At 47.8% G+C, this 57,671-nt stretch carries 53 protein-coding genes (1 of these 53 only partly in view); 37 read left to right on the top strand and 16 right to left on the bottom strand.

Features of this window, described 5'->3' with window-relative positions; translation table 11 throughout:
• Positions 1-880, top strand: partial view of a DNA translocase FtsK gene (locus tag NG792_RS17470; protein WP_261197185.1) — the 3' portion only. It extends 1,709 nt beyond the left edge of the window; 880 of the gene's 2,589 nt are visible here — the last part of the coding sequence; its start codon lies off the left edge, out of view; it ends in the stop codon at positions 878-880.
• A 62-nt stretch (positions 881-942) separates the two neighbouring features.
• On the opposite strand, the gene NG792_RS17465 is transcribed toward NG792_RS17470, so the two are convergent.
• Both NG792_RS17465 and NG792_RS17460 read right to left on the bottom strand, forming a co-directional pair.
• Positions 943-1,383, bottom strand: coding sequence for an HHL1-like protein (locus NG792_RS17465; protein ID WP_261197184.1), 441 nt, complete (start codon positions 1,381-1,383; stop codon positions 943-945).
• A 222-nt stretch (positions 1,384-1,605) separates the two neighbouring features.
• On the bottom strand, positions 1,606-2,535 hold the full coding sequence (locus NG792_RS17460; protein WP_261236219.1) for a ribonuclease D: 930 nt from the start codon (positions 2,533-2,535) through the stop codon (positions 1,606-1,608).
• Between the two features lie 171 nt (positions 2,536-2,706).
• On the opposite strand from NG792_RS17460, the gene NG792_RS17455 reads away from it, so the two are divergent.
• The 7 genes from NG792_RS17455 to NG792_RS17425 all read left to right on the top strand — a co-directional run bounded on the left by NG792_RS17455 (position 2,707) and on the right by NG792_RS17425 (position 11,219).
• Positions 2,707-3,666: a GDP-mannose 4,6-dehydratase gene (locus NG792_RS17455; RefSeq protein WP_261236218.1), complete on the top strand. Its 960-nt coding sequence runs from the start codon at positions 2,707-2,709 to the stop codon at positions 3,664-3,666.
• Positions 3,667-3,923: 257 nt separating this feature from the next.
• Positions 3,924-5,291, top strand: coding sequence for an NAD-dependent succinate-semialdehyde dehydrogenase (locus NG792_RS17450; protein WP_261197181.1), 1,368 nt, complete (start codon positions 3,924-3,926; stop codon positions 5,289-5,291).
• A gap of 124 nt (positions 5,292-5,415) precedes the next feature.
• Entirely contained in the window at positions 5,416-7,062 is a 1,647-nt protein-coding gene (locus NG792_RS17445) for an acetolactate synthase large subunit (RefSeq protein WP_261236217.1), read from the top strand.
• A 74-nt stretch (positions 7,063-7,136) separates the two neighbouring features.
• Entirely contained in the window at positions 7,137-7,919 is a 783-nt protein-coding gene (xth, locus tag NG792_RS17440) for an exodeoxyribonuclease III (RefSeq protein ID WP_261236216.1), read from the top strand.
• Between the two features lie 79 nt (positions 7,920-7,998).
• The gene (locus tag NG792_RS17435; protein ID WP_261236215.1) at positions 7,999-8,379 is read left to right on the top strand and encodes a hypothetical protein; all 381 of its coding nucleotides are present in this window, start codon (positions 7,999-8,001) and stop codon (positions 8,377-8,379) included.
• A gap of 817 nt (positions 8,380-9,196) precedes the next feature.
• Complete coding sequence (locus NG792_RS17430) at positions 9,197-9,922, top strand: hypothetical protein (RefSeq protein WP_261236214.1); 726 nt, start codon at positions 9,197-9,199, stop codon at positions 9,920-9,922.
• 415 nt (positions 9,923-10,337) lie between these two features.
• On the top strand, positions 10,338-11,219 hold the full coding sequence (locus NG792_RS17425; RefSeq protein WP_261236213.1) for an SDR family oxidoreductase: 882 nt from the start codon (positions 10,338-10,340) through the stop codon (positions 11,217-11,219).
• Positions 11,220-11,427: 208 nt separating this feature from the next.
• Here NG792_RS17425 and NG792_RS17420 read toward each other — a convergent pair whose 3' ends face one another.
• Complete coding sequence (locus NG792_RS17420) at positions 11,428-11,559, bottom strand: hypothetical protein (RefSeq protein ID WP_261197174.1); 132 nt, start codon at positions 11,557-11,559, stop codon at positions 11,428-11,430.
• A 218-nt stretch (positions 11,560-11,777) separates the two neighbouring features.
• Positions 11,778-15,350: a response regulator gene (locus tag NG792_RS17415; protein ID WP_261236212.1), complete on the bottom strand. Its 3,573-nt coding sequence runs from the start codon at positions 15,348-15,350 to the stop codon at positions 11,778-11,780.
• A gap of 130 nt (positions 15,351-15,480) precedes the next feature.
• On the opposite strand from NG792_RS17415, the gene NG792_RS17410 reads away from it, so the two are divergent.
• Positions 15,481-15,651 carry a hypothetical protein gene (locus tag NG792_RS17410; RefSeq protein WP_261197172.1) on the top strand — a complete coding sequence of 57 codons (171 nt, stop codon included), beginning with the start codon at positions 15,481-15,483 and terminating at the stop codon, positions 15,649-15,651.
• A gap of 296 nt (positions 15,652-15,947) precedes the next feature.
• On the opposite strand, the gene NG792_RS17405 is transcribed toward NG792_RS17410, so the two are convergent.
• Positions 15,948-18,443 carry a GAF domain-containing sensor histidine kinase gene (locus NG792_RS17405; protein WP_261236211.1) on the bottom strand — a complete coding sequence of 832 codons (2,496 nt, stop codon included), beginning with the start codon at positions 18,441-18,443 and terminating at the stop codon, positions 15,948-15,950.
• A 172-nt stretch (positions 18,444-18,615) separates the two neighbouring features.
• On the opposite strand from NG792_RS17405, the gene NG792_RS17400 reads away from it, so the two are divergent.
• Entirely contained in the window at positions 18,616-19,266 is a 651-nt protein-coding gene (locus tag NG792_RS17400) for a GNAT family N-acetyltransferase (RefSeq protein ID WP_261197170.1), read from the top strand.
• A gap of 484 nt (positions 19,267-19,750) precedes the next feature.
• Positions 19,751-20,347 (top strand): hypothetical protein, encoded by a 597-nt coding sequence (locus tag NG792_RS17395; protein ID WP_261236210.1) that lies wholly within the window; start codon positions 19,751-19,753, stop codon positions 20,345-20,347.
• A 116-nt stretch (positions 20,348-20,463) separates the two neighbouring features.
• Here the strand turns inward: NG792_RS17395 and NG792_RS17390 are convergent, their stop codons facing one another.
• Positions 20,464-21,612 (bottom strand): histidinol-phosphate transaminase, encoded by a 1,149-nt coding sequence (locus NG792_RS17390; protein ID WP_261236209.1) that lies wholly within the window; start codon positions 21,610-21,612, stop codon positions 20,464-20,466.
• Positions 21,613-22,086: 474 nt separating this feature from the next.
• On the opposite strand from NG792_RS17390, the gene NG792_RS17385 reads away from it, so the two are divergent.
• Both NG792_RS17385 and NG792_RS17380 read left to right on the top strand, forming a co-directional pair.
• Complete coding sequence (locus NG792_RS17385) at positions 22,087-23,190, top strand: inositol-3-phosphate synthase (protein WP_261236208.1); 1,104 nt, start codon at positions 22,087-22,089, stop codon at positions 23,188-23,190.
• A gap of 118 nt (positions 23,191-23,308) precedes the next feature.
• The gene (locus NG792_RS17380) at positions 23,309-24,181 is read left to right on the top strand and encodes a PfkB family carbohydrate kinase (RefSeq protein WP_261236207.1); all 873 of its coding nucleotides are present in this window, start codon (positions 23,309-23,311) and stop codon (positions 24,179-24,181) included.
• 63 nt (positions 24,182-24,244) lie between these two features.
• Here the strand turns inward: NG792_RS17380 and NG792_RS17375 are convergent, their stop codons facing one another.
• Positions 24,245-24,853 carry a CDP-alcohol phosphatidyltransferase family protein gene (locus NG792_RS17375; protein WP_261197165.1) on the bottom strand — a complete coding sequence of 203 codons (609 nt, stop codon included), beginning with the start codon at positions 24,851-24,853 and terminating at the stop codon, positions 24,245-24,247.
• A 260-nt stretch (positions 24,854-25,113) separates the two neighbouring features.
• Here NG792_RS17375 and NG792_RS17370 point away from each other — a divergent pair, with 260 nt between their 5' ends.
• The 5 genes from NG792_RS17370 (at position 25,114) to NG792_RS17350 (ending at position 30,862) form a co-directional block, all read left to right on the top strand.
• Positions 25,114-25,944: a sulfurtransferase gene (locus NG792_RS17370; RefSeq protein WP_261236206.1), complete on the top strand. Its 831-nt coding sequence runs from the start codon at positions 25,114-25,116 to the stop codon at positions 25,942-25,944.
• A 408-nt stretch (positions 25,945-26,352) separates the two neighbouring features.
• Positions 26,353-27,102 carry a DUF561 domain-containing protein gene (locus tag NG792_RS17365; protein ID WP_261197163.1) on the top strand — a complete coding sequence of 250 codons (750 nt, stop codon included), beginning with the start codon at positions 26,353-26,355 and terminating at the stop codon, positions 27,100-27,102.
• A gap of 238 nt (positions 27,103-27,340) precedes the next feature.
• The gene (locus NG792_RS17360; RefSeq protein WP_261236205.1) at positions 27,341-29,824 is read left to right on the top strand and encodes a SpoIIE family protein phosphatase; all 2,484 of its coding nucleotides are present in this window, start codon (positions 27,341-27,343) and stop codon (positions 29,822-29,824) included.
• 24 nt (positions 29,825-29,848) lie between these two features.
• Positions 29,849-30,427 (top strand): slr1658 family protein, encoded by a 579-nt coding sequence (locus NG792_RS17355; protein WP_261197161.1) that lies wholly within the window; start codon positions 29,849-29,851, stop codon positions 30,425-30,427.
• Between the two features lie 81 nt (positions 30,428-30,508).
• Complete coding sequence (locus NG792_RS17350; RefSeq protein ID WP_261197160.1) at positions 30,509-30,862, top strand: slr1659 superfamily regulator; 354 nt, start codon at positions 30,509-30,511, stop codon at positions 30,860-30,862.
• Between the two features lie 121 nt (positions 30,863-30,983).
• Here the strand turns inward: NG792_RS17350 and NG792_RS17345 are convergent, their stop codons facing one another.
• A complete protein-coding gene (locus NG792_RS17345) occupies positions 30,984-33,578 on the bottom strand; it encodes a M1 family metallopeptidase (RefSeq protein WP_261236204.1) in 2,595 nt (864 codons plus the stop codon).
• A 207-nt stretch (positions 33,579-33,785) separates the two neighbouring features.
• Between NG792_RS17345 and NG792_RS17340 the strand changes: the two genes are divergently transcribed.
• The 6 genes from NG792_RS17340 (at position 33,786) to glmU (ending at position 40,829) form a co-directional block, all read left to right on the top strand.
• Complete coding sequence (locus NG792_RS17340; RefSeq protein ID WP_261236203.1) at positions 33,786-34,790, top strand: N-acetylglucosamine kinase; 1,005 nt, start codon at positions 33,786-33,788, stop codon at positions 34,788-34,790.
• A 184-nt stretch (positions 34,791-34,974) separates the two neighbouring features.
• On the top strand, positions 34,975-36,996 hold the full coding sequence (locus NG792_RS17335; protein ID WP_261236202.1) for an N-6 DNA methylase: 2,022 nt from the start codon (positions 34,975-34,977) through the stop codon (positions 36,994-36,996).
• Positions 36,984-37,937, top strand: coding sequence for a tRNA (5-methylaminomethyl-2-thiouridine)(34)-methyltransferase MnmD (locus NG792_RS17330; protein WP_261236201.1), 954 nt, complete (start codon positions 36,984-36,986; stop codon positions 37,935-37,937). Before NG792_RS17335 ends, NG792_RS17330 begins: the two co-directional genes overlap by 13 nt.
• Before the next feature lie 347 nt (positions 37,938-38,284).
• Positions 38,285-39,346, top strand: coding sequence for a response regulator (locus NG792_RS17325; RefSeq protein WP_261197155.1), 1,062 nt, complete (start codon positions 38,285-38,287; stop codon positions 39,344-39,346).
• On the top strand, positions 39,339-39,464 hold the full coding sequence (locus NG792_RS17320) for a hypothetical protein (protein WP_261197154.1): 126 nt from the start codon (positions 39,339-39,341) through the stop codon (positions 39,462-39,464). The genes NG792_RS17325 and NG792_RS17320 overlap by 8 nt, the downstream gene beginning before the upstream one ends.
• A 6-nt stretch (positions 39,465-39,470) precedes the next feature.
• Entirely contained in the window at positions 39,471-40,829 is a 1,359-nt protein-coding gene (gene glmU / locus NG792_RS17315) for a bifunctional UDP-N-acetylglucosamine diphosphorylase/glucosamine-1-phosphate N-acetyltransferase GlmU (RefSeq protein ID WP_261236200.1), read from the top strand.
• 87 nt (positions 40,830-40,916) lie between these two features.
• On the opposite strand, the gene NG792_RS17310 is transcribed toward glmU, so the two are convergent.
• Entirely contained in the window at positions 40,917-41,804 is an 888-nt protein-coding gene (locus tag NG792_RS17310) for a right-handed parallel beta-helix repeat-containing protein (RefSeq protein WP_261236199.1), read from the bottom strand.
• Positions 41,805-42,039: 235 nt separating this feature from the next.
• Here NG792_RS17310 and NG792_RS17305 point away from each other — a divergent pair, with 235 nt between their 5' ends.
• Positions 42,040-42,207, top strand: coding sequence for a hypothetical protein (locus NG792_RS17305; RefSeq protein ID WP_261197151.1), 168 nt, complete (start codon positions 42,040-42,042; stop codon positions 42,205-42,207).
• A gap of 456 nt (positions 42,208-42,663) precedes the next feature.
• On the opposite strand, the gene NG792_RS17300 is transcribed toward NG792_RS17305, so the two are convergent.
• Positions 42,664-43,599, bottom strand: a complete 936-nt coding sequence (locus NG792_RS17300) for an isoaspartyl peptidase/L-asparaginase (RefSeq protein WP_261236198.1) — start codon at positions 43,597-43,599, stop codon at positions 42,664-42,666.
• Positions 43,600-43,701: 102 nt separating this feature from the next.
• A complete protein-coding gene (locus tag NG792_RS17295) occupies positions 43,702-43,863 on the bottom strand; it encodes a DUF2256 domain-containing protein (protein WP_261197149.1) in 162 nt (53 codons plus the stop codon).
• A gap of 294 nt (positions 43,864-44,157) precedes the next feature.
• Between NG792_RS17295 and NG792_RS17290 the strand changes: the two genes are divergently transcribed.
• The gene (locus tag NG792_RS17290) at positions 44,158-44,403 is read left to right on the top strand and encodes a ChaB family protein (protein WP_261197148.1); all 246 of its coding nucleotides are present in this window, start codon (positions 44,158-44,160) and stop codon (positions 44,401-44,403) included.
• Positions 44,404-44,523: 120 nt separating this feature from the next.
• Here NG792_RS17290 and NG792_RS17285 read toward each other — a convergent pair whose 3' ends face one another.
• Positions 44,524-46,002, bottom strand: coding sequence for a protein adenylyltransferase SelO (locus NG792_RS17285; protein WP_261236197.1), 1,479 nt, complete (start codon positions 46,000-46,002; stop codon positions 44,524-44,526).
• A 263-nt stretch (positions 46,003-46,265) separates the two neighbouring features.
• Here NG792_RS17285 and NG792_RS17280 point away from each other — a divergent pair, with 263 nt between their 5' ends.
• Positions 46,266-46,568, top strand: a complete 303-nt coding sequence (locus tag NG792_RS17280; RefSeq protein ID WP_261197146.1) for a Calvin cycle protein CP12 — start codon at positions 46,266-46,268, stop codon at positions 46,566-46,568.
• A 214-nt stretch (positions 46,569-46,782) separates the two neighbouring features.
• A complete protein-coding gene (locus tag NG792_RS17275) occupies positions 46,783-47,055 on the top strand; it encodes a hypothetical protein (protein ID WP_261236196.1) in 273 nt (90 codons plus the stop codon).
• Positions 47,056-47,286: 231 nt separating this feature from the next.
• Here the strand turns inward: NG792_RS17275 and yidD are convergent, their stop codons facing one another.
• Positions 47,287-47,520 carry a membrane protein insertion efficiency factor YidD gene (gene yidD, locus NG792_RS17270; protein ID WP_261197144.1) on the bottom strand — a complete coding sequence of 78 codons (234 nt, stop codon included), beginning with the start codon at positions 47,518-47,520 and terminating at the stop codon, positions 47,287-47,289.
• A 261-nt stretch (positions 47,521-47,781) separates the two neighbouring features.
• Here yidD and NG792_RS17265 point away from each other — a divergent pair, with 261 nt between their 5' ends.
• Positions 47,782-48,480, top strand: coding sequence for a diacylglycerol/polyprenol kinase family protein (locus NG792_RS17265; RefSeq protein WP_261197143.1), 699 nt, complete (start codon positions 47,782-47,784; stop codon positions 48,478-48,480).
• A gap of 156 nt (positions 48,481-48,636) precedes the next feature.
• Here NG792_RS17265 and NG792_RS17260 read toward each other — a convergent pair whose 3' ends face one another.
• Positions 48,637-48,783 carry an isochorismate synthase gene (locus tag NG792_RS17260; RefSeq protein ID WP_261197142.1) on the bottom strand — a complete coding sequence of 49 codons (147 nt, stop codon included), beginning with the start codon at positions 48,781-48,783 and terminating at the stop codon, positions 48,637-48,639.
• Positions 48,784-49,264: 481 nt separating this feature from the next.
• Between NG792_RS17260 and NG792_RS17255 the strand changes: the two genes are divergently transcribed.
• The 5 genes from NG792_RS17255 (at position 49,265) to NG792_RS17235 (ending at position 54,216) form a co-directional block, all read left to right on the top strand.
• Positions 49,265-50,677 (top strand): nicotinate phosphoribosyltransferase, encoded by a 1,413-nt coding sequence (locus tag NG792_RS17255; protein WP_261236195.1) that lies wholly within the window; start codon positions 49,265-49,267, stop codon positions 50,675-50,677.
• Positions 50,678-50,860: 183 nt separating this feature from the next.
• On the top strand, positions 50,861-51,439 hold the full coding sequence (locus NG792_RS17250) for a nicotinate-nucleotide adenylyltransferase (RefSeq protein WP_261197140.1): 579 nt from the start codon (positions 50,861-50,863) through the stop codon (positions 51,437-51,439).
• Between the two features lie 4 nt (positions 51,440-51,443).
• Entirely contained in the window at positions 51,444-52,160 is a 717-nt protein-coding gene (locus NG792_RS17245; RefSeq protein WP_261236194.1) for an NUDIX hydrolase, read from the top strand.
• A 56-nt stretch (positions 52,161-52,216) separates the two neighbouring features.
• Complete coding sequence (locus NG792_RS17240; protein WP_261197138.1) at positions 52,217-53,983, top strand: NAD+ synthase; 1,767 nt, start codon at positions 52,217-52,219, stop codon at positions 53,981-53,983.
• A gap of 56 nt (positions 53,984-54,039) precedes the next feature.
• On the top strand, positions 54,040-54,216 hold the full coding sequence (locus NG792_RS17235) for a hypothetical protein (protein WP_261197137.1): 177 nt from the start codon (positions 54,040-54,042) through the stop codon (positions 54,214-54,216).
• A gap of 338 nt (positions 54,217-54,554) precedes the next feature.
• Here the strand turns inward: NG792_RS17235 and NG792_RS17230 are convergent, their stop codons facing one another.
• Positions 54,555-54,701, bottom strand: a complete 147-nt coding sequence (locus tag NG792_RS17230; protein WP_261197136.1) for a hypothetical protein — start codon at positions 54,699-54,701, stop codon at positions 54,555-54,557.
• A gap of 5 nt (positions 54,702-54,706) precedes the next feature.
• Positions 54,707-55,477 carry a pentapeptide repeat-containing protein gene (locus tag NG792_RS17225; RefSeq protein WP_261197135.1) on the bottom strand — a complete coding sequence of 257 codons (771 nt, stop codon included), beginning with the start codon at positions 55,475-55,477 and terminating at the stop codon, positions 54,707-54,709.
• Positions 55,478-55,489: 12 nt separating this feature from the next.
• Here NG792_RS17225 and NG792_RS17220 point away from each other — a divergent pair, with 12 nt between their 5' ends.
• The 3 genes from NG792_RS17220 to NG792_RS17210 all read left to right on the top strand — a co-directional run bounded on the left by NG792_RS17220 (position 55,490) and on the right by NG792_RS17210 (position 57,669).
• Positions 55,490-55,834 (top strand): hypothetical protein, encoded by a 345-nt coding sequence (locus tag NG792_RS17220; RefSeq protein WP_261197134.1) that lies wholly within the window; start codon positions 55,490-55,492, stop codon positions 55,832-55,834.
• Positions 55,831-56,037, top strand: a complete 207-nt coding sequence (locus NG792_RS17215) for a hypothetical protein (RefSeq protein WP_261197133.1) — start codon at positions 55,831-55,833, stop codon at positions 56,035-56,037. Before NG792_RS17220 ends, NG792_RS17215 begins: the two co-directional genes overlap by 4 nt.
• 879 nt (positions 56,038-56,916) lie before the next feature.
• Positions 56,917-57,669, top strand: a complete 753-nt coding sequence (locus NG792_RS17210) for a hypothetical protein (RefSeq protein WP_261236193.1) — start codon at positions 56,917-56,919, stop codon at positions 57,667-57,669.
• Positions 57,670-57,671 lie beyond the last annotated feature (2 nt).

Genomic DNA, 57,671 nt, shown 5'->3' with positions numbered 1-57,671 from the left:
AGCGGATTTGCAGGTGCAATTAGGGATTCCCGTTCCCCCGTTAATTGCCCCCCAAGCGGGATATGTGAGCGTGGATTTACCCCGGGGCGATCGCGAAACTGCGGAATTTTCCCATTACATTCATCGGCAACAAAATCCAGCGGATGCTCCTGTCAAAATTGCCATTGGCATTGATTTAGATGGCAATTTAATTGAGGCGGATTTATCTGACCCCAATACCTGCCACTTTTTGGTAGGCGGTACAACCGGAAGCGGAAAAAGTGAGTTTTTGCGATCGCTGCTGTTGAGTCTTCTCCACCGCAATCAACCTAGTCACCTCAAAATTGCCTTAGTAGACCCCAAGCGTGTTACCTTTCCTGAATTTGAAGGGATGCGCTGGTTGCTCTCCCCGATTGTTAAAGAAAGCGAGCAGGCGATCGCACTGATGGCAGAACTCGTCTCAGACATGGAAACTCGCTATCGCCAATTTGAATCCGCAGGCTGTAATGATATTACCTCCTATAACCGGAAAGCACAAAATCCCTTACCCCGGATTGTCTGCATTTTTGATGAATATGCCGATTTCATGGCAGAAAAACAAATTCGCGCCGACCTCGAACTCAGTATTAAACGACTGGGTGCAATGGCAAGAGCGGCGGGAATTCATCTGATTATTGCCACCCAACGCCCAGAAGCAAAAGTAGTTACACCGATTATTCGCTCAAATTTGCCCGGAAGAGTTGCCCTCCGAACTGCCAGCGAAGCCGACTCTAGCATTATTTTAGGCGGGCAAGAAACATCCGCTGCTTACCTCCTGGGCAAAGGAGATTTACTCTACCAAATCGGCTCTCAATTACACCGATTGCAAAGCTTATTTGCTTCAAAAATTGACTTATCTTAATTGGTATTGATGGGGATATTCCCCGGGAAGACCCCATCTGACCTCAATTCCCTGAACGCCTTTCAACTAACCTCTGAGTTGCGGTTCCCGGCAAAACTCTCTTTAAACTTGGCGATCGCATTTTGGATGAAATTCGGCTGCTTGGATGGAGGACGGACTGCCAACTCGATAGGGTCTTCTGCGTATTCCTTCCCTTTTAAGCGATACCCATACTCCAAATTCTGTTGATTTTTTCGCAGAATGGGAAACAAGCGAAATCCGCCTTCTCGCAACTCTTCCTCCGTGTCAAAAATCGCTTGATTAATCTTACTGGTCCGATTCACCATCAACGACCCCACGGGAAACCAGTTATTTTTGCCTTCTATCCGCATAAAAATATGAAATTCGGGCATATCCCCTTCTTTCATTTTCTCATACTTCTGTGCTGCCGCCTCCCGTTTTGCGGTGGCTTTGCCGGTTTTCTTGGGCGGTTCGACTTTCCCAAATCCCTTTTGTGTCGTCACTTTGGCTTCCTCCTGGGTGGTATTACAAAAGGTTACAGTATTTCTCAGAATTCTGCAATACTTTTTGTCATTGGTCCTTGGTCATTGGTCCTTGGTCATTGGTCCCTCGGGGTGGATCACAGGGGCGTAGGGTGGGAAAAGGCCCACCCTATTATAATTGCTAAATGTTAGGGTTGATTCGAGAATCAAGCTAACAGTTTGGAGGAGCCAAGTAAGCTACAATTACTCATCCTCCGAGGAAATGACCCTTAACTGCAAGGTTTCTGAGGTTTCCACGGACATGGGAAGGCGATCGCGGACGGCATCTAGCTGAGCCCGCATTTCCTTGGTCAGGGTCAGGACACAATCAAAATCTAGCTGTTCCTCCTGTACCAGTTTTGCTAATTCCGAAAACGGTGTTTTATACGTCGATCGCTCATAACTGGAGAATTTAACCCGCTCTATTTGGGGAATCCGTTGAGCTTGCATCGCCGATTTGAGGCGCTTTTCCACATAACTCAATTCCGACTCCAGTAATGCCGCTTCCTGCTTTAATCGCGTATATTCTGCCGCCAAAACCTGCACGTTATCCGTTGCCGGATCGCGCTGAGTCATACGTTCCATCTCCACCAGACGCCGATGCACATAAGCTAAATAAATCGGGTCGAGGGTTGCGTATCTCACCTGCGCCTCACTTAGCGCTCGTTTCCCCCAGTCACTTTGTTGCTCGGAACTATCCGGATGGGGTAAACCGCACAATTCACAAGCTAAAGTTTTGAGTTGAAAATTGGAGGTTTCTAACATAAATAACGGCAAGCTTTTCGCCAAAAGTAACGTACAAGTTACATTTTCAGCTTGGCTTTTTCCTAAAAACCTCAAATCATAACTAGCATTGTGAAATACTTTTTCAATGGTCGAGTCAGCCATGATGGTGTTGATAAACTCGGCTGTTAATGCGGGGCGATCGAGAACATCTAAAAGATAAACCCGGTTCATTAACAATTCTAGGGAGTTGGGGAAATCCCCGGGGAAGTCTGGCAAAATCTGTATCAAAGAAAGTCGGGGTTTTTTGGTTCGATAATCTGCCACTTCTGTATCCACCCAAAGGCGTTCAACTTGGGTACAGGTGGCGATCGCATCTTTAATATCTGCTGGATCCTTTAAATAAGGCATCGTCCTTACTCTCCCTGATTATTCTTTATCGCGGTTAAATCTCCAGAGTACCGGCAATTTAACCCCAAGTGAAGGGTAACCCTTCCCAGAAAGAGTGCTACAACGGATCTAAGCTATCTTGGAAAGAGTCAAATATCTTAAAATGCTAAACAATAGAAGGCGAACTCCTTTATGAAAAAAGCGCTCATTTGTGGAATTTCCGGTCAAGATGGAGCCTATCTAGCTCAATTACTCCTCTCCAAGGGCTATACAGTTTGTGGCACCTCCCGAGACGCGCAAATGTCATCTTTTCGCAATCTGACCCGCTTAGGCATTCGCGAACAAGTCAAGTTAGAATCCATGTCTTTAAATGACTTTCGCAGTGTGTTACAAATTTTGACAAAAATTGAACCCGATGAGGTGTACAATCTAGCGGGACAAAGTTCCGTGGGGTTATCCTTCGATCAACCTGTGGAAACCTTAGAAAGTATTGCCACCGGGACGCTGAATTTGTTGGAAGCGATTCGGTTTACGGGAAAAGCGATTAAATTTTATAATGCGGGGTCCAGCGAATGTTTTGGAGATACGGGCGATCGCGCGGCGGATGAAACCACCCCCTTTCGGCCCCGGAGTCCCTACGCCGTCGCCAAAGCTACCGCCTTTTGGGAAGTCGCCAACTACCGGGAAGCTTACGGATTATTTGCCTGTTCGGGAATTTTGTATAACCATGAGTCTCCCCTGAGACCCGAACGGTTTGTCACCCAAAAAATTATTGCTGCTGCCTGCCGCATTGCCGGAGGGAGTCGCGAAAAAGTGAATCTAGGGAATATTTCCGTACAGCGGGACTGGGGTTACGCGCAGGAATATGTAGAGGCGATGTATTTGATGTTACAGCACCCGGACCCAGATGATTATGTGATTGCCACCGGGGAAACCCATCGTTTAGAGGATTTTGTGGCGATCGCCTTTAATAGTGTGGGACTGGATTGGCAGGAGTGGGTGAATATTGACGCCAGTTTATATCGACCTACAGATATTGCCATCGGTCGAGGCAATCCAGGCAAGGCAAAAGCCAAGCTGGGATGGGAGGCAAGGTCGAAAATGCCCGAGGTGGTTAGACAGATGGTAGAGGCCAAAAGGCAAGGGATTTAAGCAACACCGGGCGGGCAACAACCGCTGGGGGATTTATCCCCCGCCGGTTGCGCCGGTTGTTGCGTTCAAATGTCAGGGTTTTGTAACAGATAGATCCTAAATTTGCGACTTTTGCTCCCTCTGAGATGGAAGACAAAAATCGACGTGAAATTTAACATTTGAACCCCACAAAGTTTGACAAAATAACAATGCCACCAATCGAGCCTCAACACCTTGTTGTCTAGGCAAGAATCATTATGTAAATGGGAGATGAGATCGTGGCTATTGCCAGTATCAACCCGGTCACGGGAGAAACGATACAAACCTTTAGCGCTTTAACCGATGCCGAAGTCCAGGCTAAACTGGAAAAAGCGCAACAGGCTTTTGAAAAATATCGGCGGATTCCCCTGAAGCAACGGGCGGTATGGATGAATGCCGCAGCGGATATTTTGGAAAAAAATAAAGCCCACTACGGGAAAATCATGACCCTGGAAATGGGCAAAACCCTCGCTTCGGCGATCGCAGAAGCGGAAAAAAGTGCGGTGGGTTGTCGGTATTATGCAGAGAATGCCGCCCAATTCCTTGCAGATGTTCCCGGAAAAACCGACGCCAGTACCAGCTTTGTGCGCTACCAACCCCTCGGCCCCATTTTGGCCGTGATGCCCTGGAATTTTCCATTTTGGCAAGTATTTCGCTTTGCGGCCCCGGCACTCATGGCGGGGAATGTGGGTCTACTCAAACACGCCTCCAACGTGCCGCAATGCGCCCTTGCCATTGAAGAGATTTTTAGCGAAGCTGGATTTCCCGAGGGTGTATTCCAAACTTTGTTAATAGGTGCTGACAAAGTAGGGGACGTGATCGCCGATGATCGGGTTCAAGCTGCGGCCTTGACCGGATCCGAGTTCGCCGGTTCCAGTTTAGCGGAAAAAGCGGGGAAATATATCAAGAAAACAGTCCTAGAGTTAGGAGGGAGTGATCCTTTTATTGTCATGAAAAGCGCGGATCTGGAAGTTGCCGCAGCAACGGCAACCACAGCGCGGATGATTAATAATGGACAGTCTTGTATTGCTGCAAAACGCTTCATTGTCGAAGAAGCGATCGCCGAGGAGTTTGAGCAACGCTTGATTGAGCATTTCAAAGCATTACGGGTGGGAGATCCAATGGATCCGGCAACGGATATCGGACCGCTGGCAACTCGATCAATCCTAGAGGAATTACACCAACAAGTTTTAGCTTGCGTTGAAAATGGAGCAAAAGCGGCGACTGGGGGCATTCCTTTAATTGATCGTCCGGGAAACTTCTATCCTCCAACGCTAATCACCGATATTCCCCTCGGAATACCGGCAGAACGGGAAGAATTTTTTGGACCCGTGGCCCTGTTATTTCGGGTAGCTAATATCGACGAAGCGATCGCCCGGGCGAACGATATTCCCTTTGGTTTGGGTGCTTCTGCTTGGACGAACGAACCCCAAGAGCGCGATCGCTTTATCGAAGAACTCGAAGCCGGTGCCGTCTTTATTAATGGCTTAGTCAAATCCGACCCGCGCCTGCCCTTTGGTGGCATCAAACGGTCCGGATATGGACGCGAATTAAGCATTCAAGGCATTCACGAATTCGTCAACATCAAAACCGTTTGGGTCAAATAAACCCAAACCGTACCCTAACGGATTGTCACAGGTTCCTAACTCACCGAACCCATCAGCAATCCCCAAAGGTTCTCACATTTGCCACCGTCATCAACCACGCATTTCTCTGAGGTAACACAAGATTATGGGCGAACTTAACACCGCCGAACTATTAGTTCAGTGTCTGGAAAATGAAGGCGTACAATACGTTTTCGGACTCCCTGGAGAAGAAAATCTCGCCGTTTTAAAAGCGATGAGTAACTCTTCTATTCAATTTATTACCACCCGTCACGAACAAGGTGCGGCATTCATGGCAGATGTCTACGGACGTCTCACCGGAAAAGCCGGAGTCTGCCTCTCCACCTTGGGTCCCGGTGCCACCAACCTAATTACAGGGGTCGCCGATGCTAACTTAGATGGTGCTCCCCTCGTCGCCATTACCGGACAAGTGGGGACCGATCGGATGCATATAGAATCCCATCAATATTTAGACCTAGTGGCGATGTTTGAACCCGTCACCAAATGGAACGCGCAAATTGTCCGTCCCAGCATCACCCCGGAAATTGTTCGCAAAGCTTTTAAACGCGCACAAACCGAAAAACCCGGGGCGGTTCATATCGATTTACCGGAAAATATTGCCGCCATGCCGGTTGTCGGTGAACCCTTGAGAAAAGATAAGCAAGAAAAAAGCTATGCCTCTTATCAAGGGTTAAATGAAGCAGCAGCGGCCATTTCTCGGGCAAATAATCCTCTCATTTTAGTCGGAAATGGCGCAATTCGCGCTCATGCCGGGTCAGTCTTAACAGAATTTGCCACTCGCCTGCATATTCCTGTTACGAATACCTTTATGGGGAAAGGCGTCATTCCCTATACTCATCCCCTTGCCTTGTGGACAACAGGATTGCAACAGCGTGATTATATTACCTGTGCGTTTGAGCAAACCGATCTGGTCATTGCCGTGGGCTATGATTTGATTGAATATTCCCCGAAAAAATGGAATCCCGAGGGGAAAATTCCCATCATTCATATTAATGCAACTCCGGCGGAAATTGATAGTAGTTATATCCCGATTGTGGAAGTAGTGGGGGATATTTCTGACTCCTTGATGGAAATTTTACATCGCGCCGATCGCCAGAGTAAACCCGCCCCTCACGCTTGCGAACTTCGCGCCGATATTCGGGCCGATTATGAACAGTATGCCCATGATGATGGATTTCCCATCAAACCCCAAAAACTGATTTATGATTTGCGGCAGGTGATGGGACCGGATGATATTGTCATCTCCGATGTGGGCGCGCATAAGATGTGGATTGCTCGTCATTACCATTGCGATCGGCCCAATACTTGTTTAATTTCTAATGGATTTGCCGCAATGGGAATTGCCATTCCCGGCGCATTAGCCGCTAAATTAGTCTATCCCGATCGCAAAATTGTGGCAGTAACTGGCGATGGCGGATTCATGATGAACTGCCAAGAATTAGAAACCGCCCTGCGCGTCGGAACCGCCTTCGTAACTATCATCTTTAACGATGGCGGATATGGACTCATCGAGTGGAAACAACAGAACCACTATGGTGAATCCGCCTTCATCAAATTCACCAATCCTGACTTTGTGAAATTTGCCGAAAGTATGGGATTAAAAGGCTATCGGATCGAATCCGCAGCGGATTTAATTCCCACCCTGAAAGAAGCCCTAGCCCAGGATGTTCCAGCAGTGATTGACTGTCCCATTGACTACAGCGAAAATATCCGCTTTAGTCAAAAATCAGGCGGATTGAACTGCACCATCTAAATCACCATGAGTTAGGGGTTAAAGAATGAGACAAAACGCGGTATAATCAACCCCTCATCCTTAAGTCCTAACCCATGAAGATTGCCACTTGGAACGTTAACTCAATTAGAACTCGATTAGAACAAGTAACTGACTGGTTACAAACCAACCCCGTTGAGGTATTGTGCTTGCAGGAAACAAAGGTAGTGGATGCGGATTTTCCGCGATCGGCTTTAGAAGCATTAGGCTATCACCTTTATATCTCCGGCCAAAAATCCTACAACGGGGTTGCTTTATTAAGTAAAATTCCCCTCACCGACGTCAGCATCGGCTTCACCCCCATCCTAGGTCCCGAAGTCGCCGAATTAGACGAACAAAAGCGCGTCATTACTGGAACCTTTGAAGATATTCGCATCCTCAATCTCTATGTGCCTAACGGTTCAGCCGTCGGCAGTGATAAATATAGCTATAAACTAACCTGGCTAAAAACTCTGCAAGACTATCTAAAAATCATCCTTGACAAAACCGATAAATTATGTATTTGTGGTGATTTTAATATTGCCTTAGAAGCCATAGATATTCATCGAAAAACCACCCCCAATGATATCATGGCCTCCCCCGCAGAACGGGCTGCTTTAACCAACATTTTAGAAGTCGGATTAACCGATGCTTTCCGCCTATTTAATCAAGAACCGGGACAGTTTAGCTGGTGGGATTATCGCGCCGGTGCATTCGCCCGAAATCGCGGCTGGCGCATCGACCATCATTATGTCACACCGAAGCTCACAGAACGGGCGATCGCCTGTACCATTGACGCCGAACCGAGGAAGTTACCCAAACCCAGTGACCACACCCCAGTTATTTTAGAATTAGAGTGATTTCAGGCGAGTAGGGTTGACAATGACAACCTTACTCGGCTACATTACAAGAGTAGTTCTACTGAGGCTGATCTATAAAATGGAATTATCTCAACTAGCGACCCTAACGGTTAGTGCTGTAATTTCAGTGCTAAATCAAACTACTGGCGGAGCTTTACAAGAGGTGGGTTCCCAGATTGTTCAGTTTTTACAGTCCCGATTTAAGGATCGCATGAACATTCAGGAAGTCCAAGAGCAACCAAAAATTATACAACAAGCTATTATAAGTGAATCTCTTGCAGACGCGCAATTCAGAACAGCTCTCGAAGACCTGATTACTAAATTTAATTCAATAAAAAATCAACAACCTGGATATACTCAAAACAATTTCGGTAACTTGAATATTAATGCAGCCGGTAATCAAGGTCAGGTGACAGGGATAGATCAAAGCCAAAACTTTCACTTTCGTTCAAAATTCTAACAATTATACCAACAACTTTTATACTTCTCTTTTAGACGAAGATTTAGAGCCAATCAACTCTTTTAGTAAAATTCTAAGTTACTTAAAGGTCTTAGTATTTCTAATTGCAGTATTTATTTTTTGGCTACTTTTTGGCTGTTTCGCTAGTTACTCTTTTCCTTTTAAATCCGCTAAAACCCTTCTATCATCTTGTTTTATCGGAAATTTAGGAGCAAAAGTTAATAGTCTACAAAAAGAACTCCAGCATCAGGAAGCTCCGGTTGAATCTGTTGATAAAGAATCTCTTCACTATTTAACTCAGCAAGAATCAGAATATTGGCTTTATATCCAAATTATAGAATTATTAGGTCAAGGTAGCTCTGAGAGTCACCAAAGACTTGCTCAGACCCTAGAAGCCTTAAATTCTCAAAGAGAGCAAGTTGTAGAACAATTAGAACCTCGAATACAAAAGAAATATAAAATACTGTCCCGAATTCAAAGTGCTTACCGCTCTTTAGTTCCTAGTCAGCTACAAAAAGATGAGAGAGAAATCGAAATTATTATCAATCATCTAGTAAAATTTGTTAACAATCAGAGTCCTTCTGAAAGAGCTTTTGCCGAATTATTCAGCCGAATAGATACGGAAATCGCAGAAAGAGCAAGTAGCATAAGTCCTTCAAGACTCACGATTATTTACAAAATAAAAAAATTATTAAAAACTGTATCCTCAAAATATACTGATGCTCTTGAAGAATTAGAGGCTAATCCTGAACGTACAATCTCTCTTGTTAATGAATTACGTTCTCAGCTCGATAGTGTATTCCAGAAATACAATATATTGCTTGAAGAAAATAATCGACAAAAACAAGAGTTAAAAGTTAGATCTCAGGAAATATCTCACTCTTACAATAAGGCTTCTAACTTACAGTCTAAGAATGAGGATCTAAAGAACAAAATAAGGAAATTAACCCAAGATAATTCTACTAAACAAAATATTTTAAATCAAATTAATCAAAATTTGGCAATAGCGAATAGGGAGCGGTACGACCAAGATGGACAAATCTCTACTCTAAGAAAACAAGTAGAGATATTACTTGCTCAATCTCAGTATAAAGGACAGGAAATAGATAAAATAAGCGGAGACGTTGAAACTTTGAGGAAGGAACGCTCTCAGCTATTGCAAGAACTAAACCGATTTGAAAAGGAAAACAAAATATTACAAAATGAAGTTGAACTCTTTCAAAAAGAATTAAACAATCTTTTGGAACCACAAGGAGAAGAAAATGAGCAGTTATACGAATTTGATCCTCTAAATGATGACGATTCAATTCTTCCTACTGTGCAACGAGAATTAACAGGACGTTACTTAGGTAATATAAGTAAAACTACAAATAGATACCATTGGAGTCCCACTTGTGGATATTATAAAAGTTTGGCTTTTGAATATTTAGTAATGAGAGAGGACAAAAAACGAACTATACTTAATACTGATGATAAAACTGAATTTAATAAATACAACCTCGGTCCTTGCAATTTTTGCTTAAAACCGAAGAAATATAAATAATCAAAAGTGGACTCATTTACTCTATCACATTTTTTAACATGGAACTTTATTGTCAACCTCTGTATAGGAAACCTAAATCATTCTGACAAGGGATCCCGTGAGAGTCTTTTAGTGCGTTCGCGTAGGGTGCTGGATCCATCACATCTTGCTCGTTTTTTTTATCCCAAACTGATTTAGGCGCGCTGATGCCGTTGCATTCCTTTAACTTCGAGATAAACCTGTAAAAACCCAGTTTGATTGCAGTAGCGGATTGTGTCAAGAATAGCTATCTTTACCTCTTCTCTGGCAGAGGAAAGGACAGCCGCAAAAAATTTTCCATCCACCAATGTGGGGACTACCGGGATCCACTTCCCCTCCCTTTTCTGGAGAACGAGCTAAAATTGCAGGGAGACTGATTCATTTACCCATAAAACAAATGTTCTTAGTAACTGGAGCAACGGGAAGTTTAGGACGGCGCGTGGTGCGGGTTTTGACTGCTAGGCAAGCCCCTGTACGGGCTTTTGTGCGATTGAGTTCGGACTACAGCGAGTTAGAAAATCGAGGCGCTGATATATTTATTGGCGATTTGAAACGGGAGCGAGATATACAAAAAGCCTGTGATGGGGTGAAGTATATCATTAGCACTCATGGAGGGAAGGAAAGCGGAGGTGCACAGGCGATCGACTATCGGGCGAATATTGACCTGATTGATTATGGCAAAGCAGCGGGAGTCGAGCATTTTGTCTTGATTTCTGTCCTGGGTTGCGATCGCGGTTATATGGATTCCCCGGTTTTTAAAGCCAAGCGCGAAGTCGAAAAATATTTAGAAAAAAGTGGCTTGACTTACACGATTTTACGTCCTTCTGCCTTTGACTCGGCTTTAATTCCCTTTGCACAACGATTCAAAGAAACGGGGGTTTATTTAAGTCTGGGAGACTTGAGAAATCGCACCTCCCCGGTGAGTACCGATGACTTAGCACAAATAGCAGCAGATTCCGTATTAGTCCCTGAAGCAGCAAATAAAATTTTCCCGGTTGGAGGTCCCGAAATTCTATCCCGCGAAGAAATTCCCCAGATTTTTGGCCGCATTTTTAACCGGGACCCGATGATTATCAATCCACCGATAATGGTTTTGGATGGGGTCCGCAATGCTTTGGGATTGGTGAATCCCTGTTTACAGAAATCTCTGGGAACTTTGCGAGTGTTGGTTTCTAATGAGTTTTTCTGCACGGCGGAAGAAATCGCAACTTTAGAGTCAGTTTTTGGGATAAAAATGGAGTCTTTAGACAGTTTTATTCGCCGGTATGTCAGTGGGTGATTGAGGGGTTTTTCCAAATTATAGCGGTTACCCCTGTTACGAGGTACTGATAAGTGCAGGAAGCGCTATAAATCAAAAGGGGGTGTCTGGATAGACACCCCCTTTTTTACTCGGTAATATTCGGTTGTCAGATGGATTAATTTTTGCTGCATTTAAGCCTTTCCCTAATTGGCTGGCTTTAACTTTTTGATGAGGCGAAATGAAACCCTTAAGCGCTACGTTTGACGGAACCATCGGAATATAATTCCATTGGTACTAACTCTAATTTTCCGTTGACTTGGACTTTCGAGTAAACCATTTTGACGAATTGGGCGGTGTGGGTGCGATAGCGAGGTAACATGATTTTGTCCTCCGATTTGCTTCTTCTTCTCTTATACTCTCACTATCCCTCGGTTCCGGATAAATTGGGGTGATTTTAAGCTAAAAAAATGGTGATAGTGCGCTGACCGGGAGGCGATCGCCCTCATCGGTTTCCGTGATTTCAAACACAGTCCAAGATGAGAACGAAAGATTCCCAATGACTAATAATTAAATCACCTCTTGTTAATCAGTAATTCGTCATAAATTTGACCCTTCTGCCTGAGAGACTTCCCCATTGGTCCCCCGAGAATGGCGATGAACCATAAAGGTGAGAACTGTTTCATCAATGCCCTTTAATTGCAGGGAACCGAACTTGACAATTTCATCATCATGGAGATAATCCGCCACCGCTGCCGACACTAGGATTGTACCCGGGTCAGCCGCTTCCTGTAAGCGGGAGGCAATATTCACACTAGGACCGATCGCTGTATAATCCGATCGCAAATTACCGCCAAACATCCCCACCACAGCAGTCCCTTGATGAATCCCACAGCGGAACTGAACCCGAGGTAAACCTTGCTGTTCCCAGTTCTCATTTAAGCGATCAAGCGCTTGTAACATTTGTCTAGCCGTGGCGATCGCCCGTCTCACTTGCTCATTCGGTGTCAAATCCTCCGGTGCACCAAACATCGCCACGATCGCATCCCCCACAAACTTATCCACCGTCCCGCCATTATCAAACACCGCCTGAGTCATTTCCGTTAAATATTGATTCAGCACCTCCGCCACCCGGCGCGATCGCAACGTATTCGCCAACTGAGTAAACCCGACGATATCGCTAAACAAAATCGTAATCAACCGGGGTTCCGGACGTAAATCCAAAGACAACTCCCCAGAGGCCGCTTTTTGGACCATAGAAGGGGGTAAAAACCGCCGCAGGACTGACTCAGTTAAATAAGTATTCAACTGGGCCACCCGGCGCTCATTTTCCTTGAGGGCGAGTAAATTTCTCACTTCTGCTAACAACTCGCGATCGTTAAACGGTTTCGCCAGATAAGCATCAGCCCCCTTTTCCGCCCCTTCAATGCGCGTATCCTCATTCACCTTCGCCGTGAGCAAAATAATCGGCGTTCCCCGTAACGACTCATGCTCTCGAATCATCTGGATCATATCCAAACCCGAGACTAACGGCATCATCAAATCCGTAACAATTAACTGGGGACGATGGTTGAGCACCACATCAAATCCTTCCGCCCCATTGCGGGCCAAAATGACGCGATATCCTTCCTTTGTGAGAATCCCCGAGACATAATTTCGCAAGTCCGGATTGTCATCCACCACAACAATCGTCGGGTGGAGGGTGTGAATCGTTGAGGGTTGTGCCGGTTGCACCAAACCTCCGGGACCGATAAACCCGACCCCATCATCTTCCATCTGCACATCGGCCAACTCTACGGAGGCCCGCGCCGGTTCTACCCCGGTGGGCACTTCAATAATTTGCTCTGGGGGTAAGTGAGAATTGCCCAGGGGTAACCACACCATAAAGGCGGAACCTTCCCCATAGTTTGATTCAACGGCAATGGTTCCCCCATGAAGTTCGACCAATTCTTTCGCTAAGGCTAACCCTAATCCACTACCTTCATAAGAGCGATTCGCCGACCCTTCGGCTTGACGAAAGCGCTCGAATAAGTGAGGAATTTGATCCGTGCGAATGCCAATTCCTGTATCCTTAACTTGGAGTAAAGAATAATCGCCTGCCTGTTCCAAGGAGACCATAATTTTACCTCCAGAGGCGGTAAATTTCATGGCATTGGAAAGGAGATTGTAGAGGACTTTATCAAACTTTTCCAAATCCAAATAGAGGGAAGGACAAGCCTGTAAATCGGTAGCAATTTCTATGCCTTTTTTCTCGCAATAGGGACGAAAAATTTCCACGGTTTGGGAGACAAAGGCGAGTAAATCGCAGGGACGAAACGTAGGCTGCATCCGACCGGCATCGAGGCGTTGCAAGTCCAGGAGTTGATTGACCAATCGCAGGAGGCGGCGGGTATTTCGCAGGGCGATCGCCGCTTGTTCCAAGGGTAAATCGTGGTGATGCTCCACGGCAGATTCTAGCGGACCCATCATTAAGGTTAAGGGGGTACGGAACTCGTGGGAAATATTTTGGAAAAATTCCGTTTTCAGGCGGTTGAGTTCTAGGAGGCGTTCCGCTTGCTGACGAGTTTTTTGGTAAAGCCGAGACTGATGGACAGCGATCGCCCCTTGTGCGGCCACCGCTTGAGCGAGATCGATTTCCGAGGGGTGCCAGCGGCGGGGTGAGCGGATTTGGCGCAGGGTAATGCTGCCGATAATTTCGCCATCAGAGATTAAAGGAACGAGTAATAAAGCCCTGGCAGGCGATCGCAGGGGTAAATCCATGACATTCCATTCTGGCTGCTTTTCCAAGTCATCCACCACCACCGGAGCACGAGTGGTCAGCAGTTCTTGTAACACCGGATTCCCGGCGATCGGAACCACCGATCGCGGCAATTCCCCAGAATTTTGGGGAGGTTCTCCTTTAACTTCCAAGGCAGGATCGGCACAAACAGAGGATGTCCCCACCCGTTCCCTCCCTTCATCCTCCAGTTGTTCTCCTTCGGAAGCCTCCACCGCCTGGAGGGCCGCATCGTATAATCCCACGCACTGCACATACTCATCTTCGACCGTCCATAACGACAGCGCACAACCATCAGCCTGTAAAGCTTGGCCTAATTGTTGGGCGATCGCCGCAAAAATATCTTTCGGATTCAGACTCGACCGAATCGCCGTAGTAATCGTATTCACCAGGGCCTCGCGCTTGGCTAGGGCCTGGACCTGTTCATAAGCGCGGGCTTGGGATAGCGACAACACCGCCTGATCCGCCACCATAAACACCAGTTGCACCTCATCATCCTGCCACTCCCGCCCGGATCCAGCTTGGTGCAATGCCAAGACAGCCATCAGTTCCATCCGAAACATCAGGGGGACCACCAAGCAGGAGCGAATATCTGCCGCTTTTAACATCTGTCGCCGTTGCTGGAGTTGAGGCGTCTTTCCCTGTAACCGTTCATCGGTTTCCACATCATTGATCACCTCAATATCTGATGTTTCCCAAACCGTCTGTGCTAACCCCTGGGGTTCTGAAATGGGTCCCGAGGGGGCAAGTGGCAGTTTTGGCCCTTGACCATTGGACTTCATCGTGCCCAGTTCCCGCTTTTGATACATAAACCATTCATCAATAAAGCGGCCATCCTGATAGGGACGTAGAATGCAGTAGCTGACCTCAAACATTTGGCCGAGGGTATCGACAATCGTCTGCAAAATCTGCGCCTCAGTGGTCCGAGAGCGAATGGTGTTGGTAATGGCATTGAGCAACGATTCCTGGCGCAGAGTGCGGCAGAGTTCCCTTGTCCGGGCTTTCAGGACATTGTGGGTATCTAAGGCTTGTGCAACTAATGCCTTGAGTTCATCAGCATCCCAGGGTTTGGTGACGTATTTAAAAACCTTTCCTTCATTGATCGCATCCACCAGGTCCTCTACATCGGTGTAAGCGGTCAAGATAATCCGGATCGCATCGGGATACTGAGTTGCCGTCAGACTGAGTAACTCAGTCCCACTCATTTGCGGCATCCGCTGATCCGAGATAATCACCGCTACATCCCCCTCCTTTGCCAGAAGCTCTAACGCTTGTGGGGCATTTTCTGCCGTCAGCACTTCATAGTCCCGATAAAAGGTGCGATAAAGCAAGTCGAGGTTATCTGGTTCGTCATCAACTACCAGAAGTTTCGGCTTACTATATGTTTCGATACTCATGCACCGCTCTCCTACAATCAGGGGGAGTTATATCCAATTTCTTATTTTTCTCTTGACTGGTTTTTAGGGTCACTGAACCGGAGAGGCTGACGCAACCCGTCTGGAGGTTCGTGAGTAGGGGTCATTCTGAATGTACACTACTCCACATGATCCCGATGGGTTAGGGGTTAGGGGGAATACATCACTCGCCTCATGCACCCTGGTAGATTTGCCCCTTGAGTTGCATCCTGATGGAAAAATTGATGAGGGCGATCGCCCCACGCAGGGGTCGAAATTATTGGGAATAATGACGATATTCTAATGGCAACCGTCGGATCCTGCATGAGAAATTTCACCGATTCTGAATCGCGGTCCTTCGTTCCGGTTTCACTGAGCGTTTCCTGGGACGGAAATTTCCCGTCTTAAGCGGTCCCCCTTGGACGGATATTGGTGGGCCGAAAAGACCCCAGTTCAGGTTCTCCCCTCCACAATTGGCTGAGGCATCCTGTTCAACGGTAAGGGAAGATTGAGCGGATCTAGGCTAGATTGGGTCTTTAGAAATAACAGGTAATTCGAGGAATGCTGTTAAAGGGTAACGGAAGGTTGAGCGGATCTAGGCTAGATTGGGTCTTTAGAAATAACAGGTAATTCAATGATGAATTCACATCCCCCCCCGGGTAGATTTTGAAAAGTCAAGCGGCCATGATGTCGGTCTACGATAATTTTATAGGCGATCGATAAGCCTAATCCTTTGCCACTCCCCACAGGTTTTGTGGTAAAAAACGGGTCGAAAATTTTGGTTTGATATTGGGGGAGAATGCCGCAACCTGTATCCCCAATCCGAATTTGCACCCACTCTCCCGGAGGGAGATTAGGGGTTTGAGAGGGAAGGAGGGTATCCGAGGAGAGATGAGCTTGAGTAATCACTGCCGTGGTGATAGTAATTTGGCGATCGCCTAAAGGATTCCCCGGGAAACTAACTGCATTGCCACCCCCATCAAACCCGTCAATGGCATCGATCGCATTTGAAAACAAATTCATAAACACCTGATTGAGTTGTCCCGGATAGCAACATAATCGGGGAATAGAACCATAGCATTTAATCACCTCAATATCATGGAGACGATGGGCTAATAAAATCAGGCTACTATCAATCCCTTCATGAAGATTAACCCATTTTAATTCGGCTTCATCTAAGCGAGAAAAATTGCGTAAAGTCAGAACAATTTGACGCACCCGTTCAGAGCCTTCCCTCATGGAGTGGAGGATTTTTGGTAAATCCGTCTGAATAAAATCTATATCAATTTGGGCTTCAAATTCAGCAATAGATTGGGGAACGGGGTGAAAGTGTTCACGATACCGGCCTAGGAGTTGTACAATTTCGTCTGTGTAATTGGCAATGTGAGGAAGATTGCCATAAATGAAATTAATCGGATTATTAATTTCATGGGCAACCCCGGCCACCAATTGACCTAAGCTTGACATTTTTTCGCTTTGAACCAGTTGGAACTGAGTGTCATGAAGGGAAGCAATTAACTCAGTTTTTTCATCCAGTGCTTTCTCCAGTTGTTTAGCTTGCGATCGCGCTTGGCGAGCTTGCTCCTGGGTGCGTTGATATAACTGCGCCTGAGTAATCGCGATTCCCAGGTGCAAGGAAACCGATTCCATCACGGAAATTTCATCTTCATGCCAATCGTAAGACTGGGGTTTGATAGCCGAAATATGACCTAACAAACTTTCTCGATGCCAAATTGGAACGCTTAATAAACTGCCGATTTGGAGTTGTTGAAACAAGGCGCGATCGCGTTCCCCAAACTCCGAATCTTGCGTATTGGCGATGGCAGTAACCTCTTGTCCCAGCAAACTCTGAGTCAACCCTGACTCAAACTGAAATAGCTTGATTTCCATCCCTACACGCAGGGGATGTTCACTGAGAAAGAGAGCTTGACTGGGGCGACAGACTCGATGAGTAACTCGCAGCGATCGGCACAGGTGATGGATGCTTTCTATTAAAGAAGTCGGTATCGAAAATAATATCAAATCGGCTTGGGTGAGGGTTAATAACTCAGATAAGGCCGTCTCAATCGTGCGATCGAGATTTAAAGAGGTACGAATTCGTCCGGCAATTCGGTTAAGAACTTGTTCCCGTTGGGCGTGTTTTTTGGCTTGGATATAATGCCTTGTATTCCCTAGGGCGACTGCTCCCTGTTGTGCCACCATTTCAGCAAATTTTATTTCTGATGGTTGCCACACATGAGAAACCCCGGCATAACTCAAATAAACCGTGGCGATCGCTTCATTTTGGTAGAGGATGGGCACCATCAATGTAGACTGTAACCCGGCACAAAGCAGTAGCAAGCGCTCTACCTCGGGCCTCACCGCCGTTTCTATATCCCTAACCAACCACGGACTTTGCTGCGATCGGAAGGTATTCCAAGCTTTTAATGCTTCTACGGACAAGGGGAGTGCGATCTCTTGAGGGCGAAAGGATAACTCTAGGGGTTCCCCCTGGCGATGATAAACTGCAATCTCCATCAAGGTTTGTCCCTGGAAATCATGCAAGATTAACCCCGCCGAGTCTGCCTCAAAGACATCACACATTTGCTGGACGATCGCCCGATAAACCTCAGTTTCATTCAGGGACCCGTGAATTGCCTTAGCGATCGCATTTAAACGCTGTGTGGATAGAACTTGTTCTCCCTCCCCGGGCAGTTGTTCAGCGCGATCGGGATTTTTTTCCGAGAGATTCCGGGGTGCTTGTCGGGATTTCAGTGTTCCAGGAGTTGCCTTAAAAAATGGAAAATTTTCGGCTTCATGGTTCCCCTCATCCGCTGTATTTTTATTCCCACAGAGCAAAGTAGAAAGCTCCTCTGGGGAGGATGGTCTTTGTTCAAAACAAAGTTGCTTAACTTTAGCAACTGTCCCTCGGTCTATTTGGCCCAAAAACTCTAAACAATCCAGCCAACCGGCAGTCCAGGCGGCATTTTCAGCCTCGTTACTCCCTAAATGTAAGTGGGTTTGTCGCCCCAGGAGTTCGGCGATCGCCACTTGTGGCGATGTTCGGTTCGTAGAAGCGACTTCATGGGGGTCAACCGGAAAAATATCTGCATTCATCAGAATTTTACCTCATGTTATCATTCATAATGATTATTTATGTTCTTATGCTTTTTGTCCACTTCATACTAATGTTAGCTGGGAACCCCCTCATCACGTTATGTTATAAGAGGAGAGGGTTCCCTTCCGGTCAAAACCAATCCGTTTCAAACCCCTTTAATGTGAACTCCTCGTGAACTCCTCTTTCACGTCCCCAACCCACCCCCATCCCCCTGCCTCTGAGCCATCCTCGGGAGGTGCATCTCGCTTTTTCATCCGGGCCGCCCAAGCCAAAGATCTCAGCAGCCTCGCGGAAATTTTGGTCGATAGCTTTCATTCTCGCGAAGGACTAGGCGGTTGGCTGTACCCGATCTTGCGCCTTGGCATTCATGAAGATTTGCGAGCGCGACTGCGCTCAAACTCGTGCCATTGTATCTGCTTAGTAGCTGTCGCTCCCCAAGGGGAACCGCCCTGTGGTTATGAATCCGCCCTCGACTCCCCATCCGGCAATTGCGAGATTGTTGGGACCGTCGAAATGGCCTTGCGCTGTATCAACCCTTGGACCTTGGGAATGACCCAGTTTCCTTACTTGTCCAATTTAGCCATTGGTGCCCCTTATCGCCGCCAGGGGGGAGCTAGTCAATTGCTGCAAGCTTGCGAAGGGATCGCCCTGGATTGGGGATTCCAGGACCTTTACCTGCACGTTCTCGAAAATAACCGACCGGCAAGACGACTTTATTACAAAGAAGGCTATCGAATTCACTCCATTGAGTCGGGGTGGAGTCCGTGGTGTTTCGGGCAACCCAAACGCATCCTCTTACACAAGGCACTGACTCGCCGGTAAGTCCGGGCGATCGCCTCCTCTAATATGCCCGTTCAGGGGAGGGAAGACACAGCGGGTTTTTCCCCAAATCTATCCCGATTACCAACAAATCGGGGCAGAAAACCGGGTTTAATCTCCTACAGATTGAATCCTGTACCAAAGTCCTAGCAACTGAACTCCTTCTTTTTGCCAAGGAGCGATCGGTCTTTAATTTCCTAATTTTCAATTGACCTGGCCATCCAAACTGACCGGGTTTATCTCCCTTAAACGGCGCTCCCCGGCCTGTTTGGAAGAAGGAAACCGCTGCTTTTAAACCCCTGGAGATTTTTGAAAGACTTGAGGCCGGTTTTTTTATTAAAAAGCGCGTTTACCTGTCTAATCAGGGAATGATAAACAAGAGCAAAAATTTATTCCTTAAATTTGGGGACTTTTCTAACCCCATCTTGTAGTCATGAGTTGCCCGGTTTAGATGTAGTGATTTTCGGCATGAGAAGGGAACCCTCAAATGACTCAACACCAACATGAGGACCGGAACCAAAATACAGAGGCCCCAGGAACTCACTCCTCGGGTCCCATTCCCTCGGACTGTCCCGATCGCCCTCCATTCAAAGGCGAGACGGGCAATCCTTCTCGTGCCTTGATTAAATACGCTCATAGTGCTCAAATCTTGACTCAACTCAATAGCGGCCAACTGTTTGTCGTAGACAGTCGTCGGCGCTGTGGATTGATTGTTTACAAGCGCTTTCATGCGGAGTTCGTGGGTCCGGGGGCCGCAGTCGGGGGCATTTTTGATATTGAGTGTCAGCAGACTATTCCCGTGGGGGATCTGGTGTTGCTCTATCCGGAAAGCTACGAAGAACGGCAAAAGGCATTTGCCATTCGCCGCCATTGGATTAGAGTAATGGAACAGCTTACGATCCAGCCGATGCCATTGCACCGGACCCAAATGCTGCTGACTCAGTTTCAGCATTATTTTGATCGCGAAACCGTGATCCGACTCCCGGATGAGGCGATCGCCCGATTAGTTGGGGTCCTCCCTCAAACCGTGGGGACCATCCGCCGCTTAGAACAAAAGTCCCCGGTTAAGGTCGCTGCACTCTAAGGCATCGTTACAGTAGGGGTGAGCAACCGGGTTTTTTGACCAATTTTCTGCCAATCCACAGCAAATTTAGGCTAAAAACCCGGTTTCTTGTCCCTAGGCTCTGCATTTTGGGCAGTCTAATCCCCGAAGTTGAATTCCTGCAAGCGGGACAAAGTGCGTTGATTTTCCTCCGGTGTGCCCAGGGTAATTCTTAAACCGCCCCCAGTGTGACGAATCAGGGTCCCTTGAGCCTTGAGTTCCTCGGTGATGCGAGTCAGGGTTGGACCGATCGCCTCTAAGTCCTGGAGATTCGGGCGCAGGTAAATAAAGTTAGCTGCACTCGGCCACAGCAGAAATTTTTGCAAGGGTTGCAATTGTTCCCAGAAGCGATCGCGCTCAGTTAAAATTTCAGGAATGGTACTCAGGAGTTCCTGACGATGGGCGATCGCCATTGATGCGGCAATCTGGGAGAATGCCGGAAGATTGTACGGCAGACGGACTTTTTCCAGGGTCGCCGTGAGTTCCGGATGGGCGATCGCATATCCCACCCGCAGGGCCGCCAAGCGAAAGGCTTTGGAAAAGGTCCGCATCACCACCCAATTTGGATGCTGGAGTAACTCACTCACCACACTGGTCTGACTAAATTCAAAATACGCCTCATCGATCGCCACCAAAATATTCGGCGGCAAACTGCGGATCCAATCCAGTTCAGCAGGGGTTAAAGCATTGGCCGTGGGGGAGTTAGGATGGACCACAAAGACCACCCGAATCGGGGGATTTTGGGTATTAGCGACTGCCGCCTGTGCCGCTGGGATGTCGATTTCAAAGTTCGTTTCGTTGCGCCCGACTTCCACCACCGGAATGCCCAGGGTTTGGGCTAAAATCCCATACATGGAGAAGGTGGGATGGGCGACCAAAACAGACCCTTCACCCCCCAGACAGGTGGCAATGAGTAAAGAGCGAATCAGTTCGTCAGAACCATTGCCGAGGGAAATATGGGTGGCGGCGATGGGGGAATCAGGGAGTTCGGCTGATTCGTTGACATATTCGGCGATCGCTTGCTTTAAGGGGGCATGACTCCCGTCAGGATAGCGATTCGTTTCAATCTCCTGTTGATAGGTCCAGGCCAACTTTTCTTTGAGGGCCGCAGGCAAGTCGTATGGACTTTCATTGGTATCTACCCGATCAATTTGGGCAGGTTTCCCCCCAGGGGAATCGATAGCGCCCCCCGGGTGGGGAGTATAAGCAATCAGTTGAGCCAGATCTGAGCGAATAAAACTCAGCATAGAATTGTAGAACCATTACAAAGCCGCAATTGGGTGACAAGCACCGCTGTCTTTAGTATGGGTGTTTGGGTAAACTTCGGGCAATAGGCTTTTTTGCAGCCCGGGTGTTTTGGGGGTGAGAAGGGGGCAGTTGAGGCGATCGCCCGCCCTGGGGGGCTCCCATCGGGGTTGTTGTAAAATTTCAGGGCATCAATCGGTTAGGGCAAAGGGTATGGAATCATTTTGTCGGTCACAATCCTTGCATAAATACTCTAAAATATTCAGGAAATAGCAAAAGGCTATTCTGTGAGTATCTAGGGTTGTGGATCCGGTCTACTCAACCGGGACTTGGCTGACCCTGATCAAGACAAAACAGGTTGGAGTGGACTACTTCGGAGGCAGCCCGGTTAACCCCCTGATTTTCCCTCCGTTAGTTATGTTATTGTGAACGTTGACAATTTCGACAAATGCAAGTACGCGAGACGGGGACTGATTGTGGAAAAAATTAAACTAGCGATCGTAGGCGTTGGTAACTGTGCTAGCTCCTTGGTACAGGGAATTTACTTTTATAAAGATAAGACTTCTGAAGAAGCGATCGGGTTAATGCATTGGGATATTGGCGGTTATAAACCGAACGATATCGATGTAGTCGCGGCTTTCGATATCGACCGTCGAAAAGTCGGGCAAGATGTCTCTCAAGCTATCTTTGCTGAACCCAATTGTACAACGGTTTTTTGCGAAGATATTCCCGAAATTGGCACAAAAGTCAGCATGGGAAGAATCTTAGATGGGGTCTCTGAACATTTAGTCAATTATGAAGACAAATATACCTTCATCCCCAGCGATGCCCCCGAACCAACCCGAGATGATGTCATTGCTATTTTAAAAGAATCCGGTGCTCAGGTCCTCGTAAATTATCTCCCGGTGGGGTCGGAAGAAGCGACCAGTTTTTATGCAGAATGCTGCCTAGAAGCGGGAGTAGCTTTTGTCAATTGTATTCCGGTCTTTATTGCCAGCAATCAGTTGTGGGCGGATAAATTTGAATCTCGCAATATTCCCATCGTCGGCGATGATATTAAATCCCAGCTTGGGGCGACGATTGTTCACCGGATGATTACTGACCTGGCCAAAAAAAGAGGGGTCAAAATCGAACGGACTTATCAGCTCAATACCGCAGGAAATACGGATTTCTTGAATATGTTAAATCGCACCCGCTTAAAGTCTAAAAAAGAATCGAAGACAGAAGCGGTTCAGTCAGTTTGTGAAACTAGACTGGAGGATGAGGATATTCATGTGGGACCGAGTGATTACGTCCCCTGGCAGAAAGATAATAAAGTCTGTTTTATTCGCGTCGAGGGTAAACTCTTCGGAGATGTGCCCATGAACATTGAAATGCGCCTGTCTGTGGAGGATTCGCCGAACTCCGCTGGGGTGGCGATCGACGCGATTCGTTGCTGCAAATTGGCTCTCGATCGCGGTAAAGGGGGCGTACTGTTTTCCCCCTCTTCCTATTTCATGAAGCATCCTCCCAAGCAATATCCCGATGGTGATGCCTACCGGATGACGGAAGAGTTTATTAACGGATTTAGAGAGTATTAATCAACTTTTTATCGCCTCATTCTTGACGAGTGAGGCGATAATTTTTGAAAAAAATCAGCTAGATTAATCCTCAATCTTTCCCTTTCCGGTCTTCCCCCAAGCTTGTCTAAATTGTCGAATGTTTGATGTTTGTGTAATCGGTCATGTGACCCAGGACCGGATTAAAATTGATGGAAAAATTGTCCAAAAAATGGCCGGAGGAACGGCAATTTATACCGCCATTGCCTTAAAAACCTTGGGGTTAAAGGTGGCGGTATTAACTAAAACTTCTCGCCCAGACCGGATTCATCTGTTAGAAGAATTAAAAAATCGGGGCATTACGGTCTTTTGGATTGAAAGCCCCGAAACCACCCAGTTTGAGAATAGTTATCAACGCGATCGCCTGGATAGTCGCCTACAAAAAGTCCAGGCTGTTGCTTCCCCTTTCACTCCCTCAGACTTAGACCAAATTCAATCCCGCATCTTTCATCTAGGTGCACTCACTAATCAGGAGATGCCGCTAGAATTTCTACAAGCAGTCTTCGCCACCAAAGCTTTAATTTCTTTAGATGGACAAGGATTTTTACGGCAAGTCATTCATCAAACGGTCCAGGCAACCGACTGGACCGAAAAACGACCCGGACTGGCTGGAGTAGATATTTTGAAAGTGGATATCCAAGAGGCACAACTGCTATCGGGAAAAACAGCCATAGAACCAGCAGCGATCGCCCTGAATCAAGGGGGAGTTCGAGAAGTCTTAATCACCGCAGGTTCTCAAGGATCTTGGGTTTATCAATCCGGTAATCTGGAGCAAATTCCGGCCTTTGCACCCACTACCTCCGTCGATCCAACCGGCTGCGGAGATACCTACATCGCTGGTTATTTATATTCTCGATTAACCGGAGAACCCAGTCCTCTTGCTGCCCGTTTTGCTGCCCAAGTTGCCACTCGCAAACTCGAAAATTTCGGTCCCCTGCGGGAGTGGCAAACTCCCAAATTAATCCCCGGTTAAAAATATTGGGGAGACTAACAAAGCGACAGATTAGCTGATCTGTCGCTTTGGTTTCCTGAAATCTTATGAAACCCCCATTCCTGATGAATCCTCCACCGGATGGGTGACCCGATAAACATGGATAATCCGTTGTAAACTGGTCAATAAACTGGCGATCGCCAGGACCGACAACGCCACAGGCAACTGATCCACAATTAACCCCGCCGCCATCACAATCACCCGAGGGAGTCGCGGAAACCACCCCACCTTGCACTCAATTTTCAATCCTTCCGCCCGAGCACGAGTATAACTGACCATCTGGGAACCCAGCAGGGCCAACAAACAAATTGGAATCGAGGGATATTCTTGACGGTGGATCAATAAAATTGTGATGCCAATTAAGATCGCCCCTTCGGAAAATCGGTCTAAGACAGAATCAAAAAATGCCCCAAATGCATTCTGTTGATTGAGTAATCGGGCGACAGTCCCATCGATCGCATCTAGAGGCATGGCGATCAATCCCATTAACAATCCCCCCCACAACGGTTGATTATTGGCGATTACCCCTGCCGCCAGAATATTTAACAACAAACTCAATAGTGTAATCGTATTGGCAGAAATGCCCAGTTTTGCAATCCCCTTGGCAATGGGTTCAACGATAAATTGCGTGCGATCGCGCGCCCAAGTCTCCACAACTACTTACCCTTTAGACTGAATTTTGATTTAGCTATAGTAACCTTCCCAACCAAATTCCCGCCAAAACGGGGACGGATAAACCAACACCCCTTGCCAGGGTAAGTTTTTTACCCTTAAGAGCACCTCTTGTCCCCTCCCCAAGAATCAGGGGAGGGGACCGGAAGTAAAAAACCTCCTCTTGTAAGTAACCCCCACCCCCTCCAATCAAAACCGATCGGGTTTACCCTAGATACTTGACTCAACCCTCAAACCGGATCATGACTCAGACGAATCCGATTGTTTCTGCCGAATGGCTATTCCAACACCTAGACGATCCGCAAATTGCGATCGCCGATTGTCGCTTTTCCCTCGCCGATCCTGAACTGGGACAACAACAGTACCTCCATAACCATATTCCCGGTGCTCACTATCTGCACCTGAATCGCGATTTATCTTCCCCAGTCCAACGACATGGGGGACGACATCCCCTCCCCGATCCTGAAGTATTCGCCCAAAAATTAGGGGCAATCGGGGTCACCTCTCCAGATGTCTTACTCGTGGTTTATGACGATTCCCGATTTGCCTTTGCTGCGAGACTCTGGTGGTTACTGCGCTATCTGGGACACGATCGCGTTGCCATATTAGAAGGCGGATTTAAAGGGTGGCAAGCTGGAGGATATCCCCTCACCGATGCCATTCCCAGACCCAGCGAAGGTATCTTTATCCCCCAAATCCGCCGCGATCGCGTGGTAGATATCGAAACGGTGAAAACCCGGTCCCCCTTGCCCGAAGTCGCCCTCATCGACTCCCGAGAGCGCGATCGCTACCTCGGCAACCATGAACCCATCGACCCGATCGCCGGACACATTCCCGGTGCACTTAACTATCCCTGGCAAGAAGTCACCGACGAGAATGCCCGAGTCAGACCCCTTCAGGACCAAGTGCAACGCTGGGCTGATATTGCCGGTTCTGATGAAATTATCGTCTATTGCGGGTCCGGGGTCACCGCCTGCGTGAATCTCCTCTCCCTGGAAATGGCAGGCATCCCCAACGCCAAACTCTACGCCGGAAGTTGGAGTGATTGGTGTTCCTATCAGGTTGAAGACTAAGGGAACTCCATAAAATAAAATATCCAAAAAACCCGCAGCGTCCAGCCTGGGGCTATACGGACGAAGCCCGCCTGCGCGGGCTAGTAGAGTCTTGTTAGCTGCTTAACCATTGCATTTGGATGATTTATTTTTTGGAAAACCTTAATACCAAATCTCGTTCTAAAAGACCTACTTTCCTCTTGAGCCCGCGCAGGCGGGCTTCGTCCGTATAGCCTCCGGGCTTCAGCCTGCCGGTTTTTATTGTCTTCAGCCCGCGCAGGCGGGCTTTGGTAGTATAGCCCCACCCTTTCCTTACGGAACGCTACGCGAACAGGGTGCGGGCTTTGGCGTGAACTCACCCGCCCTCTGGTTTCTTGCACCAGTCCATGTCAAAATCAAGCTAAATTAGCCTCAAAACTGAACTGAATTATGACCATGATTCCTGCTTTAGACCGTGCTTTTCAACAAGGACGCGCCTTAAAAATTATCACTGGATTGACCAACTTTGACGCCTATAAGGTTGCTACCGTGGTTCGGGCCGCCGATCGCGGGGGTGCGACTTTCCTCGATATTGCTGCGGATCCGGCTTTAGTCAAATTAGCCAAACAGTTGACCACTTTACCCATTTGTGTGTCTGCGGTTGAACCCGAAAAATTTCTGCCTTGTGTAGAAGCTGGTGCAGATTTAATCGAAATTGGTAACTTTGATGCCTTCTATGCAATGGGTCGGCGCTTTGAAGCTGCTGAAGTGCTGCAACTGACTCGGGAAACCCGCGCCTTACTGCCGAATATCGTGCTGTCTGTCACCGTTCCCCATATTTTGGAGTTAGATCAGCAAGTGGATCTGGCTGAGGAATTGGTGAAAGCCGGTGCAGATATTATCCAAACCGAAGGCGGCACCAGCAGCAATCCTGTGCACCCTGGCATCTTAGGGGCGATCGAAAAAGCAGCACCCACCTTGGCTGCTGCCTCCGCCATTTCCCGGGCAGTTGCTGTGCCGGTTCTGTGCGCCTCGGGGATTTCCACCATCACGGCACCGATGGCGATCGCCGCTGGGGCCGCTGGGGTGGGCGTTGGTTCAGCGATTAACCGTCTGGATAATGAACTCGCGGCGATCGCTGCAGTGAAGAGTCTAGTTGAAGCCTTATCCACCGTTAGCCGTTCCACCATCCACGCCTAATCCTCGATTAAGTCGGGTTAGTTGCTCTAACTTTAACTCTTGAAGAAACGACTGAAGTCGTTACTACAAACCTCGGATAACGACTAAAGTCGTTTCTTTCGTTCGTAGTAACGACTTTAGTCTTTATCCCCGTCTGCCCTAAAAAATAGCGACTACAGTTCTTTTGCGTTACAACTGAGTTAAAACAACAGCTTGATCGGTTTGAAATGTCAAACCCTTTACATTTAAAATCCGGCCCATGCTTACCGAGTCGTCTTTCGCCCCCATCCCGCCACCCATGAACCCCATTCCCTTGACTCGCCCTCGGTTCGGATCCCTGGGAAAATTTCGCCTTCGCACGGTTCTGGTGGTTCCGTTTATTATTCCCGTCTTGATCTCAACCGGACTGGTGGGGTGGCTGTCATTTCGCAGTGGACAGCGAACGGTGAATGAACTTGCTAGTCAACTGCGGGGGGAAATTGCTCAGCGTGTGCAAGAAGAGGTGCAGCGTTATTTAGACCGACCCTTTATGGTGCATCACCTAAACGCCCAAGTGTTTCGCCAAAATGGAATTGACCGAGAGGACCCCGACGTGCTGCTGGAGTATTTTTGGGAACAAACTCGGGAGTTTTTGGACCTGGGGACGATCGCCTATGCTAATGAACGGGGGGAGTTTGTCGGAGTCAACCCTTTAGAACATTATCTAGTGTTATCCAATGAACAAACCGGGAGGAGTTTGCAGCGTTATGCTCCCGGGGATGACGGGAAACCGAGGGAATTGCTCCGGGAACGTCCTAACTATGATTCCCGAACTCGCCCTTGGTATCAACAGGCGGTGAGGGCGGGCGGGCCGATTTGGACCGGGATTGAGCCTAGTGCGATCGGGCAACGGCTGGATATTTCTGCGGTGTATCCGGTTTATGACCGCGATCGCCGTTTCCTGGGAGTGCTGTTATGGGATATCCCCGTCTCAGGAATTAACCAGTTTTTAGAAAGCCTCAAGATCGGCAAAACTGGAGAGGCATTTATTCTGGAACGCAATGGTTTACTGGTTGCCACCTCGACGCGAACCGCCACTTTGATTCCGGGACGCAATGGAGAGGAACCTCAACGTCTGCCTGCCACCGAAAGTCAAAATCCGCGCTTAAATGCAGCCCTCAATGCCTTAATAGCTGAGTTTGGGTCTTTGGAGAATATTAAGCAATCCCAGGGGGTGGAATTTTTCGTCGAAGGCGCAAGGCACTTTCTGCAAGTGATGCCGTTTCAGGACGATCGCGGGATTGATTGGCTGATTTTAGTGGGGATACCGGAAGCGGATTTCATGGAGGAAATTCATGAAAATATTCAGCAGACGGTGGTGCTCTGTTTGCTGGCTCTGACGGTCTCGATTTCCTGTGGGGTGGCGATCGCTCAATGGATTTTACAGCCCATTCTGCGGGTGACGCGCTCATCGGAACAAATTGCCAACGGCCAACTCGATCGCCCTGTTTATGCCCGAGGTATTATTGAACTCGAAAAACTGGCGGATTCTTTTAACCAGATGCTCGCTCAGCTTAAAGCCTCCTTTAGTGCTTTAGAACAGGCGAACCAGGACCTGACCCATCATGAACAAGAATTAGCCGCCTCTAAAGAACAGCTTGAGGCGGTTTTAAATGCAGTTCCCGGTTCTATTTCTTGGGTTAATTCCACTGGAACTTATCTTGGGGTGAACCGTTATTTGGCCGATAGCTTAAATTTAGAGCCGGAAGACATGGTAGGGCGAAAAATTGGGTTTGCCCAAAATAGTCATGAGTATGCTGACTTTATGCAGCAGTTTCTCAACAGTTCAGCCCTCTGTGCATCCCAGGAAATTCGCCTGGTAGTTCAGGGTAAGCCCCGGTATTACTTAATGGTGGTGCAGAAATATCAGCAAGGGACGGCAACAGTATCTGTGGGAATTGATATTAGCGAATGGCGCTATGCTCAACAAGAGAGTGAGAAGCTCAAAGGGGAAAATATCCGGATGAGTGCTGAACTGGAAGTGACGCAACAACTTCAAAAAATGCTGTTACCCCAACCCGAGGAATTAACCGCCCTTGAGGGGTTAGAAATTGCGGCTTTTATGGAAAGCGCGGAGGAAGTGGGGGGAGACTATTATGATGTGCTGAATTATGATGGGGTGGGGACGATCGCGATCGGTGATGTCACGGGACATGGACTTGAAAGCGGGATCCTCATGGTCATGACTCAAACCGCAGTTCGCACCCTCAAAGAGAGTCGCGAAACAGACCCCATGATGTTTTTAGACACCCTCAACCGCACGATTTATCACAACGTCCAGCGCATGAAGACCGATAAAAATCTCACTTTAGCTGTGTTAAACTATAATCAGGGCCAAGTGAGTATTAGCGGACAACATGAGGATATTCTGGTGATCCGTGCCGATGGTCGCATTGAGCGGGTGGATACAATGGATTTAGGGCTACCCATCGGGTTAGATGAAGACATTACGGAGTTTATTGGTCAGGTTTGTGTGGAACTCAAGGCAGGAGATGGCATTGTTCTTTATACCGATGGAATTACGGAAGCCCAGAATAGGGAAAAGCAACGATATGGAGTGAATCAATTGTGTGACATCATCACTCAGCATTGGCACCAATCCGTCGAGGAGATTCAACAAGCGGCGATCGCGGATGTCCGAGAGTACATGGATGGTCAAAAAATGCTGGATGATATGACTTTGGTCGTCATCAAACAAAAATAGGTTAGACAAGGAGTTCAGACGGTCATGAAGGAAATAATATTTGGAGACTATCTTCACGATTTACCTCCCGGGCATGATTATTTAGATCTTGGCTTTTCCGCTAACTCTCGCCCCATTAAAAACCGCTGGCGAAATAATTTACTTTCGGCTTATTTTGTAGCGGATTATCTGGCTACCTTTTTACCCATTGACGATGATGACCCACAGGCTAAGCGTCGCCAACAAGACTACAAGGGTTCGGTTAGCTATGTGGCCAATGAACTATTAGAAAATACCATGAAATTTCATAGTCCCTCGGATGAATATCCGGTGAGATTTGGAATCCATTTTATTGAAGAGCCAGAAAAGACAATTGTGTTAATGTCCAGGAATACGGTTACCCTCGAAGCAGGCGATCGCTTTCAAGCCTTTATTCAGGAACTGCTCTCCTCGGACCCCCAAGAGTTATATATAAAACGCATGGAAGAAAACAATGAGGATTCAGGACTGGGATTTCTGACCATGATTATTGACTACTCGGCAAAATTAGGTTGGAAATTTGAACCGATACCCGAGCATCCCCAACTCTTTTTGGCTACCACCCTTGTTCAATTGGTGTTATAACTTTATGATTTGGATTTTAACTGTAATTATTCCAGTTGAGGTAAACTTTAACCAGAGCACCTGCTCCGGAGGCAATAGAATATGAATTCTCAAGAAATCAAAGGTGAAGACTACAGCGTACAGTACATTCCAGAATCCGTTACGGTTAAAATTCAAGGGGAACTCAGTCTCACCGGCTCAGCGGATTATGCTCCGATCGCCCAGTTATTGAATGAGATTGCTGAACTTAATCCCCCCACTATTACCTTAGACGTTACAAAGCTGGAGTTTCTGAATAGTTCGGGAATTAGTATGCTCTCTAAGTTTGCTATTTCTATGCGAAAAAAGACTCAGGTTCAACTGGCTGTAGTCGGTTCCGATGAAATTGCTTGGCAACGAAAGTCCCTGCAAAATTTATTGAAGCTGTGTCCTAACTTACAGTTAACCCTAGAATAACCTCTATAATACCCTCAGCCTTGATGTCCAAAAGTTCAAAGAACAAAGCCCGCTAAAGCGGGCTTTGTTTTTTAGAATGGGTCAAATTCGGATGCACCCGACTGGATGGAAACTCGCCGCCTTATTTGGTTTTCGCTTCCAAATGTTCCAACCGACTGCGAAGTTCCTGGTTTTCTTTCTTAATCTGGTCGAGTTCTTGGCGTAATTGCTTCACCGCTTTATCGGACCCGATATTTTTCTCAACCTTGGAAATCGCTTCTTCGGCAACGCGACGAACGCGGCCATCGGGAGTGGAATCGGCTAAACTTTGTAGAATCCCGATCGCTTTGGGTGTCTCCATTTGTCCCAAGGCGGAGGCAACTGCAACTTGCGTCAGGAAAAAGGTTTCTGCCGATAAGTCCGAAAGACGGTCCAAAATTCGCTCTAAGCTGCCTGGGGTTTGACCTGTCGAAATGCCACCGAGGGCGCGAATTGCTGCTAATCGCAGGGGTTGGGGGACACCATTGGCGGTATAATCCAGAATGATATTCAGGGCATCTTCTGAGGTTTTCAGCTTGCTTAAGCCGGAAATTGCTCCACTGCGCACCACTTCATTCCATCCGGCGCGTTCATTCAAAACCTGTTGCAACCGGGCGATCGCATCCCCTTCGTCCAGCGGTTCGTTCCGTTTCCCGGCACAGATTGAGGCGATCGCTCTTGCTGCTGCTGCTTCCACATTATAACTAGCATCTCCCTCTTCCAATACTTGGGCGATCGCCTGATAGCTTTCTGGGGTTTTATGCTGTGCTAATGTCTCAACCACCGCATATCGCACCCGCGCATCTTGATCATGCAACCCAACGGTTAACTGTTCAAATGCTTGGTCCAGTTTAATCTTTCCAAGTTGTTTCGCCACCTCTAAGCGCACTCCCCAAAACTGTTCGAGTTTCAAGGCTAAACTCAGGGCTTTAACGGCTTCTAATCCGCCTTTTTTCGCCAAGGCAACAGCGGCATAAATCCGCGACACCGGGTCCGGGTCACACTGTAACTGCGCTTTCAATTCAGCGACAGGATATTCTAAATGAACCGTTTTGAGGGTGGCATTTCCCACATCAAAGCTAATATAACTCGGCTTTTCCCCAACGGCAAAGTAAAAACTCTGTTCCCGCTGATTCACTCTTACTGTAAAGGTTTTCAGGGGTTCGCCATTCTGATACCCAAATCCAATGGGAATTTTTAGGTCAAATAACTCTTTCTCATTCCCTTTTTCTCCGGTGGTTTTGACATGACTTTGGATAACGGTTACTTTGGCGAGTTGGCTATCTCCATCCCAGTTGTAGGAGACTTTGTAATCGGGATGACCCCCGCGATACACATATTGGTCAAACAAGAACATCAAATTGCGACCTGTGGCCTTTTCAATGGCCCGCAGCAAGTCCACAGTTTCTACGGTTTGATGGGCGTTATCGTTGACAAAGGTATGAATTGCTTTAAAGAACAGTTCATCCCCTAACTCGGCGCGAATCATGTGATAAACGCAAGCGCCTTTTTCATACAAGTGGCGATCATAAAGCTCGATCGCCTCCCGATAAACATGAGTGACAATCGGTCGCCGATAGCGGGTTTTATCTTCATTCAAATAACTCCGCGCTTCATTCAGCAAATAATAAGCTGCATCTTCTGCACCATATTCTGCATCCGTCCATAAAACCTCGGAATAAGAAGCCATCCCTTCTTTAATCCAAGCATGAGACCAATGTTTAATCACCACCAAATCCCCAAACCACTGATGGGCGAGTTCATGGGCGACTAAACTTTCTGTGCGTTGGTTATCCAGTTGGGCGCGTTCATCCAACAAGCAGCGATCGGTCAGCAAGGTGGTTGAGGTATTTTCCATTCCCCCGAAGATAAAATCTTCGACGCAAACTTGGGCGTATTTGGGATAAGGATAAGGATAGCCAAAAGCCTGACTAAAATATTCCATCATGCGCGGGGTTTTACCCATGCTGCGACGGGCATCTTCTTCACGACCTTTTTCTACATAGTAAACCACAGGTTTGCCGTTCCATTCATCGCAAATTTCGGCAAAATCCCCCACAGCTAAAGTCATTAAATAGGTGGGATGAACTTGTTTTTGGAACCAATGATAAATTTTATCGTTGCCTTCTTCTTCCGTGGAAATCAGTTCCCCATTAGAAATGGCGAGGTAGGGTTTGGGAACCCGAACGCGAATTTCTGAGGTGGCGAGTTGTCCGGGGTAGTCAAAGCAGGGAAACCAGAAGCGGGAATCTTCATCTTCCCCTTGGGTCCAAACTTGGACGGATTTCTGGGGATAGTGGGCATCTGGGGCGATAAAATAGATGCCACGTTGGGGATGTTCAACCCCGTAGGTAACCACGAGGGTGAGGGGATGTTCTGCTTGAGTGGGTTGGGTGAGGTGAATTTCTAACCGTTCCCCATCATAATCGAAGGGTTGGGGAGTATCGCTGACGGTGACTTGCTGAATATTCAGGTTGACGGCATCTAAGGTTAGGCGATCGATGCCGGTTCTCACGGGCATGAGTCGAATGCTGCAAGTCCCTTGATAGCTTTGATTCGCCAAGTCAAGGGCCAAATCTAAGCAGATATGTTCGACTTGTCCGGGGCGATCGGGGTTGTAATGAGGTTTGGCCCCCGGTAGTTCAAAGGTTTTAGGAGCGTTGTTTTCTGTATCAAAATAAGAGTATTGGTTTGACATGGTGATGAATCTATCTTTAAGACTGAATTTGCTGCAATTGAGCTAATGAACGCTATCTTATACAGGGTAACGTTTTGCGGTGATAATCACCACCCTGGATAGATGGCAGTAGGGGTAAGCTGGGTATTGTCGCCACTAGGGGGAGGACGGTTGTTTGGGCGGGTGGCGGTCGGTTGTAGATTCAGGTCAGGGGGTTAAGGCGTGGGAATGAGCGATTGGGTAAGGGATTCAGAGTTTAACGATAGCACAGACTGGGTGTTGGGCATTGATGGGGGAGGGACTAAGACGGTTTGCTTGGTGATGGATGAAACCGGGACGATCGCCGGACGGGGTGAGGCAGGGCCGTCGAATTATCAAACCATTGGGTTACCGGCAGCAGGGGAGTCAATCTCACAGGCGATCGCCTCGGCGGTGAAGAATCTCCCTGGGGTGGCGATCGCCGGAATTGGCGTGGGTTTGGCCGGGGTGGGACGTCCGGCAGATGTCCAGGTGGTGCAAGGATTGGTGACGGGGTTGTACCAGGAGAGTCCCCTGCCGATTTGCTGGAAATTGCATTCTGAGGGGGTGGTGGTAACTCATGACTGTGCGATCGCCTTGGTGGGAGGAACCCGATCCGCCTCTGGGGTGGCGATCGTTGCCGGTACAGGTTCGATCGCTTATGGTTGCAACCCCCAGGGAGAAAGCAAACGTGCCGGGGGGTGGGGATATCGATTTGGAGATGAAGGCAGCGGGTATCAGATTGCGATCGCCGGGTTAAAGGCGGCAGCGCGATCGCATGATGGGCGAGGACCCAAAACTTTACTCCCAGATTTTTTCCTAAACTATCTCAATCTGAACCAGTTAGAGGACCTAATCGAAGTCATCTATCGCCGGGGATGGGGAGTAACTGAAATTGCGGCATTGTCTCCCTTAGTTGATCGCGCTGCTGCTGCCGGAGATGCGATCGCCATCCAGATTCTGGACGATGCTGCTGCTGAGTTGGCCCTGATGACTGAAACCGTTGCCTCGGCCCTCTTTACCCCTGATCAGGCATTTGAGGTGGTCACCATTGGCGGAGTCTGGCGCAGTGTCTGCCATCTGGGCGATCGGTTGGGTGAGTCCCTTCGCGCCCAATTTCCGGCGGTTCAAGTCATCTCCCCCCGCCATGAACCCGCCTATGGTGCCGGTTTATTGGCCCTGGAACGACTCGGCAAAGGAGTCTTGTCCCGGTGACCCGGGCAAGTTTTTATAGGGCGTCTTGCGGGCCGCTTGTGATAAAAAAAAGCGAGCAAGATGCAAAGCTTACGGCATAGCTGATACGGAATCTGGTTTTTATAGACCTTTCCAAACCCGGCCCCCGGGAGTGGGGTTTAAAATAACACTTAAACTACGTTTCCCACTCAAGATTGGGTTGAACATGAACCTCGAACGAGATTCTAAAGCGGTGTATCGACAAATTCGGAATTATCTGGTGGGTCGCTTCCTAGGTGCAACTCGCGATGAAACCTTGCTGCAAGAAACAATAAAATGCTTATTTTGCAAGCTCTATTTTCAGCAAAATCCCTCTTTATTTGAGCCGATTCATGATCTAACCCATGTGGATGCGATCGCCCGTCGATATCATAAAGCTTTTGGCCAACTGCGGCTGCTTTTGCCGAGGCTTTTTCCCCCGGAGCAACCCTTGCTCCTCGACCCTCACAGTCTAGCTCAAATTGATATCTTGCTGAATAAAGCTGATTTGGATACCCCCGTTCAGGACCCCTTTGGAGACATCTATGAAGTGTTTATGGGGTCCCAAATTCGGGGACAGGAGGGACAGTTTTTTACCCCGGGGAATGCGATCGCCTTATTGGTGGCCTTAGTCAATCCCATTCCCGGAGAAACGCTCATTGATCCAGCTTGTGGGGCGGGTGGATTTTTAAGCGGGGCTGCTCACCATTTAAAAGCAGCGGGAGCCTCTGTTAACCAAATCCTTTCTACAGTTTTTGGCCTGGATAAAGACCACTATCTCGCCGGATTAGCGGCGACCCGTTTATCCCTGTTGACCCTCAAATCGGCTCAGGTCTTTTGTGCGGATTCCCTCGCCTGGGAACTGGAATTTCTCGCCCCCAATTTTTCAAACCCTCCTGAGAAAAGTTCATCCAATTCCCAGTCTTTTCCCTTCCCAAATCAGGTTGGTGAATTTGATATTGTCCTGACAAATCCTCCCTTTGGAAGTCGGATTGTTGCCGCCTCTCCCCAGGTCCAGTCTACCTTTGAGCTGGGATATCGATGGCGGTTAGAAAAAAACAGCCAATCTTTTAAAAAGCTCGCTAAATTGCAACCTTCCGTACCGCCCCAGGTCTTATTTATGGAACGATGTTTATCCCTGGTTCGGCCCGGGGGTCGGATTGGCATGGTCGTTCCGGAAAGTTTAATTTCTAGCAAAACCTATCGGTATGTGGTGGATTATATCCAAGCAAATTCTATCATTAAAGCCGTGATTGGTATGCCCGATGTGTTATTTAAAATCTCTGGAAAAGGGGGGACTCATACTAAAACTTGCTTACTTTTATTACAAAAAAAATCGGGAAACCCCGCAGAGGATGACAGCAATCCATCTATTTTTATGGCGGAGGCTCAATGGTGCGGACGGGATAGCCGGGGGCAACCCATTGATCGAGATGATTTACCGGAAATTGCCGCCCGCTACCGAGACTATGAACGAGGAGGTTTAACGAAACCGAGTCAGTTAGGGTATTGGATAACCGGCGATCGCATTCAAAATGGCATTTTAGCCCCGCATTATTACAACCCTGCTGCAATTTCTGACTTATTTTACCTCCAAGAGAGTCACGAGTTTATTTCTATGGGAGAATTGATATCCACAGGGATGATAGAGGTCAGCAGTGGCGATGAAGTGGGAAAAGTAGCTTATGGAACAGGCAATATCCCCTTTATCCGGACTTCGGATATTTCAAATTGGGAAATAAAGGCGGACCCCAAACATTCAGTGAGTGAAGAAATTTATCAATCTTTGGCCCAAAAACAGGACTTGCAGGAAGGGGATATTTTGATGGTGCGGGATGGCACTTATTTAATCGGAACTTGTGCGTTGATTACTGCGGACGATACGCACATCCTTTATCAAAGTCATTTCTATAAATTGCGAGTTCGCGAAACCTGTCCTTTTTGTTCTTACTTGTTGTTGGCAGCCCTGAGTTCGGTTCCGGTGCAGAAACAAATCTTGGCAAAGCGTTTAACCCAGGATATTATTGATTCGCTGGGTAATCGAATTGAGGAGTTAATTTTACCGATTCCCAAGGATAAAGCGCGTTGCGAGAACATTGCACAGATGGTCAAGCGGACGATTCAACACCGAATAGAAGCTCGAAAGCTGGCCCGCCAAGCTTGTTTAGAATTAGTTACAGGATGTGACCTGGATTTATGGCAGAAATGATGCCCTTGACGCCTCAAAAGACCTCTGATGGGTCTTTTACGTTTTATTCACCAGAATTTGGTGAACTGTTTCATTCGTACCACGGGGCGCGCCAAGAGGCGCGGTGTAAATTTGTAGAACCCACGGAGTTAGCCGAAAAAGCCCAAAACTGCTCGGTGCGAGTGCTTGACTTATGCTATGGATTGGGATACAATACCGCATCAGCATTAGAGACGATTTGGTCAATTAATCCAGCTTGTTTTGTGGAGTGGGTGGGGTTGGAATTGGATGCCGCGATTCCCCAGGCCGCGATCGCCCAAGGGTTGCTTAAAGCTTGGCCCTCGCCCATTCCTGAACTTCTAGGCGCACTGGTTAGCCTAGAGGCAAAGGGTGAATCGACTATGCCGGGAGTCCATTGCTCGGTCCTAGAGTTACAGGGTGAATCTGGGGCTTCGAGGACTGTCCGTAGCCCCCAGTTCCAAGGGACGTTATGGTTAGGAGATGCCCGGAAAACCATTCAAAAGGTGGTAAATCAAGGGTTTCAAGCCGATGCCATATTTTTAGACCCCTTTTCCCCTCCGAATTGTCCGCAACTGTGGACGGTTGAATTTTTAGGGTGGGTGGCGCACTGTTTGAGTCCGACGGGAAAATTGGCGACTTATTCTTGTTCGGCCTCGGTGAGAACAGCATTAATGGCGGCGGGCTTAAAAATTGGGGCCACAGCGCCGGTGGGGCGGCGATCGCCAGGAACGGTGGCGAGTTTTGGGGAGGGCGATTTACCCTTACTTTCCGCTCAAGAACAGGAACATCTACAAACTCGGGCGGCGACTCCCTATCGGGACCCCAACCTGTCTGATTCCGCCGAAGAAATTCGCCAAAGGCGTCAGCAGGAGCAAGACTTATCCCCATTAGAACCGACCTCTAGTTGGAAAAAAAGATGGGCCAATATTGCACAAAAATAGCCAGGTATCAGCGATTGGGGAGGCGATCGCTTTAAAAGGACAGACACTTAGCCTGTTAGGTAACCCAGACCTAACTCAACTCCATCGGCCCGCTATAATCGAAAGGGCGATGAAAGTAAAATTTCATCGAAGGCAGTTAGAGAACCTTTACATTTTTTGAAAAAAATGGGCCAGACCGGAAAAACTCCGGCATCCTTTATAAAGTCTGTGTAAAACCACGGATTTTTTAAACGAACGTGGTCCAGATCATGTAAAGATAGTAAGAGATAGTACAAAAAGCGATTAATTTACTCAGTCGCTTGAGGCAGAACTAGCTAATAGAAATACTCAGAGCAAGGTGTTTGTCTGTGAACTTCCTTGATGCAGAACAGTCCAAAATTCTCGTCGTAGACGATCATCCAGCCAGCCGGATGACGGCAGTGGCTCTTTTGTCCGTAGAAGGGTATGAAATTCTGGAAGCTGACAGTGGCCCTAGTGCCCTGGCTTGTGTGAAGGAAACCCAGCCCGATTTAATTCTACTGGACGTGATGATGCCTGGAATGGATGGATTTGAGGTGTGCCGCCATCTGAAACAAGATGAGCAAACCCGCCTGATTCCCATCATTTTCGTAACCGCTCTCAATGATCGCCGATCGCGGATCCGGGGGATTGAAGCTGGAGGTGATGACTTCCTGACTAAACCCTTCGATCACCTCGAATTAGCCGCCCGAGTTAAATCCCTGGTCCGTCAAAAACGGCTCAATGAGGACCTCGACCATGCGGAACAAGTGCTCTTTTCCATTGCCCGGACTGTGGAAAGCCGAGACCCCAATACCGGGGACCATTGCGAACGCTTAGTCTCTCGGGGTCAAGCCTTTGGCGAGTTTCTCCATCTCTCCCGCAATGAAATTCGCGATTTAATGTGGGGGGGATACCTCCATGACATCGGCAAAGTGGGGATTCCCGATGCGGTGTTACTCAAAACCGGGAAACTCACGGCCCAAGAGTGGGAAATCATGAAACAGCACGTTGTGATCGGGGAGAAAATTTGTCTACCCCTGCGGACCATGCGTGGCGTCCGCCCTCTAATTCGCCATCATCATGAACGATGGGACGGGACGGGATATCCCGATGGGTTGGTGGGGGATGAAATTCCCTACATTGCCCAAGTGTTTCAAGTGGTGGATATTTATGACGCCCTCACCAGCGAACGGCCCTATAAACAGGCATTTACCTCAGAAAAAGCCCTGGAAATTATGGCCGAAGAAACTGCAAAGGGATGGCGTAACCCGCAACTGGTGGAACAATTTACGACTTTTATTCGGACGATGGAGATGGGAACAGCGCCAAGGGCCGTCAATCGCATCCACCTCATTGAATCCGAGGAACCTACGGCGATCGCCGGAAGTTGGCGCATTGCCAATGGCTAGGCCCCGGATTTTCCTGGGGCGATCGCCTGCCAATTTTGGCGATCTGGAGGTCATTGTGGATGAGTTTGCTTCAATAGAGCGGAAAGCGCGCTATACTCCGTTGAGATTAACGGGCTGAAAGAAAATGGTAGCAGTAGCGATTTTAGCCGCTGGACGCGGGACACGCATGAAATCAGACCTACCCAAGGTCTTACATCCTTTGGGGGGGCGATCGCTGGTTGAACGGGTACTGGATAGTCTCTCGGCAATTCAACCTTCCCGACGTTTAATTATCGTCGGCTATCGAGGGGAACTCGTCCAAAACGAACTGATCCAACGATTCTCTAATTTAGAATTTGTCGAACAAACCGAGCAATTAGGAACGGGTCACGCCGTCCAACAGGTGCTCCCCTATTTAAAAGAATTTACTGGGGATTTGTTGGTCTTGAATGGCGATGTACCCCTCTTACGACCAGGAACGATTGAGCGGCTTCTGAATACCCACAAAGAACAAGGGAATGCCGCCACTATTCTCACCGCGCAACTGCCCGATCCCAAAGGGTATGGTCGGGTCTTTTGTGACAGTGAAAATCTGCTTAAGGAAATAGTTGAAGACCGGGACTGCACCGCCGCTCAAAAGCAGAATCGGCGCATTAATGCCGGGGTTTATTGCTTCCATTGGCCGGATTTAGCGAAGGTTTTACCCCAATTAAAATCAGAAAACGATCAGGCAGAATATTATCTGACTGATGCGGTTAATTACTTAAATCCTGTGCGGATTTTAGATGTGGAGGATTACCAGGAAATTCTCGGCATCAACGATCGCAAGCAATTGTCAACGGCCTATAAAATTTTGCAGACTCGGGTCAAAGATGAGTGGATGGCAGCAGGGGTCACTCTCATCGACCCGGATAGCATTACCATTGATGATACCGTCACCCTCGCCCCGGATGCTATCATCGAACCTCAAACCCACCTACGCGGCCAAACCACCATCGGTTCTGGTACTCGCATCGGTCCCGGGACGCTGATTGAAAATAGCCAAATTGGTGACCAGGCCACGGTGTTATACTCGGTGATAACCGACAGTACGGTAGCTGCCGGAACCCGAGTCGGACCCTACGCTCACTTACGCGGTCACGCCCAGGTGGGAGAAGGCTGCCGGATTGGTAACTTTGTAGAATTAAAGAATACAAAGCTAGGAAACCGCAGCAATGTATCTCACTTATCTTATTTAGGCGATACCACCACTGGCGATCGCGTCAATATCGGTGCCGGAACGATTACTGCCAATTACGACGGCGTGAACAAACATCCCACCCAAATCGGCAGTGGGAGTAAAACGGGTTCTAATAGCGTCTTAGTTGCGCCGGTCAAAATCGGCGAAAACGTCACTATTGCCGCCGGTTCGACGATTACCGAAGATGTGGAAGATAACACGTTGGCGATCGCCCGCGCCCGACAAGTTGCCAAAAAAGGCTGGAAACTAAAGGCGAAAGAGTAGGCAACCCGACACTAAACTAGAGAAAACAAAGTAGAGACGTGAATTTTTGCGTCTCTACTCCCTGGGGTTGCTCACCCCGAGCAGGAATTAGGGACCCCCCCCAGTATTGTTTTCCACCGTCGATTCGACCAGTTTTACGCGATTGCTATCATTGGATAAGTTGATAAACTCGTTGTTGACGATCGTGCTATTTTCCACAACGATTGAACTACCTTCGTCCCCAAACCAAAAGAAATAATTATTATTAGGATTGTAATCGGTAATGCTGTTTTCAAAAAATTGACAGGTTTTAAAACGTACATCCCCCCTGATATTCGTTGCCCTCAGCATCGTATCATAGGACTCATTATGATAAAATTGGCAGTCTTCTACTAAAAGATTCGTGAGGGATTGTAGAGCCATAATCCCATAGGTGCATTCTTTAATTGTAGAACCTTTTACCTGAAAATTGCTGCTGTTTTGTGCCAAAATCCCATAGATTCCGCATCCAAAGAGAATGCATTGGTCTAGGATGATATTGTCACAATCCACAAAGCTAAAAACACTGCCACTACAAAAAGATTTTTTAGGCCAATGTCCAGCTTCTATATTGGCGATCGTAATATTTCGGCAGTTTCTAAACGTGATTACGTTGGGATAAGCTGCTTCAAGACTAATCAAAGAAGCGGTGGGATTGACTCCCACTAAACTCAGGTTTTCTACGCCAGAAATTACCAATCCATATCCATCAAAATCTTCTTCCATAAAAGCATTAGCCCAATTTAATTCCGGGCTAAGTTCTGATAAATTGTAGTGAGGTGAGATAAATTTCAATGTTCGGTTAGATCCGATGTTTCTAAAAAATGCTTCGGGGTTACTCACTTCGATTTCACGCCGGACTTGGGCGGTTGTCTGGTGCCCTTGTACCATTGCCCCAGTCACCCCCATTAAACCCAATAACCCCGAGAAAAACTTACGCCGTTTAACTTTTATCATCTGAATCTGAACCTGAATGGTTATCTTTTTCTAGTAAGCTAACACGGCAATTAGAGTTCTGCCAACCGGATAAACTTCGGGATCCTCAGAGGGGTTAGAATAGCGGGTGAGGCGATCGCAAATTCTCCGTCACGCTTTAGACTTAATCCTCCCTGCGGAAACCTCAAAACCCCCAACATCCCCAGAAACTCGATAAACTAGAAAAGGGGATCTTTTTTTATTCTGGAGTCACATCATGGTTTGGTTATTCTCGCTATTCTTTGTTTTACTGTTAATTTCTGCTACGCCATTACTCGGAACCTTGAAGGTTAAGTGGTCCTTTGAAATTATGGTAGGGTTGTTCGCCTTTTTTGCCGTGGCAGGTTGGGCGCTGTTTTTGGGGTATTCCCTGTTGTTTCAGTAACCCTCTTTTAATCATAATCCCGCCAGAGAAACTCTGACGGGACTGATTCGTATAATTGGTTCTCTATATTATCCAGACCTTCTGTCAATTTAGGATGACAGCCTACCTTGTTGGTCTGATGTTCAGCATCCAACTTTAGTTTTGATGCGTTTGACCCTATATATCTACTGTAGCGAACTTACCCGCTTCAGTGGTCTGTCTGAGGAGTGAACTATCTCTCTGCCTTCTGTGAGAACTAGCGGAGTAGACTGCTCTACTCATCGGTAGAGAGAGATTCCTAGGGGAAATTTTCCGCTCCCAGATTTCGATATATATGGGCGCAGACACTCCCATTCTTATAGGGTATGTCAAGATGCTACAATTGTCAACACCTTGAACCGAGATTTTTTGGGAATCAAAGTTTCGGGCCCCCTCACCGCGAGTTAGAAACGGGGTTTCTGGTCCCGTGGAACTCACCTAGGCGATGCCGACACCCATTTGCGGACTCATTTCCAAGGCATCACCGATGCGATCGCCGGTGTGATAGGCAGCGAGAATCACCTCACAAGTTTTACCCCAGGCGATCGCACCTGTGGCATCAATCCCGATCGCCCCAAAATCCCGTTTATTCCGTTCCCCTTCGGCAAACGAGCGCTCAAAAGCATTCATTAACGATAATCCATCCGTCACCCGCACCACAATTCGCGCCGCGAGACATTCATCAATAATATCTTCCCCAATCCCCGTACAACTAACTCCCGCCTTGGGATTGGCGTAATTTCCCGCAGGCATTGCCGAATCGCTGACGCGCCCGATCCGCTCAAATCCTTTCCCTCCCGTGGAGGTTCCGGCGGCAATTTTGCCCTGGTGATCGAGTACCACAACTCCAATCGTTCCCCGTCCCGAGGATTCTGCCACCACATTCGCCATACTGCGGGAAAAATTATCTTTGCGTTCCTCCATCCACTCCTGCAAGCGCTTATCCGTGAGTGGATTATGAATCGGCAATTGCAATTCTCGCAACAATTCCGCTGAACCCACATCGGACAACACGCGATCGGGGGAATTCTGTAAAAATAGGGCTAAATCAATGGGATTTTTAACCCGAGATACATTAATCGTGCCGCTAAAGCGTTGTAACCTGCCATCCATTAACGCGGCACTCATCCGAATTTGTCCGTCAGATTGCAACACCGAACCTGTCCCGGCATTAAAACGGGGTTCGTCTTCCAGGAGTTTGCATCCGCGCACCACCGCTTCAGTGGCAGAGGCCCCTTGCATTAACATCCCATACAGGTCCTCTATAATGGTATGGAGGGAGCCGCGCACCGCTTCAAGTCCACCTTTGTCTTTAAGAGAGCTACCTGCGCCACCGTGAATGATCAGCTTAGGTTGTACCGCACCCGTTGTCATGAATTCAGCCTCTGCCTTGGGTTAATATCCAATCTTTCATAGTAACCGAAAGGGTACTCTTTGCCTGCTAACAATTGGGGCATTTTTGGGCAACCGCCCGGGTTATTTGATGGATTCACCTTGGGAACGACGACGGCGACAGCGTTCTGAGCAGTATTTTACCTCATCCCAACAATCTGCCCATTTTTTCCGCCAGGTAAAGGGGCGTTGACAGACGGGGCAGATTTTTTCTGGAAAGTCAGCTTTGGCTCGGACTCGTCCCATAAGGGTTCATTCTTGCTGCTGTTTGGGTTGTATTATAAGCCATTTTCACCGGATGGGAAAGCCTGCCCGGGGTTAGGGCAGAGTGAGAGAGCGATCGCCTGAATTCCCACTGATTCAATTTCTGTAAAATTGGACTATTTTTTACACCTACCCCCAGACTGATATTTCCTTTGAGTTCGGGTAGAAATTAAGTAAAATGTATTTTGTGATTCAGCCTGCCGGTAGAGGGCTTTTGTTTCAAATTTTGATTTAATTGAATCTATTGTAAAAACACCGTAAATTAGGAGAATAATGATGGCTTACCAAACAAAAGAAGATTTACCCAATGATGTAAAAGAAAAACTGCCCGAAGGTGCGCAAAATATTTTCTTCACCGCTTATAATAGTGCTTCCTCCAATGGAATGAGCGAGAGTGGCGCTCTGGATGTGGCGTGGAATTCTCTACGGAGTAGCTATGAGGAAGGAAGTGATGGCAAATGGCATCCGCGTCCCCAAGTTGGTGCTCATCGCAGCCCCACGGGGAATATGCCCGGAGCCTAAACTCGGAATTGGGATAGTTTCAATTACGGATGCGATCGCCTGATTGCAAAGACGGGTTTCTAAAAAAAGGACAGGGTATAGCCCTGTCCTTTTTTGCAGTATTTATCAAATTATAGAGGTCTAATCCCTTTTAATTTGGTCCAACAAATCATAAAACGGCTGCCAATTATCCTCTTGCGCGATCGGTTCCCAAATTGCTTCAATTTTGGGCCGAAGTATCACCGTTTTTGGATTGTATTTTGCCATCCGTTCTCGCATTTCCTCTAAATTCCCTGTTCCCACAAACTGTAATAAATGGAAGTAGGCTCGTTGCCAAGAGGCGAACAATTCGGAATCGGTTTCCATCGGACCAAAAATAGAGTCACTGTTTTCCCGCCACTCCGGAGAAAACTGCTGCCTGAGTTGCCAAAAGAACTCCGGATACTCCACCTGAGACTCTGCCAACAATTGTAGAGTTAATTGCACCAAATCGGTTGCTGCTTCTTCTGGCATTTCTTCCCCAAATCCCAACTTACTCAGCATCAGTTGGCGATATTCTCGATTATAATGAATGTAATATTCCTCTAATGCGGCTTCCATATCAGCCTCATCAATTACCGCCCTTAACGGAACTTGCAACATTTGCAAGTTCCAGCGACAGATTGCCGGTTGATTGCCGTAACTGTAGCGTCCATAATAGTCAAAGTAGGCGGCTGTAAACTTTAAGTTATAGGTGGGAATAAAGGCAAAAGGTCCATAATCGAAACTTTCCCCAGTGATGGACATATTGTCAGTATTTAATACCGCATGACAAAAGCCCGCTGCCATCCATTGTGCCGTTAAGGTAGCCACCCGTTGCACCAGTTCTTGATAAAATCGGGCGTATTTCTCTTTCGGGTTTCCCGTACCCGGGGAAGTCAAGGGAGGCATGGTATCATTGAGGTGGGGATAATAATGGGCGATGACCCAATCTAAGAGTTTTTCAATTAAGTCTTTTCGTCCTAAATAGTGCAATCTTTCAAACGTGCCAAATCGGATATGAGATTCACTAAAGCGGATCATCACGGACGATCGCGTCGGGGAAGGTTCGTCTCCTCGCCACAATTGTTCGCCCGTTTCAACTAAGCTTAAACAGCGAGAGGTTCTGACTCCCATTCGATGCAACATTTCCGCTGCTAAGACTTCTCTGACCCCTCCTTTTAGGGTTAACCGTCCATCGGCATGACGGGAATAAGGGGTTCTGCCACTGCCTTTCGTGCCGAAATCGTAGAGTTTGCCATCAGTACCCCGGACTTGGGCGTAGACAAAGCCCCGTCCATCGCCTAAATTTGGGTTATATTCTCCAAATTGATAGCCATGATAGCGCAGGGCTAAAAAGGGTCGCACGCCCTGAAAATAACCAAATGCTTCGATAAAATCTTCATCCCTTACGGTTGTGGGTTCTAATCCTAGTTTTTGTAATAATTCGTCATTGCGAAAGCGCAGAAGATGCTGGGGAAATTCAGCAGCCGGAACGATATCGTAGTAGTCTTCCCCCAAGGATTCTAGGGCGGTTTCCAGGTTAAGGGACAGAAATGGATTGGCGCGTTTTGGAGTTGGAGTGGTGTCGGCAACAGTCATAAAAGCAACGGTTCTTTACATTATCTTATTCTATTTTAATCTATTTTAATGTTTTGGAATGATAAATCAGGTGCAGTGCTAGGGAAAAGCTTTTAGGGCGGGGTTTTGGGGGTTTGGAAACTTTTTGCAATAAAGTGTTACGGTTATTTACACCCCCAAGGTGGGGTGATCAAGCTACAATACAAGTATGAGGTTTGCTCGAAGGAATCGACTAGAGTCGAGTGCTTGAGAAACCTATTAATTTTTGGAGGAGGTAATCCGTCATGGCTCAAGTTTTAGCTAGAACTGAAAGGCTCGTAAATGCCGGGAATGAGGGGGCAAATTCTGAGGGGAATCAAGGCAATTTCATTCCCCTGAGCCTACGCATTGACATGGCACGGGATGAAGCCAGGGCGATCGCAGCAGCAAAAGGCATTGAATCTCCCGAAAGCGCGGTGGCTTGGGATATTGTGGAGGAACTCCTCAGTGTAGCAGCCCACAGAAGAACCCAGGAACCGAAATCGGCTTTTGAACGCTACTGTTTAGAGCATCCCGGTGCTTCAGAAGCTCGGATTTACGATCTTTAATGTTCCAGTAAAATAGTTGATTTGCTTGCCCAATCTTGCTCTCCAGATTGGGCTTTTTTCTGGTGATTTTTTACATTAAAAATTATTACAATTTTAAGAATATAGTCAAAAATGAGGTATAGGACTCTATGCTGTTCGGCGTCACTCCCAGAAATTCTGTTGTCAGCGATCGCCATCAGAGTAAAGTATGATATCGATCGCAGGGTAACCCGGAATGCGATCGCACCCAAATGCCACCCTTGCCCTCAGAATTGAAAGAATTATTTACGAACCCTCTTTAACCCTTATGAAAATTTTCGATAGCAAGCACCCCAAGACCCTGGAAGAATTATTTGGTGATATCTTGTTCTGCGGCCAAATGACCAAGAGCGATCGCTATCGTCTGCGAATGGCCATCTTACGCACCTCCTTGAGTGAGGAACATCAAGATATTATCAATCGCCTAATCTACAGCACTAAACGCGGCAGACTCCGCATGATGGATTAATCCCCTTCTCACAGAACAACAACCCAACTTCAGTTTCTAAGTTTTTTGGTACTACCGACTTGCTGTCGTTTTCAATATTCAACACTTCAGTTTCTAAGTTTTTTGGTACTACAGACTTGCTGTCGTTATCCGGCGGAACTCCGGTGCATCAGAGAATCAGTGGATTAAAGGGATAAGTGAGTTATCTGTCTGACGCACCTTTCCGCTTTCGATTTATTTTTGCGATCGCACTTAGTCCGTGGTTTTTTCCGGCATCTGGGGTACAGGGTCATATCCTCCCGGATGTAAAGGATGACAGCGCAACAGACGACGGAATGCCATCCATCCCCCCCGCCTCGGTCCAAAACGCTCGATCGCCTCTATTGCATATTGAGAACAAGTCGGCTGAAATCGACAAGTAGGCGGAAATAAGGGAGAAATTAACAGTCGATATCCTCGAATTAACCGAATCATCAGCCATTTCATAATTTAACCGAATAGAGAATTGCCAGGGTTTATTTATTTTGACTCCTTCTGGGACTCGGTGGCGATTTTTTGACTCCTTCCCGGATAGAAACCGGGTTTCTTCCTCCACTGTGTAGTCACAGGCATCAAATCTGGGCTAGAAACCCGGTTTCTTGTCTTCATCGCCGGGAGTCCTAAATTTTTTAGAGGTTGACGATCGCCCGATGGCCTCCATCCCCTACACTCAGAGAAAGCTTTAAGATGTTTTAGTGATTTAATTCTGTGTTGACTTTTTTATTCCCATTAGAATCCATTTTACCCCTGGGGTGGCAAGTGGCAGCCGTTGGCTTATGGTTGGGGTTGCTACTGATTGTGGCGGAGGGGTTACATCGTTTTACCCAAACGGGTTCGGAAGTCGTTCGCAAGGTCGTTCATATTGGTACTGGCAATGTGATTTTGCTGGCATGGTGGCTACAGATTCCCGGTTGGGTGGCGATCGCTGCTTCTATTATTGCCGCAGCAACTGCCCTAATTTCTTACAAATTTCCCATTCTCCCGGGAATTAATAGTGTCGGACGCCAAAGTTTAGGAACATTTTTCTATGCCATTAGTATCGGCATCTTGGTGGCCTGGTTTTGGCCCTTAGAACTTCCTCAATATGCCGTCATCGGGATTTTAATCATGACTTATGGAGATGGTTTAGCCGCTTTAATCGGTCAGCGTTTCGGTCAGCATCCCTATCAATTTTGGGGAGAAAAGAAGAGCTGGGAAGGTTCCGCCACGATGGGTATGGTTAGTTTTATGATCACCGCTTCTATTTTAGCCCTGGTAGAGGGAAATCTCTGGAATATTGGGATAATTGCCCTTGGGGTGGCTGGGTTAGCGACAGGTTTAGAAGCGTTTTCTAAACTGGGGATTGATAATCTTACAGTTCCGATTGGAAGTGCGGCGTTCTGCTTTTTCTTGCATCAAATTTTGTAAAGGGGTTTTGGGGGAAATTCCCTAAACTGGAGAGGGTTTTGGTCCAATTTTTCATAAAAAGAACCCCCTCGGCAGGGAGCAGGTAGGGAGGGGGTTCTTTTTAGGGATTTCAACTAATTTCAACACTCAGTTTTCTTTACACTCCTGTCCTGAGACCTAGGACCATTCTTCTCCTCTATTCGGTTCACCGTCAAAGGGTTGAACCCCGGTTTCTGGATATTTGTCATCATTGGGTCCAAAGATGCGAGCGGCTGCTTCTGAGACGTGTTGTAAAAAGTCACCAATGGTTTTTGAAAGATTCATAACAAAACTCCTCATCAGGTTCATTTAGGTTATCCGAGTCAGCGATCGCAATCCCTAGACCTCGTTACTTTTTACTTTACCTGAGTTCCCCCCGGAGCGGTTACTTTTGCAATATTTTTTAGGATAACTTATTAGTTCGCAATAGTTGAATCCTGGACTTAACCGGAATAGGCCGCTGGGATGGGTTTACAATTTGTTACGATTTAAACTTGCTTGGAATCCGCATTAAATTATACCATATTTGTTGTGAATCCGGACCCTTTTCTCTCCACCCCGCTCAGAGAAACGCCCTCGGAAAAAAGATTAGGTCTGAGATTTTTAATGAATTCCACCATAACCCAGGTCGAAAAATTTGCGGAAATTCCCAGGAACGGTGGGCGATCGCCCACCTCAACCCCGAGATTTTTATCCGGACCCGGTGACAAATTTTGGTAAATGCTACTATAATTAAACAAACCCCTTTCAGCAAGGAAGCTGGCACATGGCAACTGCCACTGAACCCAATGATCTCAATCCGCAACCCCTTTCCCCAGCGGGTAAAGACGGATTAGAACTGACTGTGGTCCCGGAGGACTATAGTCTGTTGACCGACCTCTATCAATTGACAATGGCCGCCTGTTACACCGGGGAAGGTCTTGACGGCAGAACCGCCAGCTTTGAGCTGTTTGTTCGCAAACTTCCTGAAGGCTTTGGTTATTTAATTGCAATGGGGTTAGCTCAAGTTTTTGAGTACCTAGAGCAATTCCGGTTCACCGAGGCCCAGATTGCCAGTTTGCAAGCCACTGGGATTTTTTCCAGGGCCTCTGATAAATTTTGGTCACTCCTGGCCGATGCCCGGTTTGAGGGTAATATTTGGGCGGTTCCCGAGGGAACGGCAGTCTTTGCCAATGAACCTTTACTGCGGGTGGAGGCTCCCCTGTGGCAAGCTCAAATCGTCGAAACCTATTTACTGAACACGATTAATTATCAGACCCTGGTCGCCACGCGATCGGCTCGCATTCGCGATGTCGCCGGTCCCGAAGCCTCGATTTTAGAGTTTGGCACGCGACGGGCCTTTAGTCCTCAAGCCTCGGTTTGGGCCGCCCGAGCGGCTTTGGCGGCAGGAATGGATGCCACCTCCAATGTGTTAGCAGCACTCAAATTAGGTCGGAAACCTTCAGGAACGATGGCTCACGCCCTGGTAATGGCCCTATCGGCAACGGAAGGGAGTGAGATGCAGGCGTTTCGAGCGTTTCAGCATTATTTTCCCGGTTCTCCCTTACTGATTGATACTTATGATCCCCTTGAAGCAGCCCGGAAAATCGCCGATCGCCTCCAAGCGGGAGAAATGGAAGTGGGAGGAGTGCGCCTGGATTCCGGGGATTTAGTCCAATTGTCCAAACAGGTCCAAGAACTGCTTCCCGATGTCCCCATTTTTGTGAGTGGGGATTTGGATGAGTGGAAAATTGCGGAATTGAAAGCCGCCGGTTGTCCGATTGATGGCTTTGGCATCGGGACTAAGTTAGTCACAGGTACGCCCGTAAATGGGGTTTATAAAATTGTAGATATTGATGGCGTGCCGGTGATGAAAAATTCTAGTGGAAAAGTTAGCTATCCCGGACGGAAGCAGATTTTCCGACGCTATCAGGAGGGACAGATTGTGGGCGATCGCCTAGGCTTGGTCAGTGAGGCCGTTGAACCCGGTGAAGTCCCGATGATGCAGCTTTTGTTCAAAGAGGGCCAGCGGGTTCATCCTCCGGAAATGTTGGAGGCGATCGCCGAAAGAACCAGGCATTCTGTAGAATCTCTTCCCCCCGAACTTCGCCGGATCCATCGACCCACGGGCGCATCGGTCGAGATTTCGACTCCCTTACAAACCCTGACCGCAGAAACCTTACAAAATTATAAAATGTGAGTCAGTCTTTCGACCTCTGGCTATTTTAAACAGTCCGGGTGCACTATCGGCGAGTTTTGCCTTGACCCTCGATTTCTGTTTTCCTCCGGGAGTGTTGAGGAATTTATTCATCCACCTGGATGACTTTCAAACTCAGAACTCTAGCCTGGATAGATTGTGTCGTTCTCACCCCCTCATCTAAAAATGATCACCCTTGCACTCTTTGGTACCAGTGCCGACCCCCCGACCAAAGCCCATCAAAAAATAGTGAGCTGGCTGTCTCAAAAGTTTGATGCCGTGGCGATTTGGGCGTCAGACAATCCCTTTAAATCTCATCAAACTCCCCTGCGCCATCGATCGCAGATGTTGCAGTTGCTGATGGAAGACCCGGACAATCCTCGGAACAATCTCTACTTTGATGCCGAACTCAGTCAACCCCGGACCTTAGAAACAGTGCGAATTGCCCGCCAAAAATGGCCCGAGGCTGAACTGTATCTCGTAATCGGGTCAGACTTAATCCCCCAGTTGCCTCGGTGGTATCACGTGGAGGACTTGCTCTCTCAAGTCAATCTGCTGGTTGTCCCGCGACCGGGAGCACCCATTCGCGAACCGGAACTCGACCGACTCCGGCAAATGGGAGCATCCGTGGCGATCGCCGACTTGCATCTTCCCGATGTTTCCTCCACCGCCTATCGTCAAACCCAAACCTCACAAGTTCTCACGCCCCCCGTTGCCCGTTATATCCAACGGGAAAACTTATACGCCTATCAGGATGTGAGCTAAACCAATGGCAGCGTCTTTGGGTCTTCCACTCAACTTTAAAGTGGGAGTCGATAATGCGATCTTCTCCGTCGATCCCGCACAAAATCGCTTGCTGATTCTCCTCGTCATGCGCGAAAGTGAGCCCTTTCTCGGACAATGGAGTTTACCCGGTACTTTAGTTCGTCACGGTGAATCCCTGGAAGATGCGGCCTATCGCATTTTATCGGAAAAAATCCAAGTCCAGAATCTCTACCTCGAACAACTGTACACCTTTGCCGGACCGGGACGCGACCCCCGCGAACTTTCAGACTCTCAACCTTTGCGCTATCTTTCTGTGAGCTATTTTGCCTTAGTCCGGTTTGAAGAAGCACAACTGATGGGAACTGGAGTCCGGGGGATTGCCTGGTATCCCCTGGATGAAGTGCCCCATCTGGCCTTTGATCACAATCGCATGGTGGAATATGGTCATCGCCGCCTACGGAACAAACTGGAGTACAGCCCGATCGCCTTTGATGTGCTGCCGGAATTATTTACCTTAAGTGAACTGTATCAACTTTATGCCACAGTTTTAGGGGAAAATTTCGCCGATTATTCTAATTTTCGGGCCAAAATTCTCAAACTGGGCTTTTTATCCGATACAAAAATGAAAGTGTCTCGCGGTGCAGGTCGGCCCGCCGCCCTTTACCGCTTTGATGCCGAAGCATTTGCTCCGTTGAAAAATAAACCCTTAGTGTTTATTTAGGGATAGTTTTAACCCCAAAGTTTACCCGTTTATCCCCCAATTGGTCACTCAATATCATGAAAATTGCGATCGCCCAACTTAATCCCACCATTGGAGATCTCCGAGGCAATTCCCAACAGATTCTGCAAGCTGCCACCCAAGCTGCCGCCCAGGGAATTGACCTGATGCTAACTCCAGAACTCTCTTTGTGCGGTTATCCGCCTCGGGATTTGCTCTTGCGTCCGAGTTTTATTGAGGCGATGTCCTGGCAATTACAACAACTGGCTCAAGAATTACCTCCAGCGATCGCCGTCTTAGTGGGAACCGTGGAAACCCATACCCTCGCCCATACCACCGGAGGCAAATCCTTATATAATAGTATCGCCTTACTCTTCAATGGCAAAATTCAGCAATACTTCCACAAACGCCTGTTGCCGACTTACGATGTGTTTGATGAAAATCGCTATTTTGAACCCTCTTATGTGAGTAATTATTTTAATTTAGGTGAGTTTGGCTTTCCCTCCCACCCCCAGGGTTCTCCCCCAATCCGCATCGGCGTGACGATTTGTGAAGACTTATGGAATGATGAAGAATTTTGGGGAAAACGGCAATACCCCAGTAATCCCATTGCCAATTTAGTCGAAGAAGGAGCCGATGTCATTATTAATTTATCCGCCTCTCCTTACACTGTGGGGAAACAAAAACTCCGAGAAGCAATGCTCAATCATGTGGCAGTGCGTTATCACAAACCCATTATCTATGCTAACCAAGTCGGGGGCAATGATGACTTGATTTTTGATGGATATAGCATTGCCTTCAACAAACTGGGAGAACGGGTGGCCCTAGCTGCGGGATTTCAACCGGATTTAGTGGCGGTGGAGTTAGACGAAAAAAGCCGAGATTTACGTCCGCTTTCGCTCAACAAGGAGGCGATCGCCTCCCAACCCCTTACTCAAACCCAGGGAACACCCCTGAGTCCAGCGGAAGAAATTTGGTCCGCCTTGGTGTTAGGAGTGCGAGACTATACCCGCAAGTGCGGATTTTCTAAAGTCGTGATTGGGTTAAGTGGGGGGATTGATTCGTCTCTAGTGGCGGCGATCGCCAGCGAGGCGATCGGACCCTCCAATGTTATTGGCATCCTCATGTCTTCCCCCCATACCTCCCAACAATCGGTGATTGATGCTGTGGAACTCGCCCAAAACCTCGGCTTGAAAACCTACTCCCTTCCCATTGCCGATTTAATGGATTGTTATGACAAGACCCTAGGGGATTTGTTTGCCGACTCACCCCGAGATGTCACCGAAGAAAACCTCCAAGCGCGGATTCGGGGCAATTTATTAATGGCAATCTCCAATAAATTTGGATATCTGCTGATTTCCACCGGCAATAAATCAGAAATGGCCGTCGGATATTGTACCCTCTATGGAGATATGAATGGAGGATTAGCCGCCATTTCTGATGTTCTAAAAACTCAAGTATATGCCATTTGTCAATGGCTCAATTCCCGCGAACCGGGTAAAATTATTATTCCCGAAAGTGTTTTGAGTAAACCCCCCAGTGCCGAGCTCAAACCCGGACAAATTGACCAAGATTCCCTTCCCCCTTATGACATTCTGGATGATATTCTCGATCGCCTGATTCACAACCATGAATCGATTCCCGAAATTGTCGCGGCAGGACATGAAACCGCCTTAGTGCAACGGGTGGTGAAGTTGTTAAATGGGGCTGAATTTAAGCGCCGACAAGCCCCCCCTGGATTGAAAGTCACCGATCGCGCCTTTGGAACAGGTTGGCGAATGCCGATCGCCGCCAAGGTGCCGCAACTCCCCCTCTGTGTGGAATAATATCCAGTCCGGTGCATTAACCTAAAAAACCATCTCTTCCTCTTCTCCCCCATCCTTTGCAAGGAAGGGGGGAAAGGGGGTTAGCTCACTGTGGGCGATCGAGCAAACATGATATCCAGGGAAATCGACAACCGGCGAGGGTTTTAACCCTCGCCGGTCTGGTTTTATTGCACCGCCAAGTCTACCTAACCGCCGATGATGTAGCGGGAATCGGGGTGGGAGAGGCGGGATGATTTATTAGCTGGGTCTATGAGGTTTATAGAATAAAAAAATATCAAAGTAGATGCACGAGAGTAGACGCAAACGAGTCAATGGCGAAGTTATTTAATGAGCATCACCACCGGGGATAGGGATCCCTGCTCCGATTGATGAGAGTGTCGTTGCGGGGCAACTTGGTCATAACCACTGGCGAAAACACTGAGTATTAATGTAATTATCGCCGATAAAAATAATTTTTCCCACATGATTGGCGCACCTTCCTTGTCAATGGCCGATTCAAATCCTCTATTAGTAGAATCCCTGATTAACCCGTGCCAGTGAGTGATTCAGATCGCACAGGATGAGTGAGATTCTAGCAAAAGGGAGTGCGATCGCGATCGCACTCCCTGCGTAAATTCACCCAGAATTGGTACTCCCCAGCCCGGGATCGCCCATTCAGCGGGAGATCCAATTCATTAACCCCTACGCCGGTTAAATCCAAAATCTCACCATCGTACAAAATATTTACAACATTAATCGCAGCAACAGTACCCCCATCGAACCGACAAAACGCATAAAACCGCCCCCCCCTGACTCCGCTGCTTCTGGATTTTGGGCCGCTTCAATTTGAGCAATCAGGACCTGTGTGGCTTCAAAAGCCTGAGTATTGTTTTGAATCGCAAACAATTGTTTCGCATATTCCGCATCGCCTTGAGCACCGGCGAAATCTCCGCTATCTGCACGAACGATACTCCGTGCGAGATAGGCAGGGGCAAATTCCGGATCCATGACTAATGCTTGATCAAAATAGGCGATCGCCTTCTTATGATTGTTGCGCTGCGCTTCTGCTACGCCCCAGTTATAAACATCCTCTACCGCTAACACAGTCTGCGGAGTCCCGATCGCTCCTTGGAGATTTGCCCCCTCCAACTGTGCGCCGGTTAAATTCACATCCACAAGATACGCCTCTCGCAAATCTGCACCCCGCAGATCCGCACCCTGGAGATTCACCCCCATCAGGTTGGCGCCAAACAAAGAAGCACCTTTGAGGTCCGCACCACTGAGGTCCGCCCCTGTCAGTTGAGCACGACTCAGATTCGCCCGGACCAAATTTGCTCCATTGAGTTGAGCATTCGCCAGATTTGCCATCACCAAACCGGCACCACTGAGGTCACACTGGGGACATTGCTTGGTGGAAAGCAGTTGTTGAGTATGTTGAATATTTTCGGCAGTGGCAACACTCGTAAAGCATAGGGTACTGAACAAGACTGCCGGAAGGAGAAATTTTCGGTTCATAGTCGATCCTTAATGGCTACAGAAACACAGGAATCTCGCCCTGGGAAAAACCCGTGGAATCAATGCTGGAATCAACACGTTGACCCCAGAGGTCACTTGATTATTTTAAAGGGTTTGGGGAGTTGCCAACGGGTCAATCCCGGGGATCGCCGGGGTAGCGATGCGATCGCCCTCACCGACTTCTGTAGAGTTCAGTCACACTTTCAACCCAGGCGGACTCACTGGACCCCTCGCCTGCGATCGCTGCATCAGAAAAACTTTTCAGGGATATTAATTATATTAATGATTGGGAAATCGCTATGTCAACATCCCTTTACTCGGGCCCATCCCCAGAACCCAAGCCCCCGTGCGATTTGAAAGCACGTCTGCTCCAGACCGTTGGTGATGAATTTCTGGCCCCCTTAGAAATCATTCACCAGTCTACCTTTTTGTTAGCCTGTTTTGGCAATACCTGGGAAATCACTACCTGCATTCAACATTTGCATCGCATTCAAGAGGCAGTTGAACAAATGAATTTTGTATTAGAAAAGTGTCTTGAGTCCGAGAAAGAAGGGGACTGAATTAAAGCAATTACCCTAGTCCTTTTTTCAGAACTTCTTCCAGTCTCACTCCCAATTAGCCCTTGACCGTTGCTTTCTGCTGGGCTATATTTCTAATTTTTTATTCCACGGATCAGCATTCAATTCAATGTTTTCTAAGCCAGACCTCGGGGGTGGTTGGCTGGCTCTTTCTTTTGGATTTATGACTCCTGAACACCAGACCGATTCAGATAGGGTGTTCGGCATTTAAATTGTGTACTACTAGCGAGCAAGATACTCCCACGGACAAAAATGTACAGGCATAACTGTGGGACTATATATGATGGAGTCGAGTCGTGCCGATCGCCTTGAGGAGAGACCCAAGACGGGGAGTGCAACCCCTGTCTCATACACAGCAGGGAAATTGACCTGATCTGCAACAAAATATCCCCCAAATTATCATGGGGAATTCATGACCTAAATTTTAGCGCCCCAGTGGTACTCTTAAAAAGGCAAGGGTTAACATCGCTTTAGGCAATGCCCTGAGGCAGGAGAGCTGGAGCAGTTACTGGAGAGCAGTTGGCCCCTTTTCTAAGGTGCGATCGCATCACGTCGATTCCCGCACAGAAGTGACATTGATCCCCACTCCATTCCGCCCTTAGCATCGGTGGAGATCCCCATCAGCACTTCTGAAAGAGTCCCTCATCAGGGAAATAAGCTTAGAAGGTCCTGCGATCGCCCATTGAGATTAACTCCATCTCCCTTCCCGGATATCCCCATCGCGGCTAAATTCCGGGACAGCGGGAGCAGGCAAACAATCCCGATCTGGATTGCCTCAATCGGTACTATTTTAACAAACCCTGGGGCGAAAAATTTTTCTCGTTCTCGTTATTTACCTGCATTATTATAGACGGGCATTTCATGAAACCTAAGTGGCTGTTTTTTTTAGCAATATTAACCCTCTTTTTCTTGGGAGTTCGCGAGGTAATCCCACTTCAAAAAGACCAGATCCCCCCTAGCACCGTCACCACAGAAATACCCCGCGTCGATTTTCCCCTGGTTCCAGGAAGCTACTGGGTTTATGAGGGGATCACTCAGTGGATGCCCACCAATTCCGGTGAAGTCAAGCAAACCCGAATCACCTGGAAAATGGAAGTAGTAGATGCCTTTGAACGCGGACCTTTGAAAGTTGCGATTTTAAAAGGATATCCCGCTGACGTAGCCTGGTATAGTGAAGGAAAAGAACGGGGAGACCATCTAATTATTGAAGTCTCACCGGGAAAGTTTTATTTAGTCAGTAATGAAAGAGCCAGACTTGTCTTGCAACGGTTAACCGATGAGGGGGATGTGTTGGTGAACCTAGTGGAAGACATAGAACTCTTGCTTGATCTGCCCCTAATTCCGGGTAAAGTGTTTGGTCCTTCAGAACAGATCACGCGCCTGGATGGGGGATATCGATGGAACGTTGAGACATCGGAGCAAGTGGAATTAGACGCCGAGGGATTTGCATCTCGGGATAGTCATATTCAGTATCATTTAACCTTCCGAACTGGACCGGATATGATGAGTATTTATTTTGTTCCCGGCATCGGTATTACGCGATATCAATATCAACATCACGGGGCGATCGCAGAAACCGACCTAAAATTAATTGAATATTATCCGGGAAATTAAGG

Origin of the sequence: Laspinema olomoucense D3b (genome assembly GCF_025370785.1) — a bacterium.
Taxonomy (GTDB): domain Bacteria; phylum Cyanobacteriota; class Cyanobacteriia; order Cyanobacteriales; family Laspinemataceae; genus Laspinema; species Laspinema olomoucense.
This window is presented reverse-complemented; position numbering and strand designations above follow the sequence as displayed.

Coding starts and splice junctions, on each gene's coding strand:
- NG792_RS17240 (WP_261197138.1), top strand. CDS start 52,217: ATGAAAATTGCGATCGCCCAACTTAATCCCACCATTGGAGATCTCCGA.
- NG792_RS17435 (WP_261236215.1), top strand. CDS start 7,999: ATGGAATTATCTCAACTAGCGACCCTAACGGTTAGTGCTGTAATTTCA.
- NG792_RS17310 (WP_261236199.1), bottom strand. CDS start 41,804: ATGATAAAAGTTAAACGGCGTAAGTTTTTCTCGGGGTTATTGGGTTTA.
- NG792_RS17425 (WP_261236213.1), top strand. CDS start 10,338: ATGTTCTTAGTAACTGGAGCAACGGGAAGTTTAGGACGGCGCGTGGTG.
- NG792_RS17355 (WP_261197161.1), top strand. CDS start 29,849: ATGAAGGAAATAATATTTGGAGACTATCTTCACGATTTACCTCCCGGG.
- NG792_RS17415 (WP_261236212.1), bottom strand. CDS start 15,350: ATGAGTATCGAAACATATAGTAAGCCGAAACTTCTGGTAGTTGATGAC.
- NG792_RS17340 (WP_261236203.1), top strand. CDS start 33,786: ATGAGCGATTGGGTAAGGGATTCAGAGTTTAACGATAGCACAGACTGG.
- NG792_RS17275 (WP_261236196.1), top strand. CDS start 46,783: ATGCGATCGCACCCAAATGCCACCCTTGCCCTCAGAATTGAAAGAATT.
- NG792_RS17350 (WP_261197160.1), top strand. CDS start 30,509: ATGAATTCTCAAGAAATCAAAGGTGAAGACTACAGCGTACAGTACATT.
- NG792_RS17280 (WP_261197146.1), top strand. CDS start 46,266: ATGGCTCAAGTTTTAGCTAGAACTGAAAGGCTCGTAAATGCCGGGAAT.
- NG792_RS17335 (WP_261236202.1), top strand. CDS start 34,975: ATGAACCTCGAACGAGATTCTAAAGCGGTGTATCGACAAATTCGGAAT.
- NG792_RS17260 (WP_261197142.1), bottom strand. CDS start 48,783: ATGAATCTTTCAAAAACCATTGGTGACTTTTTACAACACGTCTCAGAA.
- NG792_RS17360 (WP_261236205.1), top strand. CDS start 27,341: ATGCTTACCGAGTCGTCTTTCGCCCCCATCCCGCCACCCATGAACCCC.
- NG792_RS17410 (WP_261197172.1), top strand. CDS start 15,481: ATGTACACTACTCCACATGATCCCGATGGGTTAGGGGTTAGGGGGAAT.
- NG792_RS17445 (WP_261236217.1), top strand. CDS start 5,416: ATGGGCGAACTTAACACCGCCGAACTATTAGTTCAGTGTCTGGAAAAT.
- NG792_RS17460 (WP_261236219.1), bottom strand. CDS start 2,535: ATGCCTTATTTAAAGGATCCAGCAGATATTAAAGATGCGATCGCCACC.
- NG792_RS17295 (WP_261197149.1), bottom strand. CDS start 43,863: ATGGGACGAGTCCGAGCCAAAGCTGACTTTCCAGAAAAAATCTGCCCC.
- NG792_RS17345 (WP_261236204.1), bottom strand. CDS start 33,578: ATGTCAAACCAATACTCTTATTTTGATACAGAAAACAACGCTCCTAAA.
- glmU (WP_261236200.1), top strand. CDS start 39,471: ATGGTAGCAGTAGCGATTTTAGCCGCTGGACGCGGGACACGCATGAAA.
- NG792_RS17285 (WP_261236197.1), bottom strand. CDS start 46,002: ATGACTGTTGCCGACACCACTCCAACTCCAAAACGCGCCAATCCATTT.
- NG792_RS17420 (WP_261197174.1), bottom strand. CDS start 11,559: ATGTTACCTCGCTATCGCACCCACACCGCCCAATTCGTCAAAATGGTT.
- NG792_RS17380 (WP_261236207.1), top strand. CDS start 23,309: ATGTTTGATGTTTGTGTAATCGGTCATGTGACCCAGGACCGGATTAAA.
- xth (WP_261236216.1), top strand. CDS start 7,137: ATGAAGATTGCCACTTGGAACGTTAACTCAATTAGAACTCGATTAGAA.
- NG792_RS17255 (WP_261236195.1), top strand. CDS start 49,265: ATGGCAACTGCCACTGAACCCAATGATCTCAATCCGCAACCCCTTTCC.
- NG792_RS17300 (WP_261236198.1), bottom strand. CDS start 43,599: ATGACAACGGGTGCGGTACAACCTAAGCTGATCATTCACGGTGGCGCA.
- NG792_RS17250 (WP_261197140.1), top strand. CDS start 50,861: ATGATCACCCTTGCACTCTTTGGTACCAGTGCCGACCCCCCGACCAAA.
- NG792_RS17320 (WP_261197154.1), top strand. CDS start 39,339: ATGGCTAGGCCCCGGATTTTCCTGGGGCGATCGCCTGCCAATTTTGGC.
- NG792_RS17370 (WP_261236206.1), top strand. CDS start 25,114: ATGACTCAGACGAATCCGATTGTTTCTGCCGAATGGCTATTCCAACAC.
- NG792_RS17390 (WP_261236209.1), bottom strand. CDS start 21,612: ATGCTGAGTTTTATTCGCTCAGATCTGGCTCAACTGATTGCTTATACT.
- NG792_RS17365 (WP_261197163.1), top strand. CDS start 26,353: ATGACCATGATTCCTGCTTTAGACCGTGCTTTTCAACAAGGACGCGCC.
- NG792_RS17225 (WP_261197135.1), bottom strand. CDS start 55,477: ATGAACCGAAAATTTCTCCTTCCGGCAGTCTTGTTCAGTACCCTATGC.
- NG792_RS17305 (WP_261197151.1), top strand. CDS start 42,040: ATGGTTTGGTTATTCTCGCTATTCTTTGTTTTACTGTTAATTTCTGCT.
- NG792_RS17290 (WP_261197148.1), top strand. CDS start 44,158: ATGGCTTACCAAACAAAAGAAGATTTACCCAATGATGTAAAAGAAAAA.
- NG792_RS17210 (WP_261236193.1), top strand. CDS start 56,917: ATGAAACCTAAGTGGCTGTTTTTTTTAGCAATATTAACCCTCTTTTTC.
- NG792_RS17455 (WP_261236218.1), top strand. CDS start 2,707: ATGAAAAAAGCGCTCATTTGTGGAATTTCCGGTCAAGATGGAGCCTAT.
- NG792_RS17405 (WP_261236211.1), bottom strand. CDS start 18,443: ATGAATGCAGATATTTTTCCGGTTGACCCCCATGAAGTCGCTTCTACG.
- yidD (WP_261197144.1), bottom strand. CDS start 47,520: ATGAAATGGCTGATGATTCGGTTAATTCGAGGATATCGACTGTTAATT.
- NG792_RS17330 (WP_261236201.1), top strand. CDS start 36,984: ATGGCAGAAATGATGCCCTTGACGCCTCAAAAGACCTCTGATGGGTCT.
- NG792_RS17395 (WP_261236210.1), top strand. CDS start 19,751: ATGACTCAACACCAACATGAGGACCGGAACCAAAATACAGAGGCCCCA.
- NG792_RS17220 (WP_261197134.1), top strand. CDS start 55,490: ATGGCTACAGAAACACAGGAATCTCGCCCTGGGAAAAACCCGTGGAAT.
- NG792_RS17245 (WP_261236194.1), top strand. CDS start 51,444: ATGGCAGCGTCTTTGGGTCTTCCACTCAACTTTAAAGTGGGAGTCGAT.